The organism is Aeromicrobium stalagmiti, from assembly GCF_013283745.1.
Classification (GTDB): domain Bacteria; phylum Actinomycetota; class Actinomycetes; order Propionibacteriales; family Nocardioidaceae; genus Aeromicrobium; species Aeromicrobium stalagmiti.
Genome location: NZ_JABSTZ010000002.1, coordinates 280,415 through 337,263 on the forward strand (window position 1 = coordinate 280,415; position 56,849 = coordinate 337,263).

55 protein-coding genes (2 of these 55 running past the window's edge) are annotated in these 56,849 nt (G+C 70.0%); 45 read left to right on the forward strand and 10 right to left on the reverse strand.

Going from position 1 to position 56,849, the window contains the following annotated elements:
* The 10 genes from HQK15_RS10380 to HQK15_RS10425 form a co-directional block, all read left to right on the forward strand.
* Positions 1-1,220, forward strand: partial view of an ammonium transporter gene (locus tag HQK15_RS10380; protein ID WP_173491391.1) — the 3' portion only. The gene continues 67 nt to the left of window position 1, outside the view; 1,220 of the gene's 1,287 nt are visible here — the last part of the coding sequence; its start codon lies off the left edge, out of view; the stop codon is at positions 1,218-1,220.
* Positions 1,221-1,511: 291 nt separating this feature from the next.
* The gene (gene rplS, locus HQK15_RS10385) at positions 1,512-1,862 is read left to right on the forward strand and encodes a 50S ribosomal protein L19 (RefSeq protein WP_173491392.1); all 351 of its coding nucleotides are present in this window, start codon (positions 1,512-1,514) and stop codon (positions 1,860-1,862) included.
* Between the two features lie 104 nt (positions 1,863-1,966).
* Positions 1,967-2,626, forward strand: a complete 660-nt coding sequence (gene lepB / locus HQK15_RS10390) for a signal peptidase I (RefSeq protein ID WP_367649137.1) — start codon at positions 1,967-1,969, stop codon at positions 2,624-2,626.
* 68 nt (positions 2,627-2,694) lie between these two features.
* Positions 2,695-3,357, forward strand: coding sequence for a signal peptidase I (lepB, locus tag HQK15_RS10395; RefSeq protein ID WP_367649138.1), 663 nt, complete (start codon positions 2,695-2,697; stop codon positions 3,355-3,357).
* A gap of 7 nt (positions 3,358-3,364) precedes the next feature.
* Positions 3,365-4,015, forward strand: a complete 651-nt coding sequence (locus tag HQK15_RS10400; RefSeq protein ID WP_173491393.1) for a ribonuclease HII — start codon at positions 3,365-3,367, stop codon at positions 4,013-4,015.
* Complete coding sequence (locus HQK15_RS10405; protein WP_173491394.1) at positions 4,012-4,323, forward strand: DUF2469 domain-containing protein; 312 nt, start codon at positions 4,012-4,014, stop codon at positions 4,321-4,323. Before HQK15_RS10400 ends, HQK15_RS10405 begins: the two co-directional genes overlap by 4 nt.
* Before the next feature lie 87 nt (positions 4,324-4,410).
* Entirely contained in the window at positions 4,411-4,773 is a 363-nt protein-coding gene (locus HQK15_RS10410) for a YraN family protein (RefSeq protein WP_173491395.1), read from the forward strand.
* Positions 4,773-6,353, forward strand: a complete 1,581-nt coding sequence (locus HQK15_RS10415) for a YifB family Mg chelatase-like AAA ATPase (RefSeq protein ID WP_217361585.1) — start codon at positions 4,773-4,775, stop codon at positions 6,351-6,353. The genes HQK15_RS10410 and HQK15_RS10415 overlap by 1 nt, the downstream gene beginning before the upstream one ends.
* Complete coding sequence (gene dprA, locus HQK15_RS10420; RefSeq protein WP_173491397.1) at positions 6,350-7,495, forward strand: DNA-processing protein DprA; 1,146 nt, start codon at positions 6,350-6,352, stop codon at positions 7,493-7,495. The genes HQK15_RS10415 and dprA overlap by 4 nt, the downstream gene beginning before the upstream one ends.
* 27 nt (positions 7,496-7,522) lie before the next feature.
* Positions 7,523-8,458 carry a tyrosine recombinase XerC gene (locus HQK15_RS10425; protein WP_173491398.1) on the forward strand — a complete coding sequence of 312 codons (936 nt, stop codon included), beginning with the start codon at positions 7,523-7,525 and terminating at the stop codon, positions 8,456-8,458.
* Here HQK15_RS10425 and HQK15_RS10430 read toward each other — a convergent pair.
* Positions 8,455-9,267 carry an alpha/beta fold hydrolase gene (locus tag HQK15_RS10430; RefSeq protein ID WP_173491399.1) on the reverse strand — a complete coding sequence of 271 codons (813 nt, stop codon included), beginning with the start codon at positions 9,265-9,267 and terminating at the stop codon, positions 8,455-8,457. The two genes, HQK15_RS10425 and HQK15_RS10430, sit on opposite strands and share 4 nt — an antisense overlap.
* Before the next feature lie 36 nt (positions 9,268-9,303).
* A complete protein-coding gene (locus tag HQK15_RS18300) occupies positions 9,304-10,188 on the reverse strand; it encodes a peptidoglycan DD-metalloendopeptidase family protein (RefSeq protein ID WP_217361586.1) in 885 nt (294 codons plus the stop codon).
* A gap of 309 nt (positions 10,189-10,497) precedes the next feature.
* Between HQK15_RS18300 and rpsB the strand changes: the two genes are divergently transcribed.
* The 11 genes from rpsB (at position 10,498) to HQK15_RS10495 (ending at position 24,695) form a co-directional block, all read left to right on the forward strand.
* Positions 10,498-11,655, forward strand: a complete 1,158-nt coding sequence (gene rpsB / locus HQK15_RS10445; protein ID WP_173491400.1) for a 30S ribosomal protein S2 — start codon at positions 10,498-10,500, stop codon at positions 11,653-11,655.
* 50 nt (positions 11,656-11,705) lie between these two features.
* Entirely contained in the window at positions 11,706-12,521 is an 816-nt protein-coding gene (gene tsf / locus HQK15_RS10450) for a translation elongation factor Ts (protein ID WP_173491401.1), read from the forward strand.
* 45 nt (positions 12,522-12,566) lie between these two features.
* Positions 12,567-13,316 (forward strand): UMP kinase, encoded by a 750-nt coding sequence (pyrH, locus tag HQK15_RS10455; RefSeq protein ID WP_367649139.1) that lies wholly within the window; start codon positions 12,567-12,569, stop codon positions 13,314-13,316.
* Positions 13,317-13,374: 58 nt separating this feature from the next.
* A complete protein-coding gene (frr, locus tag HQK15_RS10460) occupies positions 13,375-13,929 on the forward strand; it encodes a ribosome recycling factor (RefSeq protein ID WP_367649153.1) in 555 nt (184 codons plus the stop codon).
* A complete protein-coding gene (locus HQK15_RS10465; protein WP_173491403.1) occupies positions 13,919-14,809 on the forward strand; it encodes a phosphatidate cytidylyltransferase in 891 nt (296 codons plus the stop codon). Before frr ends, HQK15_RS10465 begins: the two co-directional genes overlap by 11 nt.
* Before the next feature lie 49 nt (positions 14,810-14,858).
* Complete coding sequence (locus HQK15_RS10470) at positions 14,859-18,161, forward strand: transglutaminase family protein (RefSeq protein ID WP_173491404.1); 3,303 nt, start codon at positions 14,859-14,861, stop codon at positions 18,159-18,161.
* A complete protein-coding gene (locus HQK15_RS10475) occupies positions 18,158-20,614 on the forward strand; it encodes a circularly permuted type 2 ATP-grasp protein (RefSeq protein WP_173491405.1) in 2,457 nt (818 codons plus the stop codon). The genes HQK15_RS10470 and HQK15_RS10475 overlap by 4 nt, the downstream gene beginning before the upstream one ends.
* Entirely contained in the window at positions 20,611-21,483 is an 873-nt protein-coding gene (locus tag HQK15_RS19110) for a transglutaminase family protein (RefSeq protein ID WP_173491406.1), read from the forward strand. Before HQK15_RS10475 ends, HQK15_RS19110 begins: the two co-directional genes overlap by 4 nt.
* A gap of 157 nt (positions 21,484-21,640) precedes the next feature.
* Entirely contained in the window at positions 21,641-22,624 is a 984-nt protein-coding gene (locus HQK15_RS10485) for a zinc-binding metallopeptidase family protein (protein WP_173491407.1), read from the forward strand.
* Positions 22,625-22,771: 147 nt separating this feature from the next.
* Complete coding sequence (gene rlmN / locus HQK15_RS10490) at positions 22,772-23,899, forward strand: dual-specificity RNA methyltransferase RlmN (protein WP_173491408.1); 1,128 nt, start codon at positions 22,772-22,774, stop codon at positions 23,897-23,899.
* A gap of 4 nt (positions 23,900-23,903) precedes the next feature.
* A complete protein-coding gene (locus tag HQK15_RS10495) occupies positions 23,904-24,695 on the forward strand; it encodes an HAD family hydrolase (protein WP_173491409.1) in 792 nt (263 codons plus the stop codon).
* Positions 24,696-24,736: 41 nt separating this feature from the next.
* Here the strand turns inward: HQK15_RS10495 and HQK15_RS10500 are convergent, their stop codons facing one another.
* On the reverse strand, positions 24,737-26,449 hold the full coding sequence (locus HQK15_RS10500) for a TIGR03767 family metallophosphoesterase (RefSeq protein ID WP_173491410.1): 1,713 nt from the start codon (positions 26,447-26,449) through the stop codon (positions 24,737-24,739).
* 105 nt (positions 26,450-26,554) lie between these two features.
* Here HQK15_RS10500 and HQK15_RS10505 point away from each other — a divergent pair, with 105 nt between their 5' ends.
* Positions 26,555-27,274, forward strand: coding sequence for an enoyl-CoA hydratase (locus HQK15_RS10505; protein ID WP_173491411.1), 720 nt, complete (start codon positions 26,555-26,557; stop codon positions 27,272-27,274).
* Positions 27,274-27,726, forward strand: coding sequence for an AMP-binding protein (locus tag HQK15_RS10510; protein WP_173491412.1), 453 nt, complete (start codon positions 27,274-27,276; stop codon positions 27,724-27,726). The genes HQK15_RS10505 and HQK15_RS10510 overlap by 1 nt, the downstream gene beginning before the upstream one ends.
* Before the next feature lie 17 nt (positions 27,727-27,743).
* On the opposite strand, the gene HQK15_RS10515 is transcribed toward HQK15_RS10510, so the two are convergent.
* Complete coding sequence (locus HQK15_RS10515; RefSeq protein ID WP_173491413.1) at positions 27,744-28,223, reverse strand: Lrp/AsnC family transcriptional regulator; 480 nt, start codon at positions 28,221-28,223, stop codon at positions 27,744-27,746.
* A 157-nt stretch (positions 28,224-28,380) separates the two neighbouring features.
* Between HQK15_RS10515 and HQK15_RS10520 the strand changes: the two genes are divergently transcribed.
* Genes HQK15_RS10520 through HQK15_RS10535 form a run of 4 tightly spaced genes read left to right on the forward strand, consistent with a single transcriptional unit; the run spans position 28,381 to position 32,383 of the window.
* A complete protein-coding gene (locus tag HQK15_RS10520) occupies positions 28,381-29,541 on the forward strand; it encodes a polyamine ABC transporter substrate-binding protein (protein ID WP_173491414.1) in 1,161 nt (386 codons plus the stop codon).
* Positions 29,525-30,679, forward strand: coding sequence for an ABC transporter ATP-binding protein (locus tag HQK15_RS10525; RefSeq protein WP_173491415.1), 1,155 nt, complete (start codon positions 29,525-29,527; stop codon positions 30,677-30,679). Before HQK15_RS10520 ends, HQK15_RS10525 begins: the two co-directional genes overlap by 17 nt.
* A gap of 1 nt (position 30,680) precedes the next feature.
* Complete coding sequence (locus HQK15_RS10530; RefSeq protein ID WP_173491416.1) at positions 30,681-31,559, forward strand: ABC transporter permease; 879 nt, start codon at positions 30,681-30,683, stop codon at positions 31,557-31,559.
* Positions 31,556-32,383 (forward strand): ABC transporter permease, encoded by an 828-nt coding sequence (locus tag HQK15_RS10535; RefSeq protein WP_173491417.1) that lies wholly within the window; start codon positions 31,556-31,558, stop codon positions 32,381-32,383. The genes HQK15_RS10530 and HQK15_RS10535 overlap by 4 nt, the downstream gene beginning before the upstream one ends.
* A 16-nt stretch (positions 32,384-32,399) precedes the next feature.
* Here the strand turns inward: HQK15_RS10535 and HQK15_RS10540 are convergent, their stop codons facing one another.
* Positions 32,400-33,776: an aspartate aminotransferase family protein gene (locus tag HQK15_RS10540; protein WP_173491418.1), complete on the reverse strand. Its 1,377-nt coding sequence runs from the start codon at positions 33,774-33,776 to the stop codon at positions 32,400-32,402.
* A 163-nt stretch (positions 33,777-33,939) separates the two neighbouring features.
* Between HQK15_RS10540 and HQK15_RS10545 the strand changes: the two genes are divergently transcribed.
* Positions 33,940-35,274, forward strand: coding sequence for a flavin monoamine oxidase family protein (locus HQK15_RS10545; protein ID WP_173491419.1), 1,335 nt, complete (start codon positions 33,940-33,942; stop codon positions 35,272-35,274).
* A 61-nt stretch (positions 35,275-35,335) separates the two neighbouring features.
* The gene (locus HQK15_RS10550) at positions 35,336-35,713 is read left to right on the forward strand and encodes an Lsr2 family DNA-binding protein (protein ID WP_173491420.1); all 378 of its coding nucleotides are present in this window, start codon (positions 35,336-35,338) and stop codon (positions 35,711-35,713) included.
* 15 nt (positions 35,714-35,728) lie between these two features.
* Here HQK15_RS10550 and HQK15_RS10555 read toward each other — a convergent pair whose 3' ends face one another.
* Genes HQK15_RS10555 through HQK15_RS10565 form a run of 3 tightly spaced genes read right to left on the reverse strand, consistent with a single transcriptional unit; the run spans position 35,729 to position 38,565 of the window.
* Positions 35,729-36,715 (reverse strand): SDR family NAD(P)-dependent oxidoreductase, encoded by a 987-nt coding sequence (locus tag HQK15_RS10555; protein WP_173491421.1) that lies wholly within the window; start codon positions 36,713-36,715, stop codon positions 35,729-35,731.
* A gap of 51 nt (positions 36,716-36,766) precedes the next feature.
* Positions 36,767-37,420, reverse strand: coding sequence for a response regulator transcription factor (locus tag HQK15_RS10560; protein ID WP_173491422.1), 654 nt, complete (start codon positions 37,418-37,420; stop codon positions 36,767-36,769).
* Positions 37,417-38,565 (reverse strand): sensor histidine kinase, encoded by a 1,149-nt coding sequence (locus HQK15_RS10565; protein WP_173491423.1) that lies wholly within the window; start codon positions 38,563-38,565, stop codon positions 37,417-37,419. Before HQK15_RS10565 ends, HQK15_RS10560 begins: the two co-directional genes overlap by 4 nt.
* A gap of 138 nt (positions 38,566-38,703) precedes the next feature.
* Between HQK15_RS10565 and HQK15_RS10570 the strand changes: the two genes are divergently transcribed.
* The 9 genes from HQK15_RS10570 to HQK15_RS10610 all read left to right on the forward strand — a co-directional run bounded on the left by HQK15_RS10570 (position 38,704) and on the right by HQK15_RS10610 (position 48,312).
* Positions 38,704-39,618: an ABC transporter ATP-binding protein gene (locus HQK15_RS10570; RefSeq protein WP_173491424.1), complete on the forward strand. Its 915-nt coding sequence runs from the start codon at positions 38,704-38,706 to the stop codon at positions 39,616-39,618.
* Positions 39,615-40,403: an ABC transporter permease gene (locus HQK15_RS10575; RefSeq protein ID WP_173491425.1), complete on the forward strand. Its 789-nt coding sequence runs from the start codon at positions 39,615-39,617 to the stop codon at positions 40,401-40,403. The genes HQK15_RS10570 and HQK15_RS10575 overlap by 4 nt, the downstream gene beginning before the upstream one ends.
* Before the next feature lie 145 nt (positions 40,404-40,548).
* Positions 40,549-41,751, forward strand: a complete 1,203-nt coding sequence (gene dxr / locus HQK15_RS10580) for a 1-deoxy-D-xylulose-5-phosphate reductoisomerase (RefSeq protein WP_173491426.1) — start codon at positions 40,549-40,551, stop codon at positions 41,749-41,751.
* Positions 41,748-43,046, forward strand: coding sequence for a M50 family metallopeptidase (locus HQK15_RS10585; protein ID WP_173491427.1), 1,299 nt, complete (start codon positions 41,748-41,750; stop codon positions 43,044-43,046). The genes dxr and HQK15_RS10585 overlap by 4 nt, the downstream gene beginning before the upstream one ends.
* Entirely contained in the window at positions 43,043-44,188 is a 1,146-nt protein-coding gene (gene ispG, locus HQK15_RS10590) for a flavodoxin-dependent (E)-4-hydroxy-3-methylbut-2-enyl-diphosphate synthase (RefSeq protein WP_173491428.1), read from the forward strand. Before HQK15_RS10585 ends, ispG begins: the two co-directional genes overlap by 4 nt.
* Before the next feature lie 103 nt (positions 44,189-44,291).
* Positions 44,292-45,089, forward strand: coding sequence for a GNAT family N-acetyltransferase (locus HQK15_RS10595; RefSeq protein WP_173491429.1), 798 nt, complete (start codon positions 44,292-44,294; stop codon positions 45,087-45,089).
* A gap of 29 nt (positions 45,090-45,118) precedes the next feature.
* The gene (locus tag HQK15_RS10600) at positions 45,119-46,189 is read left to right on the forward strand and encodes a polysaccharide deacetylase family protein (RefSeq protein ID WP_173491430.1); all 1,071 of its coding nucleotides are present in this window, start codon (positions 45,119-45,121) and stop codon (positions 46,187-46,189) included.
* On the forward strand, positions 46,186-46,548 hold the full coding sequence (locus HQK15_RS10605) for a DoxX family protein (RefSeq protein WP_217361589.1): 363 nt from the start codon (positions 46,186-46,188) through the stop codon (positions 46,546-46,548). Before HQK15_RS10600 ends, HQK15_RS10605 begins: the two co-directional genes overlap by 4 nt.
* Before the next feature lie 24 nt (positions 46,549-46,572).
* Positions 46,573-48,312: a proline--tRNA ligase gene (locus tag HQK15_RS10610; RefSeq protein ID WP_173491781.1), complete on the forward strand. Its 1,740-nt coding sequence runs from the start codon at positions 46,573-46,575 to the stop codon at positions 48,310-48,312.
* Between the two features lie 113 nt (positions 48,313-48,425).
* On the opposite strand, the gene HQK15_RS10615 is transcribed toward HQK15_RS10610, so the two are convergent.
* Positions 48,426-48,827 (reverse strand): DUF4439 domain-containing protein, encoded by a 402-nt coding sequence (locus HQK15_RS10615; RefSeq protein WP_173491431.1) that lies wholly within the window; start codon positions 48,825-48,827, stop codon positions 48,426-48,428.
* The gene (locus tag HQK15_RS10620) at positions 48,824-49,309 is read right to left on the reverse strand and encodes a hypothetical protein (protein WP_173491432.1); all 486 of its coding nucleotides are present in this window, start codon (positions 49,307-49,309) and stop codon (positions 48,824-48,826) included. Before HQK15_RS10620 ends, HQK15_RS10615 begins: the two co-directional genes overlap by 4 nt.
* 120 nt (positions 49,310-49,429) lie before the next feature.
* Between HQK15_RS10620 and rimP the strand changes: the two genes are divergently transcribed.
* The 7 genes from rimP to HQK15_RS10655 form a co-directional block, all read left to right on the forward strand.
* The gene (gene rimP, locus HQK15_RS10625; RefSeq protein ID WP_173491433.1) at positions 49,430-49,894 is read left to right on the forward strand and encodes a ribosome maturation factor RimP; all 465 of its coding nucleotides are present in this window, start codon (positions 49,430-49,432) and stop codon (positions 49,892-49,894) included.
* The gene (nusA, locus tag HQK15_RS10630) at positions 49,894-50,952 is read left to right on the forward strand and encodes a transcription termination factor NusA (protein WP_173491434.1); all 1,059 of its coding nucleotides are present in this window, start codon (positions 49,894-49,896) and stop codon (positions 50,950-50,952) included. Before rimP ends, nusA begins: the two co-directional genes overlap by 1 nt.
* 3 nt (positions 50,953-50,955) lie before the next feature.
* Positions 50,956-51,249, forward strand: a complete 294-nt coding sequence (locus HQK15_RS10635) for a YlxR family protein (RefSeq protein ID WP_173491435.1) — start codon at positions 50,956-50,958, stop codon at positions 51,247-51,249.
* Between the two features lie 188 nt (positions 51,250-51,437).
* Positions 51,438-54,230, forward strand: a complete 2,793-nt coding sequence (gene infB, locus HQK15_RS10640; protein ID WP_173491436.1) for a translation initiation factor IF-2 — start codon at positions 51,438-51,440, stop codon at positions 54,228-54,230.
* A gap of 80 nt (positions 54,231-54,310) precedes the next feature.
* Complete coding sequence (gene rbfA, locus HQK15_RS10645; protein WP_173491437.1) at positions 54,311-54,751, forward strand: 30S ribosome-binding factor RbfA; 441 nt, start codon at positions 54,311-54,313, stop codon at positions 54,749-54,751.
* Complete coding sequence (gene truB / locus HQK15_RS10650) at positions 54,744-55,622, forward strand: tRNA pseudouridine(55) synthase TruB (protein WP_173491438.1); 879 nt, start codon at positions 54,744-54,746, stop codon at positions 55,620-55,622. Before rbfA ends, truB begins: the two co-directional genes overlap by 8 nt.
* Positions 55,623-55,654: 32 nt before the next feature.
* Positions 55,655-56,849: the 5' portion of a phospholipase D-like domain-containing protein gene (locus HQK15_RS10655; protein WP_173491439.1), read on the forward strand. The gene runs 50 nt beyond the window's last position; 1,195 of the gene's 1,245 nt are visible here — the first part of the coding sequence; the start codon lies at positions 55,655-55,657; its stop codon lies off the right edge, out of view.

Here is a 56,849-nt window from a genome sequence, read left to right on the forward strand (position 1 = left end):
CGTTCTTCTACGGAGGCCTGGTCAAGGCCTCGAGCGTCGTCTCGATGATGATGCTGAGCTTCGGCGCGATGGGACTCGTCGCGGTCCTCTGGGTCCTCTACGGCTTCAACATGGCATTCGTCGACGGCACCAGCTCCGACTGGATCCCCGAGGTCGTCGGCAACGCGTTCTCGGACTTCGGGCTGGCTGACGGGGCGCAGGCAGCATTCGGCGGCGAGGGCGAGCTCGTGTTCGCCGGCGTGATCTTCGGCGCGACGTTCGCGATCATCACGGTCGCGCTCATCTCGGGCGCCATCGCCGACCGCGCGCGCTTCTTCCCGTGGATGGTCTTCGCCGGCCTGTTCGCAACGCTGGTCTACTTCCCGGTCGCGGCCTCGGTCTTCTCGTTCGTCACTGACGACAAGGGCGTCCCGACGTTCACCGGCTGGGTCGGACAGCTCGGCGAGCACCTCGGTCTCGGCGCTGCCACGATCGACTACGCCGGAGGCACGGCCGTCCACATCAACGCGGGTGCTGCGGCCCTCGCCCTGGCGATCGTCCTGGGCAAGCGCGTCAACTTCAGCCGCGAGCTCGCCAAGCCCCACAACGTCCCGCTCGTGCTCATCGGCGCAGCGATCCTGTGGTTCGGCTGGTTCGGCTTCAACGGTGGCGCCGCCCTGGCCACCGGCGTTCCCGGCACCAACGGCTCGGCCGGCCTGATCTTCGTCAACACGCTCGTGGCACCTGCCGCGGCGCTGCTCGGCTGGATCCTCGTGGAGCACTTCAAGAACGGCAAGGCCACCGCGGTCGGCGCGGCCTCGGGCATCGTCGCCGGACTCGTCGCCATCACGCCGGCGTGCGCCAACCTCTCGCCGCACTGGTCGATCGTGCTCGGCCTGCTGGCCGGTGGCGTCTGCGCCATCGCGATCGAGTTCAAGTACAAGCTCGGCTTCGACGACTCGCTCGACGTCGTGGGCATCCACCTCGTCGGCGGCATCATCGGCACGCTGTACCTGGGCTTCTTCGCCATCGGCACGGGCCTGTTCACCGGTGGTGGCAACCTCGACCAGTTCATCGTCCAGCTCATCCCGGCCGCGGCCATCGGTGCGTACTCGTTCGTCGTCGCCTTCATCCTGGGCACGATCATCGACAAGACCATCGGCTTCCGCGTCAAGGAGGACGAAGAGGCTGCCGGCATCGACTCGGTGCTGCACGGCGAGGAGGGCTACGCCTTCAGCTGATCGCCAGCTGCCACACCGCACCAGACGACGCGCCCGCCGGTACGCCCGGCGGGCGCGTTGCGTCGTCCCCGGGGCGAGCGGTCTGTCGGCGTCCAGGTCGTCGGGTCGGCGCCGACGTCGAGAGATCGGTGCGGGCCCGAGCCGATTGGCTCCGGGGGAGTCCGGTGTGGCAACATTGACCCTTGGCGCCGGACGGATCTGCCACAGGGGAACCGTCGATCATCGCCACTTCACACTTCCGAGAACCAACCCATCCGTGGGTGACCTGTGGCACCAGCGAGGAGCAGAACCATGACCAACATCATCGATCAGGTCGCCAGCGAGTCGCTGCGCACCGATCTCCCCGCCTTCCGCCCGGGCGACACGCTCGACGTGCACGTGAAGGTCATCGAGGGCAGCCGCTCGCGCATCCAGGTCTTCAAGGGTGTCTGCATCAAGATCCAGGGCTCCGGCGTCGGTCGTACCTTCACGGTCCGCAAGGTCAGCTTCGGCGTCGGCGTCGAGCGCACGTTCCCGCTCCACACGCCGGTCATCGACCACATCGACGTCGCGATCCGCGGCGACGTGCGTCGCGCCAAGCTCTACTACCTGCGCAACCTGCGCGGCAAGGCCGCCAAGATCAAGGAGAAGCGCGACATCTGAGTCGCGTCACCCCCGTCCCCGACGGGTTGCAGGAGCCCTCGCCGTCCGCGGCGGGGGCTCCTGTCGTTGCGCACGCGACACGATGCTCCGGCTACGCTCACCGGGTGCGCGACACGAAGCGGAGGCTCCCCGTCTGGCAGGAGTCCATCCTCCTCGTGACGATCGCGGTGGTCATGGCGGTCGCCGTCAAGACGTTCTTCCTGCAGGCGTTCTACATCCCGTCGGAGTCGATGGAGCCGACGATGCTCGTCGACGACAAGATCCTCGTCCAGAAGGTCTCCTACTGGGCTGGCGGCGACATCAAGCGGGGCGACATCGTCGTGTTCGACGATCCCGGAGGCTGGCTGGGCGAGGAGGCCTCGTCCGGCGGCAACCCCGTGCAGCGCGGCCTGGAGAAGATCGGGCTGCTCCCGACCGGCGGACACCTGATCAAGCGGGTGATCGGTGTGGGCGGCGACCACGTCGTGTGCTGCACCGACAGCCGCCTGACGGTCAACGGCACCAAGATCCAGGAGCCGTACGTCCTCGACGACACGGCGACCAAGGACACCCGGTTCGACGTGATCGTGCCGAAGGGCAGCCTGTGGGTGATGGGCGACAACCGGGGCAACTCCCTGGCGTCGCCCCAGCACGTGGGCGACCCGGGTCGCGGCTTCGTCCGGGAGTCGACGGTCGTGGGCAAGGCGTGGCTGCGGCTGTGGCCGCTCGGGCGGGCCGGCTTCATCGACGGCACAGCGGCGTTCGACGACGTCCCGAGCCCCTGACCCAGCAGGTCCCGTGACACGCGAGGACCGATCCCGACGGCGTTGCGGCGTCCGGCTAGGCTCGCCGGGTGAGTGACAAGAAGCGGCAGCTCCCCGTGTGGCAGGAGTCGATCCTTCTCGTCGCCACGGCCATGGTCATGGCAGTCGTCGTCAAGACGTTCTTCCTGCAGGCGTTCTACATCCCGTCGGAGTCGATGGAGCCGACGATGCTCGTCGACGACAAGATCCTCGTCCAGAAGGTCTCCTACTGGGGCGGAGGCGACATCAAGCGGGGCGACATCGTGGTGTTCGACGATCCCGGGGGCTGGCTCGGTCCGGAGGACTCGCGCCGGGCGAGCAACGTCGTCCAGGGCACGCTGGAGAAGGTCGGCCTGTTCCCGACCGGCGGGCACCTGATCAAGCGGGTCATCGGCGTCGGCGGTGACACCGTCGCCTGCTGCAGCGACGGCAAGCTCACGGTCAACGGCACCAAGCTCGACGAGCCCTACGTCCTCGACGAGACCGCGACCAAGGACCAGACGTTCGAGGTCAAGGTCCGCAAGGGCTACCTGTGGGTCATGGGCGACAACCGCGGCAACTCCTCGGACTCGCGGGCCCACCAGGGCGATCCGGGCGGCGGGCAGGTCTCGGAGAAGGCGGTCGTCGGCAAGGCGTGGTTCCGCGTCTGGCCGTTCGGACGCGCCGGCTTCATCCACAAGCCCGACACCTTCGAAGCCGTCAACGGCAAGTGACCCGCCGATGACCCGGCTGGCCAAGGGGTCGACGATCCGGCGCGACGCGGGTCTCTACGGCTACGAGCGCGCTCTGGCGCGCCAGGGCCTGCACCCGGTCGCGGGCGTCGACGAGGCCGGACGTGGAGCGTGCGCCGGGCCGCTGGTCGCGGCCGCCGTCGTCCTCGACGGCAAGATCCCCGGCCTCGCCGACTCCAAGCTGCTCACCCAGAAGCGTCGCGAGGCCTGCTTCGACCTGATCATGCAACGCGCGGCCGACGTCGCGGTCGTCATCGTGCCGGCCGCGGAGTGCGACCGCATGGGCCTGCAGCACGCCAACATAGCGGCGCTGCGCCGCGCGCTCTGGAAGCTCGAGGTCCGACCCGGCTACGTGCTCACCGACGGCTTCCCGGTCGACGGTCTCGGCGTGCCGGGCCTCGCCGTCTGGAAGGGTGACCGGGTCGCGGCGTCGATCGCGGCGGCGTCGGTCGTCGCGAAGGTGACACGCGATCGCCTCATGGTGCACCTGCACGAGGACTTTCCGGCATACGATTTCGCCACGCACAAGGGCTACAGCACCGCGGTCCACCAGGCCGCCCTGCGCGAGCACGGTCCGTGCGACGAGCACCGCAAGACGTACGTCAACGTCAAAGCAGCCATGGAAGGGCACCCAGCATGAGCTCAGAGGACCTCGAGCGGTACGAGTCCGAGATGGAGCTGGCGCTCTACCGCGAGTACCGCGACGTCGTCACGATCTTCAAGTACGTCGTCGAGACCGATCGCCGCTTCTACCTGTGCAACGCGGTCGACGTGAAGGTGCGCTCCGAGACGGGCGACGCCTACTTCGAGGTCTCGATGAACGATGCTTGGGTCTGGGACATCTACCGGCCGGCGCGGTTCGCCAAGAACGTCAAGGTCCTGACCTTCAAGGACGTCAACGTCGAGGAGCTGCAGGACTCCGACTTCAAGCTCCCCGGCGGCCAGTAGTCCACAGGCGGCACCGGCGCCGGGCGTCGTCCACAGGCGCCGTCTCGACCCTGGTGGTGCGCCGCGGCGCCGACGAGGCTCGACGGCATGACCTATGAGCGCAACAAGGGCGTCGGCGACTACGGCGAGCGGGTGGCGGCCGACCACCTGAGATCGATCGGCATGGTGGTGCTGGCCACCCAGTGGACCTGCAAGTTCGGCGAGATCGACATCGTCGCCAGGGACGGGTCGACCCTCGTGATCTGCGAGGTCAAGACCCGCACGTCCAACGGCCACGGCGGCCCGTTCGAGGCGATCACCGGGCAGAAGGCGACGCGGCTGCGCCGCCTCGCGATGCACTGGCTCGAGGTGCACGACATCTCGCCGCCCAGCATCCGCATCGACGTGATCTCGGTCGTCGTGCCACCCAAGGGCGGTCCGGTCGTCGAGCGCATCACCGGGGTCGCATGATGGCGGCCGCGACGCACTCGGTCACGCTCGACGGTCTGTCGGGCCGCGCGATCGAGGTCGAGGTCGACATCGGGGGCGGCCTGCCGACGACAGTGCTGGTCGGGCTCGCCGACACCATGGTCAACGAGGCGCGTGACCGGTGCCGGTCGGCGGTGTCCAACTCCGGCACCACCTGGCCCGACCAGCGGGTCACGATCAACCTCGCGCCGTCCACGCTGCCGAAGTCGGGCTCGCACTACGACCTCGCGATCGCGATGGGGGTGTTCGCGGCGAAGTCCCTCGTCCCGGCCGAGCGTCTCGCGGGCACGGTGTTCCTGGGCGAGCTGGCCCTCGACGGCCGGCTCCGGGCGATCCGGGGCGTCCTGCCGGCGACCCTCGCTGCCGCAGAGGCGGGCTTCGAGCGGGTCTTCGTGCCGGAGGTCAACGTGCCGGAGGCCGAGCTCGTCCGGGGCATCGGCGTCGTGGGGGTGCGCTCGCTGCGGCAGACCGTCGCGCTGCTCACGGGGCAGGAGGAGCCGGTCGACCTGCCGGTGCCGCCCCTCGACGACACCCCGTCGATCTCGTGGACGTCGGCCGACCGGCTGGCGCACCTCGACCTCGCCGACATCGCCGGCCAGGACGACTCCCGCATGGCGCTGCTGGTCGCGGCCGCCGGCGGGCACCACCTGCTGATGACCGGGCCGCCCGGCATCGGCAAGACGATGCTGGCGCAACGCCTGCCGGGGCTGCTGCCCGACCTCACGCACGAGCAGTCGCTGGCCGTCAGCGCGGTCCACTCCGTGGCGGGGGTGCTGCCGAGCGACCAGCCCCTGTTGATCCGCCCGCCGTTCCTCGACCCGCACCACACCGCGAGCGCGGTGTCGATCGTCGGCGGCGGCAGCAAGGTGATCCGGCCCGGTGCGTTGAGCCTGGCGCACCACGGCGTGCTGTTCCTCGACGAGGCTCCGGAGTTCGCCTCCAACGTCCTCGAGGCGCTGCGTCAGCCGCTCGAGAGCGGCCACGTCGTCGTGTCACGCGCGGCGATGACCGCGGCCTACCCGGCCCGGTTCCAGCTCGTGCTGGCCGCCAACCCCTGCCCGTGCGGCCTGAGCTCTGCGGTCTCCGACCAGTGTCGGTGCACGCCCCTCATGCGGCGTCGCTATGCCGATCGGCTCTCGGGGCCGATCCGCGACCGCATCGACATCCACCGGTCGCTGTCGTCGCTGTCCCGGCCCGAGCTCGTCTCGGCGATGACAGGGGCGCGGTCGTCCGGCGACCTCGCTGGCGTCGTCGTCGAGGCCCGCGAGCGCCAGGAGCGGCGGCTGCGCGGCACGCCGTGGCGGCTCAACAGCGAGGTGCCCGGCGTCGAGCTGCGCAAGCACTGGCCGGTCAGCGACCAGGGCCGTGTGCTGGTCGATCAGCAGCTGCGCACCAACAAGCTCAACGCGCGCTCGGCCGATCGCATCCTCCGGCTGGCGTGGAGCGTCGCCGACCTCAACGGCCACGACCTGCCTGACGGCGACGACGTCGACGCGGCGCTGTCGCTACGACGCGGCACGGCGCTGGGCGGCTCGCTGCGTGACCTGGTGCAGGCGTCGTGAGCGCGAAGCAGCAGATCGCGCGACTCGCCTTGAGCCTGGTCGTCGAGCCCGGTGACGCGCGACTGCGCGACCTGCTCGCCGTTCACCCGCCCGAGCGCGTGCTGCTGGCCGTGCGGGGCGGCACCCACCTGCCGGGCCACCGCATCCCTGAGGTCTGGACGGAGCGGGCGAGCGACCTCGACGGCCGCGTCGAGCGCGCTCGCTCGCGTGCTGACGCGGCCGGGCTGCGGTGGGTCTGCCCGGGTGACCGTGACTGGCCGAGCGCGCTCGGAGACCTCGACCACGTGGTGCCGCTGCACGGAACGGCCGGCGCGCCGCTCGGCCTCTGGGTGCGGGGCGCCGCCAACCTCGCCGCGCTCTGCGCCAAGGGCGTCGCGCTCGTGGGCGCCCGGGACTGCACCACCTACGGCGCCGAGGTCGCCTCCGACCTCGGGGCAGACCTCACCGACGCCGGGTGGACCGTGGTCAGCGGCGCCGCCTACGGCATCGACGGCTGCGCCCACCGGGGAGCGCTGGCGATGGGCGGCGCGACTGTCGCCGTGCTGGCCTGTGGCGCCGACCTCGACTATCCGCGCTCGCACGCCTCGCTGCTCGCCCGCATCGCCGACGACGGTCTCGTCGTGAGCGAGCAGGCGCCGGGCGAGTCGCCCCTCAAGGGACGCTTCCTCTCGCGCAACCGGATCATCGCTGCCCTCAGCCGCGGCACGATCGTGGTCGAAGCGGCCGTGCGCAGCGGCTCGCTCAACACGCTCAACTGGGCCGACCAGCTGGGGCGCACCACGATGGGGCTGCCCGGTCCGGTGACGTCCAAGTCGTCCGGGGGAGTGCACCTGGCGGTGCGTGAGGGCAAGGCGGTGCTGGTGACCGACGCGCGCGACGTGGTCGAGGAGCTCGGCGGGCTGGGGGCCGAGCACGAGCAGCTCGAGATCCCGGCGACCGAGTTCGACCGGATGTCGCCGGTGATGCAGGCGACGCTCGACGGGCTCGACTGGCGTCAGCAGCGCACGCCGATCGAGATCGCCGCTGCGGTGCGGCTCAGCGCTCGTGAGGTGCGCGCGGCGCTCGGAGATCTCGAGCGGCGAGGGCTGGTCTCGAGGACCGACGGCGGGTGGGTGCTGGTCCGGCGCGCCGACACCGGCTGACGGACGCCGCGCTGGACACTGGTGCTGATGACGACCGAGACCCCTGACGAGCTGACCGAGCCCTGGTCGGCCGTCCTGGCTGCGTACGAGCAGCACCTGCAGGCCGAGCGGGACCTCTCGGCCCACTCGGTGCGCGCCTACCTGACCGACCTGCAGAGCCTGGCCTCGCACGCGGCTCGCCTCGGGGTCGACGACCCGGCCGACCTGACGATCCGGTCGCTCCGCAGCTGGCTGGCCCACCTGCAGACGATGGGCAAGGCCCGCACCACCCTGGCCCGGCGCTCGACGTCCGCGCGGGTCTTCACCACGTGGCTGGTGCGCACGGGACGGGCCGATGCTGATGCGGGCGCCCTGCTGGTCAACCCGAAGTCGCACCGCGAGCTGCCGGCCGCGCTCAGCGAGACCGAGGTGCGCTCGCTCCTCGACATCACGGCCGAGTCGCTCGTCGACGACGGGGCGAGGGGCCTGCGTGACCTCGCGATCCTCGAGCTGCTCTACGCCACCGGCATCCGGGTGGGTGAGCTGGTGGGCCTCGACGTCGACGACCTCGACCGCTCCCGCCGCGTCGTCCGCGTGCTCGGCAAGGGACGCAAGGAGCGCTCGGTGCCCTACGGCCTGCCGGCGTCCGACGCGGTCGAGCTGTGGCTCGAGCGTGGCCGGCCCGAGCTGGTGACCGACTCGAGCGGGGCCGCGATCTTCCTCGGCGCCCGTGGTGGCCGGATCGACCAGCGCGCCGTCCGGCGCATCGTGCACGAGCGCCTCGCGGCGGTCGACGGCGCGCCTGACCTCGGACCCCACGGGCTGCGGCACACGGCGGCGACCCACCTGCTCGAGGGCGGCGCCGATCTGCGTAGCGTCCAGGAGATCCTCGGCCACGCCTCGCTGGGCACGACCCAGATCTACACGCACGTCAGCAACGAGCGCCTCCGCAGCGCGTTCAAGCTCGCTCACCCGCGGGCCTAGCGCCGGTCGCGCGAGTCCTGCTCGTCGAGCCAGCCGGCGAGCAGCGCGACGAAGTCCGCGGGGCGCTCCATCGACGGCAGGTGCGCGACGTCCGACCACTCGGCGAGGCGTGCGTGGGCGACGCTTCGGGCGACCTGACGGGCGGTGGCGCGGAGTGCGTCGAGGTCCAGGGCGCCCGACAGGACGAGCATCGGGGCCACCACCTGATCGAGTCGGTCGACCGTGGCGAGGTCGACCTCCGCCTCGGCCACGTCGTCCCACGTCGCCGTGATCTCAAAGGCACGGCGCTGCATCCGGCCGACGAGCTCACGCACGTCGGGGGAGACCGCGGTGTCGTGGCGACGGGGTCCGTCGACCCATGCGGCGAGGTTGGCCTCCACAGCCCGGTCGAGGTCGTCGGTCGCCAGTGCCTCACCCTCGGCTGCGAAGAAGGCCTGAAGGTCGGGAGTGGCCTCGGCGATGAGTGACCCGCCGGGAGCGCTCAGCAGCAGCGACTCGACCAGACCCGGATCGCTCAGCGCCAGCTCGACGGCGATCCCGGCCCCGTACGACGCCCCGACGACGTGGCACCGAGGCACGTCGAGGGACGCCAGCAGCCGGCGCAGGTCGCCGACGTGGTCGAGCACCGATGGACGGCTGGTGGACTCGCCGAAGCCGCGCAGGTCGACCCGCAGGGCGTCGCGGGACGACGTCAGACCCGCCCAGATCGGTTCCCACATCCGGCGGTCGCCCACGCCGGCGTGGATTAGGAGGACGGGGGTCGAGCCCCGCGGTCCCGAGCGGTCGTGGGCGATGATGGGCAGTGCCATGAGACCGACGATCGCACAGATGGCCGTCCGCATCGGTCACAGCGAGTCCTGCGGGTTCACGGGCCTGCCGTCCTTCAGCACCATGAAGTGCAGGTGGCACCCGGTCGACAACCCGGTCGAGCCCACGAGGCCGACGACGTCTCCGGCCTCGACCCGTTCGCCCACGGAGACGGACTGGCTCGAGAGGTGGTTGTAGGTCGTCTCGAGGCCGGGGGAGTGACGCACGGTGACCCGCCGGCCGTACGCCCCCGCGTGCCCGCTCGTGGTCACCGTGCCGGCAGCGGCCGCGTGCACGGGCGTGCCGCAGGGGACACCGAAGTCGGTGCCGTCGTGCAGCTTGCGGACCCCGGTGACCGGATGCACCCGCATGCCGAAGGGGGACGTGACCGGGCCACCCACGGGTCGGCGAAGGTCGCCACCGACTCCGGCCGGAGGCGAGGGTGGAGGACCGTCGGGGCTGATGAGTCGGAACCGCCCGCCGCCGAGCAGGTCGAGCGGGTCGAGGTAGTCGCGTCCGACGCGTCGGCCCAGGTGCAGGCAGGCGCCCACGCAGTGGCTGTGCGTGCCGAGCAGGGTACCGATGACGTCGCGGGCCTCCACGGCGTCGCCCACCTCGACCAGGGCCCGCACGGGTTGGTAGGTCGAGCGCTCCACGCCGTGGTCGATCGAGATCACCGGCACTCCGCCGACCTCGCCGACGAACGCGACTCGGCCGGCGGCGACGGCGCGCACCGGCGTGCCGACGGACGCCGCGATGTCGACCCCACGATGTCCGGCGCCGTAGGCGTCGGCCGGTGGATCGAATCGTCGGCCGACGGACGGGTCGTCCAGCGGCCACGACCAGGCGTCGGGAGACCCGGCGGACGCCGCGGACGGAAGCAGCGCGATGACGATCAGGAGGGTGACGAGGCGACGGGTCATGCTGCCAGCCAAGGCGTCCGGATCAGCCCGCGCACCCCTGTGCGGCCGGGCTGGGGACGACGGGGCGACGGCCGCGTCCTGTGGATTTCGTGACGGGGGGTCGTGTGCCCTAGACTGGGCGCATCACTTCTTCGGAAGTGAAATTCGCGCGCCTGTCTCCGTGTGATGCGAGAGCGGAATACGGATGCGGTCCTGGTCTCCTGTGGTGTTCACCCGGGAGTGGGTCGCACGCGGCAGGCGCCAGGTCACCGTCAACCGGCGGTGAGTCAACCAGGAATCGGCACACGTGTGCCACAAGGAGATACGACCATGGCCGTCGTCACCATGCGCCAGCTGCTCGAGAGCGGCGTTCACTTCGGGCACCAGACCCGTCGTTGGAACCCCAAGATGAAGCGTTTCATCTTCACCGAGCGCAACGGCATCTACATCATCGACCTCCAGCAGTCGCTGGCCTACATCGACGCCGGCTACGAGTTCGTCAAGAACACCGTCGCCCGTGGCGGCACGATCCTGTTCGTCGGCACCAAGCGCCAGGCGCAGGAGCCGATCGAGGAGCAGGCCAAGCGCGTCGGCATGCCCTACGTCAACCAGCGCTGGCTCGGCGGCATGCTCACCAACTTCCAGACGATGCACCAGCGCCTTCAGCGCATGAAGGAGCTCGAGGAGATCGACTTCGACGACGTCGCGGGATCCAACCGCACGAAGAAGGAGCTCCTCGGCATGAGCCGCGAGTACGCGAAGCTCTCGCGCACCCTCGGCGGCATCCGCGACATGGGCCGCACGCCGTCCGCCGTGTGGATCGTCGACACGAAGAAGGAGCACCTCGCGGTCGACGAGGCCAAGAAGCTGAACATCCCGATCATCGCGATCCTCGACACCAACTGCGACCCCGACGACGTCGACTTCCCGATCCCGGGCAACGACGACGCGATCCGCTCGGTCGGCCTGCTCACGCGGGTCATCGCCGACGCCGTCGCCGAGGGCCTCATCGCTCGCGGTGGCGCCAAGACCGGTGACGAGCAGCCCGGCGCCGAGCTCGGTGCCGAGGAGCCCCTGGCCGACTGGGAGCGCGAGCTGCTGGAGAAGAAGGACGCCGACGCCGCTGCTGAGAAGGCCGCCGAGGCTCCCGCCGCTGACGCTGCCCCGGCCGCCGACGAGGCTGCCGCTCCGGCCGCCGTGGTCGACGCTCCCGCCGCCGACGAGGCTGCCGCTCCGGCCGCCGAGGCCAAGGAGCCCGCCGTCAAGGCTCCTGCCGACGCGACCGCCGCCGCTCCGTTCGGTGCAGGCTCCAAGGCCCCGCTCAAGAGCGGCAACGCTCCCAAGGGCTTCGCCGTCAAGGGCAACGCCGACTCCGGTCTCTACCACCTCGAGGGCGGCCAGTGGTACGACGCGACCGTCGCCGAGGTCTGGTTCGACACCGCCGAGTCGGCCGAGGCTGCGGGCTTCAAGCTCGCCGGCTCCAAGTAACCCGCTGACTGCACAGCACTCCTCACGACTGAATCTGCAAAGGACGACACATGGCTATCACCGCCACTGAGGTCAAGAAGCTCCGCGACGCGACCGGCGCCGGCATGATGGACGCCAAGAAGGCGCTCACCGAGGCCGATGGCGACTTCGACAAGGCGATCGAGGTGCTCCGCATCTCGGGCGCCGCCAAGGCTGCCAAGCGCGGTGCCGAGCGCGAGGCCACCTCCGGCCTCGTCGCCAACTACGGCAGCGCGATCGTCGAGCTCAACTCCGAGACCGACTTCGTCGCCAAGAACGACCAGTTCATCACGCTGGCCGAGAAGCTGGCCGAGCTGGCCGACGAGACGAAGCCGGCCGACACCGCCGCCTTCGCGAGCACCCCGTTCGAGGGTGGCAAGACCGTGGGCGAGGCTGTCGCCGACCTCGCGGTCGTCATCGGCGAGAAGATCGAGCTCGGCCGCGTGGCCAGCTTCGACGGCTCCGTCGCGACCTACATGCACCGCCGTGCGAGCGACCTGCCCCCCGCGGTCGGTGTGCTCGTGGAGTTCGAGGGTGACAGCCACGACGTCGCCCGCGGCGTCGCGATGCAGATCGCCGCGATGCGTCCTCGCTACCTCACGCGCGAGGACGTCCCCGCGGACATCGTCGCCAAGGAGCGCGAGATCGCCGAGGCGACCGCACGTGAGGAGGGCAAGCCCGAGCAGGCGATCGCCAAGATCACCGAAGGACGCCTCAACGGCTTCTTCAAGGAGCAGGTGTTGCTCGAGCAGGCATCGGTTCAGGACAATAAGAAGACGGTCAAGGCTCTCCTCGATGAGGCCGGCGTGACGCTCAAGCGTTTCGCGCACATCGAGATCGGCGCCTGACCACCAGCGACACCCCTTCAACCCGCTGATCGAGAGGCCGGAATCGTGACCACTGCAGAGCATGTCGGCGATCCGGCCTCCGGTCACGGGTTGAAGCGCGTCCTGCTGAAGCTCTCCGGCGAGGTCTTCGGCGGAGGCAAGATCGGCATCGACCCCGATGTCGTCAACGGCATCGCCCGCCAGATCGCCGCAGCGGTCGCCGAGGGCGTCGAGGTCGCGATCGTCGTCGGCGGCGGCAACTTCTTCCGCGGCGCCGAGCTCAGCCAGCGCGGCATGGAGCGCTCGCGTGCCGACTACATCGGCATGCTGGGCACGGTCATGAACAGCCTGGCGCTGCAGGACTTCATCGAGAAGCAGGGCGTCGAGACGCGGGTGCAGTCCGCGATCACGATGGGCCAGGTCGCCGAGCCCTACATCCCGCGCCGCGCGATCCGTCACCTCGAGAAGGGCCGGGTCGTCATCTTCGGCGCCGGCGCGGGCATGCCGTACTTCTCGACCGACACGGTGTCGGCGCAGCGTGCGCTGGAGATCAAGGCCGACGCGGTCCTGATGTCCAAGAGCGGCGTCGACGGGGTCTACTCCGCCGATCCGCGCACCGATCCGAGTGCCGTCAAGTACGACGAGCTGACGTTCGACGACGCGCTGCGCATGGGGCTCAAGGTCGTGGACGCCGCCGCGTTCGCGCTGTGCATGGAGAACAAGCTGCCGATGATCGTGTTCGGCATGGAGGGCGAAGGCAACATCGCCCGGGTGCTGCGCGGTGAGAAGATCGGCACACTGGTCCACGCCGGATAGGCGGACCACCCAGAACCATCGAGACGGACTGCACCACCCATAGAAGGGGAACACCGTGATTGACCAGACCCTGCGTGACGCCGACAGCAAGATGGACAAGGCTGTCGAGCACACCCGCGAGGAGTTCGCCGCGATCCGCACCGGTCGTGCCCACCCCGCGATGTTCGCCCAGATCACGGCGGAGTACTACGGCCAGCAGACCCCGCTCAACCAGCTCGCGGGCTTCCAGGTGCCCGAGCCCCGCACCGTGATCATCCAGCCCTATGACGCCGGCGCCAAGCCCGCCATCGAGAAGGCCATCCGCGAGTCCGACCTCGGCGTCAACCCGAGCGACGACGGCAAGGTGCTGCGCGTGACGCTGCCCGAGCTGACCGAGGACCGCCGCAAGGAGTACATCAAGCTGGCGAAGTCCAAGGCCGAGGAGGGACGCGTCGCCGTCCGCGGAGCCCGGCGCAACGCCAAGCAGGCGCTCGACAAGGCCGAGAAGGACTCCGAGATCAGCAAAGACGACAACACCGGGGCCGAGAAGCGCCTCGACGGCCTGACGAAGAAGCACGTCGACGTGATCGACGAGATGCTCAAGAACAAAGAAGCAGAGCTCCTTGAGGTCTGAGTCTCCCGCTGAGGAGACCCCCGCGGAGCCGGGCTCCGCGGAGACAGTCCCTGCTGAGGCGGTCAAGACCAGTCGCGCCGGGCGCAACCTGCCGGCCTCGATCGCCGTCGGCGTGGCCCTGCTGGCGATGGTCGTGGCGTCGCTGTTCCTGGTCAAGGAAGTCTTCATCGCGGTCGTGGCGATCGCGCTGCTCATCGGCCTCTACGAGCTGACCCGCGCCTTCGCGACCGCTGGCATCCGGGTCCCGGTCCTGCCGGTCGCCACGGGCGGCACCGCGATGCTGGTCGGCAGCTATGTCGGCGGCATGGAGACGGCGTCGATCGCGATGGCGCTGACCGTCATCGGCACGATGGTCTGGCGGCTCACCGAGGGCGCCGACGGCTTCGTCCGCGACGTCAGCTCGGGCATCTTCGTCCTGTCCTACCTGTTCCTCATGGGCACCTTCGTGCTCTTGATGCTCAAGGAGGACGACGGACCGTGGCGCATCGTCGCGTTCATCATCGCGACCATCGCGTCCGACATCGGCGGCTACATCGCGGGCGTCCTGTTCGGCAAGCACGCGATGGCCCCGACGATCAGCCCCAAGAAGTCGTGGGAGGGCTTCACCGGCTCGCTGATCGCGGGCGTCGCCACGGGCATCGCGACCGTGACCTACGCCCTCGACGGCGACTGGTGGGTCGGCATTGTGCTCGGTGTCGCCGGCGTCGTGTTCGCCACGCTGGGCGACCTGTCGGAGTCGTTGATCAAGCGCGATCTCGGCATCAAGGACATGGGTGACCTGCTGCCCGGCCACGGTGGCCTGATGGACCGTCTCGACTCGCTGATCGCCGTCGCGCCGATCGCGTGGCTGATCCTGTACCTGCTCGTCGACGTCTCCTGAACAGCAGCCCGGTTACCTGTCCGTAATCCGTTCGGGGCACCCTTGAGGCATGTCGATCAAGGTCGCCCTCGAGCACCGCACCACGTACCAGTTCGAGCGACCGGTGGAGCTGGGGCCGCACGTCGTGCGCCTGCGGCCCGCCCCCCACAGCCGGACGCCGATCGAGGCCTACTCGCTGACGGTCAGTCCCGGCAACCACTTCGTCAACTGGCAGCAGGACCCATTCGGCAACTGGCTCGCGCGGCTCGTCTTCCCCGAGAAGGTCTCGACGCTCGACATCACGGTCGGCCTCGTCGCCGACATGATGGTGGTCAACCCGTTCGACTTCTTCATCGAGGAGTACGCCGAGACGTTCCCGTTCGCGTACGAGCCGTCGCTCGCGGCTGACCTCGCGCCGTACCTGCGCCCGGTCGGCGAGGGCGACACCGATGCACCCGGTCCGCTGGTCACCGAGTTCCGCGACCGCCTGCCCGACCTGCCCGAGGGGGGCATGGCGATGGTGCCGTTCCTCGTGCAGCTCAACGCGGCCGTCTACGGCGCGGTCGGCTACTCGGTGCGGATGGAGGCCGGCGTCCAGAGCCCCGACGAGACCCTGCAGCGCGGCATCGGCTCGTGCCGCGACAGCTCGTGGCTGCTCGTGTCGCTGCTGCGTCAGTACGGCCTCGCGGCCCGCTTCGTGTCGGGCTACCTGGTGCAGCTGGCCTCGGACGAGAAGAGCATCGACGGCCCGAGCGGACCGTCCGAGGACTTCACCGACCTGCATGCCTGGGCCGAGGTGTTCGTGCCCGGTGCCGGCTGGATCGGCCTCGACCCGACGTCGTCGCTGTTCGCCGGAGAGGGCCACATCCCGCTGTCAGCCACGCCGCACCCGTCGTCGGCCGCCCCCATCTCGGGGATGCTGATGGAGCGGGCCAACGTCGACTTCTCGTTCCACAACACGGTCCGCCGCATCCACGAGGACCCCCGCGTCACCAAGCCCTACACCGATGCCCAGTGGCAGCGGATCGACCAGCTCGGCGAGGCGATCGACGTTCGGCTCGAGAGCGGCGACGTGCGCCTGACCCAGGGCGGCGAGCCCACCTTCGTCGGCCTGGACGACGTGACGTCCGAGCAGTGGAACACCCAGGCGGACGGCCCCGAGAAGCGGGTCAAGGCCAGCGAGCTGGCCGAGCGGCTGCGCGAGGTCTACGCCGGTGGCGGCGTCGTGCACCGCGGCGAGGGCAAGTGGTACCCCGGCGAGGAGCTGCCCCGCTGGCAGATCGCGCTGCAGTGGCGCGACGACGGTGAGTCGCTGTGGACGGACCCGGCGCTGCTCGCCGACCCGTGGGACGAGGCATCGGCACAGGACGACGCCCCCGCGCGCTCCGAGGCGCTGGGCCGCGAGATCACCCGCCTGCTCGGCCTGCCTGTCGAGCAGCTGCGGGCGGCCTACGAGGACCCGCTCAACGACCTGGTCAACGAGCTGCGCCGACCCGACGGCGAGCGCCCCGACGTCGACCCGCTCGCGCCGACCCCGGCCGTCGCCACCGAGCTCGACGCCGACGTCGTCGACCCCACCGGCTGGGTGCTGCCGCTCGTGACGGGGGAGGAGTGGACCAGCCCAGACTGGTCGCTGCGCCGCGGCCGCATCGTGCTGCTGCCGGGCACGTCGACGATGGGTCTTCGCCTGCCGCTGTCCTCGATCACGTGGGAGGACCCGCGGGCGTCCGGCGACGCGTCGTACGTCGAGGCCGGTCCGCAGCTGGACCCGCGCATCCCGTCGGTGCCCGTCGTCGACCCGGCCAAGGAGCCGACGACCGCGCTGACGGTCGAGGCCCGCCACGGCTTCGTGCACGTCTTCCTGCCGCCGACCGAGCGCCTCGAGGACTACTCCGACCTGCTGCACGTCATCGGCACCGCCGCCTCGGCGCAGGGACAGCAGATCGTCATCGAGGGCTACGGCCCGCCGCCGGACCCGCGCCTGACCCAGCTCGTGGTGGCGAGCGACCCCGGTGTCATCGAGGTCAACGTGCACCCGACCGCCTCGTGGTCCGAGCTGCGCGACCTGACGATGACGCTCTACGACATCGCGCGTCACGCCCGCCTGACGACCGAGAAGTTCGACCTCGACGGCGTCCACACCGGCACGGGCGGCGGCAACCACATCACGCTGGGCGGCCACGAGCCCGCGGCGTCCCCGATGCTGCGGCGCCCCGACCTGCTCATGAGCCTCATGACCTACTGGCAGCGGCACCCGTCGCTGTCCTATCTCTTCTCGGGTCGCTTCATCGGCCCGACCAGCCAGGCACCGCGCTTCGACGAGGGCCGGCCGGAGTCGCTCTACGAGGCCGAGATCGCGTTCCAGGAGATCGACCGCCTGACCGCCGAGACCGACGAGCCGCGGCCGTGGCTCGTCGACCGGGCGCTGCGCCACCTTTTGACCGACCTGACCGGCAACACGCACCGCGCCGAGTTCTGCGTCGACAAGATGTACAGCCCCGACTCGTCCCGCGGGCGGCTCGGCCTGCTCGAGCTGCGCGGCTTCGAGATGCCCCCGCACCCGCAGATGGCGATGGTGCAGTCGCTGCTCGTGCGCTCGCTCGTCGCGATGTTCTGGGAGAAGCCCTACCGCGCCCCGCTCGTGCGCTGGGGCACGGCGCTGCACGAGGACTTCCTGCTGCCCCAGGGAGCCATCCGCGACATCGCCGCGGTCGTGGCCGACCTGCGTGAGCACGGCATCGACTTCGAGGCCTCGTGGCTCGACCCGTTCACCGAGTTCCGGTTCCCGCGGATCGGCGTGGCCCGGGCGGGCGACGTCGAGCTGGAGCTGCGCTCGGCGATCGAGCCGTGGCACGTCCTCGGCGAGGAGGCCACGTCCGGTGGCATGGCACGCTATGTCGACTCGTCCGTCGAGCGGCTGCAGGTGACGGTCCGCGGCGTTCTGCCGCGCCAGCACCTCGTGACATGTCAGGGTGTTCCTGTGCCTCTGACTCCGACGGGTGTGGCCGGCGAGTACTTCGCCGGGGTCCGCTACCGCGCGTGGCAGCCGCCGTCCGCCCTGCACCCCTCGATCGAGGTGCACGCGCCGCTGCGCTTCGACGTGGTCGACGTCGCGTCGGCGACGTCGCTGGGCGGCGCGACCTATCACGTCGTGCACCCCGGCGGCCGTGCCCACGAGCACCCGCCGATCAACGCCCGCGAGGCCGAGGCACGCCGGTCCAGCCGGTTCGAGCCGTTCGGTCACTCGCCGGGTGCGATCGACGTGGCCGCGATGCAGGAGGCCGGACGCCGGGCCGCGAGCGACGAGTACCCCCACACGCTCGACCTGCGCCGCACCGTGCCGCCCGGCACGGCACGCGGAGCGGATCAGTGACGGCGCTCCGCGACTACTCGGCGGCAGTCACCCAGCCCACGCTCACCGCGGGGGCGGCTCGCTACGACGAGGTCGTCGCCCCCGACGGCACGCTGCGCACGAGCTGGCGGATGCTCGCCGAGAGCGCGGTGCAGCTGACCGAGTCCGACCTGCGACGCGTCGGTGGCGACATCGAGCGCTTCCTTGCCAACGACGGCGTCACCTACACGCCGCCGGAGCAGGATCCCGGGCCGTGGCGGCTCGACCCGTTCCCGCTGATCGTCGACGCGGCGGAGTGGACGCCGCTCGAGGTCGGCCTGGCCCAGCGCACCGAGCTGCTCAACGCGATCCTGGTCGACCTCTACGGGCCGCAGCGGCTGCTGTCGACCGGCGTGCTGCCGCCGGCGCTGGTCTTCGGGCACCAGGGCTTCCTGCGGGTCTCGGCGCGCGCATCGGCCCAGGATCCCCACCCCTTGCTGCTCGCGGCCGCTGATCTGGGTCGCAACGCCGCGGGGGAGTGGCAGGTCATCGCCGACCGTGCCCAGGCGCCGTCGGGCATCGGCTACGCGATGGAGAACCGCCGGGTCATCTCGCGCGTGCTGCCCGAGCTCTACCGCCAGGCGGGCCTGCACCGCATGGCGCCGTTCTTCCAGGCGCTGCGGTCGACCCTGATCGACTCGGCGCCCGGGCACGCCCCCAACCCGCGGGTCGTCGTCCTCTCGCCGGGCACCCACTCCGAGACCGCGTACGACCAGGCGTTCGTCGCCTCGAGCCTGGGCTTCCCGCTCGTCGAGGGCAGCGACCTCGTGATGCGCGAGGGCGCGGTGTGGATGCGGGTCTTCGGCCGCCTCGAGCGCGTCGACGTGATCCTGCGACGTGTCGACGCAGCGTGGAGCGACTCGCTCGAGCTCCGCAAGGGCTCGCAGCTCGGGGTCGCAGGCCTGTCCGAGGCGGTGCGTCGCGGCACCGTCCGGGTCGTCAACGGCCTGGGCGCCGGCGTGCTGGAGAACCCCGGTCTGCTCCCGTTCATGTCGGCGATGTGCGAGATGCTCCTCGACGAGCCGTTGCGCCTGCCGTCGGTGCAGACCTACTGGACCGGTGACGACCGCTCGATGGCGTACGTCCTGGACAACCTCGACGGGCTGCTGGTGAAGTCGATCGACAACCCGGTCAACCTCGCCCACCTGCCCACCGACCAGCTCCGCGACGTGATCCGGGCCGAGCCGCACCGCTACGTCGGCCAGGAGCGGCTGCCGCTGTCGCAGTCGCCGACCCTCGCGCCCCGGGGCGTCACGCCGCAGTCGGTCACGCTGCGGACGTTCACGCTGCGCTACGGCTCGACCTATCGTCCGCTCGTGGGCGGGCTGGCCAACGTCTACGAGGCCGGGCAGGCCGCGTCCAGCAAGGACGTGTGGGTGCTCAAGGACAAGCCGGAAGATCCCGACCAGGGCCTTGTCGACGTCCTGCCGCTCACCAACGTCCGGGCCCCCGCGGCGATGGTGCCGCGCGTGCTCGAGGACATGTTCTGGTTCGGTCGCTATGCCGAGCGCGCCGAGGACATGCTGCGTCTCGTCCTCGCAGCCCACGCCAGTGCCGAGGACTTCCGCTCACGTCCGCACACCGCGGGCGGTGCGAGCCTGGCCGTGCTGATGGCCTCGATCGCCCGCCTGAGCGGATCGCCGTTCGATGACGCCCGGCTCGACGACAACTTCCGGTCGCTGCTGCTCGACGCGCACCGTCCCGGGTCGGTGGCCCAGTCGATCGGTGCGCTCCGCGACGCGGCCCAGAGCGTTCGCGACCAGCTCTCGCCCGACACGTGGCAGGCCTTCAGCTCGACCGACCGGGCCGCCGCCAACCTCGTCGCCTACCACTACAGCCACCAGGTCGCCGAGAGCGCCGGGCAGATGCTGACCGGCATCCTGTCGCTGCAGGGCGTCACGGCCAACATGATGCGTGACCCCGGGTGGCGGATGATCGGCACCGGTCGCGCGGTGGAGCGTGGCCTGCAGCTGTGCCACCTGCTGCGCGCCACGACCACGACGCGCCGCGGCATCGACGTCGACCGCGACGTGCACAACGCGGTGCTGTCGGCCGCCGAGAGCGCCGTCACGCACCGTCGGCGCTATCGCGGCTACGTACGCCTGGCCGGTGTGCTCGAGCTGTTGCTGATGGACGTCGAGAATCCGCGCTCGCTCGCGTTCGGCATCGCCGAGATGCGCACGCACCTGGCGGCCATGCCGGAGTCGACCGGCTCCACGCGTCCCGAGCGGCTGCTCGACGACCTCGCCGAGGAGCTCGAGCGCGCCGACATCGCTGCGCTCACCGCGATCGAGGGCGAGAACCGTCCCAACCTGGAGCGGTTCCTCGGTGGCTACATCGGTCAGCTCACCCGGTTCGCGGACGCGGTCGGTGAGCTCCACTTCGCCGCCGGCCCCGCGCCGCGGGCCTTCGGATTCGCGACGGTGACCGAGTGAGGTACCGGATCTCCCACCGCACGACGTACTCCTACGACGAGGACGTCAGCGACAGCCTCGGCATCGCCTACCTCGTGCCGCGCCAGCTGCCGTGGCAGCAGGTCGTCAGCCGCGACCTGACCCTCACCCCGGCGACGCTCGACCGTACCGAGGACCTCGACTACTACGGCAACACCGCGACGTACTTCCAGGTCACCGAGCCGCACCAGGTGCTCGACATCCTTGCCACGAGCGAGATCGAGGTGACGGGGGAGCAGCACTCGCCCGAGGCGCTCGCGATTCCGTGGGAGTCGGCGCGTCCTGCTGCCCGTCCCGACGTCGCCGACGCCTGGCGCACCCAGGACTTCTCCCTCGCGTCGTCGTTGGCCGACCAGACGACCGAGGCCCACGCGTACGCCGCGGAGTCGCTGGCGCCGGGCCGACCGGTCGGGGAGGCGGTGATCGAGGTGATGCACCGCATCCACACCGACTTCGCCTACGACAAGACCGCGACGACGGTGACGACGACCGTCGACGACATCTTCGACAAGCGGGCCGGGGTCTGCCAGGACTTCGCGCACCTCACGCTGGCCTGCCTGCGGTCGCACGGTCTCGCGGTCCGCTACGTCAGCGGCTATCTCGCGACCACCCCGCCGCCGGGCAAGGAGCGGATCGTGGGGGCCGACGCGACGCACGCCTGGGCAGCGGTGTGGATCCCCGGCGACGGCTGGCTCGCGGTCGACCCGACCAACGACCAGCTCGTCAACGACCGCTACGTCACCGTCGCGTGGGGCCGCGACTACGCCGACGTCCCGCCGGTCAAGGGCGTCATCTTCACCGAGGCCAAGAAGTCAACCCTCAAGGTCGAGGTCGACGTCGCCCCCCTCTAACCCCCGGTCCGCGAGTGGCGCAAGATGAAGGAAATGAGACGGCGTGTCGTCCATTTCTGCGCCACTCGCGGACCCGTTTGCGCCACTCGCGAGGTGGTGTGAGCGAACCGACTGGTCCAGCGTTCGCGAATTCCGGACGCGCTGTCAGACTTGCTCGGTGAAAGCCTTCTCCTGCCGTGTGTGCGGCAACGCCCTGTACTTCGAGAACTCGATCTGCGTCTCGTGCAAGACCAACCTCGGGTTCTCCCGGGAGGAGCGGGCGATCGTCCCGGTCGACGACAAGGGGCAGTACGTCGACGCCGACGGCAGCATCTGGCACGTCTGCAAGAACCTCAACCTGTCGGGCTGCACGTGGCTCACGGAGTTCCCGGGTGGCTACTGCTTCAGCTGCGGCCTGACCCGGACGCGCCCGAGCGACGAGGACATCGTCGGGCTGCGGGAGTACAAGATCGCGGAGGAGGCCAAGCGCCGTCTCGTCGTCGAGCTCGACACGCTGGGCTTCCCGATCGTGCCGCGCAGCCAGGACGAGGAGAACGGTCTCGCGTTCGACCTGTTGTCGAGCGTCGCCGAGGACGTCACGACCGGCCACGAGAGCGGCATCATCACGCTCGACCTGGCCGAGAGCGACGACGCCCACCGCGAGAAGGTGCGCGTCGACCTCGACGAGCCCTACCGCACGATGCTGGGGCACTTCCGGCACGAGGTGGGGCACTACATCGAGTGGCAGCACGTCCGCGGCGACCTGATCGGAAAGGCCCGCGAGCTCTTCGGCAACGAGGAGGAGAGCTACGCCGACGCGATCGAGCGGCACTACTCCGAAGGGCCCCCGGCGGGCTGGGAGAAGCGGTTCATCAGCATGTACGCCACGATGCACCCGTTCGAGGACTTCGCCGAGACGTTCGCGCACTACCTGCACATCTGCGACACGATCGAGACCGCGTCGGCGCACGGGCTGGCCACGGTCGCCTCGCCGCAGAGCTTCAGCTCGTTCCGTGATCTCGTCGTGGGAGTGTGGATCCCGCTGAGCATCGCTCTCAACCAGATCAATCGCAGCATGGGCAAGGGTGCGCTCTACCCGTTCGTGATCCCGACGCCCGTGCTCGACAAGCTCCAGTTCGTGGCGGACCTGCCGCGCCGCTGATCGAGTGGCGCAGAGCGCACCCCGAGTGGCGCAGAAGCGGACGACACGCCGTCTCAGAAACGTCGTCTTGCGCCACTCGCGGGTCGGGTCGCGGGTTGGGGAGCTCGGGGATTCGGGGGATTCGGGGCTGAATGCGAGAATGGGGCCGTGTCCTCCGTCAACCCCAACCCGCTCCCGCTCGTCTTCGAGCAGAAGCGCGGTCGCCTCAAGCCTCCCCGTCACCTCGCCGACCTGACCGGTGAGGAACGTACGGCTGCCGCCGCGGCGCTCGGTGAGCCGGCGTTCCGGGTCAAGCAGGTCGCCAACCACTACTACGCCCGCCTCGAGCGTGACCCCGCCAACATGACGGACCTGCCCGCCGCGAGCAAGGACCGCATCGTCGAGGACCTCCTCCCGACCCTGCTCAACCCCGTGCGCACGATGGAGGCCGACAAGGGCACCACCGTCAAGACGCTGTGGCGGCTGTTCGACGGCGCCCTCGTCGAGTCGGTCCTGATGCGCTACACCGACCGCGCCACGATCTGCGTCTCCAGCCAGGCCGGGTGTGGCATGGCCTGCCCGTTCTGCGCGACCGGCCAGGGCGGCCTCGAGCGCAACATGAGCACCGCCGAGATCGTCGACCAGGTCGTCGACGCCGCTGGCAGGATGGCGCGCGGCGAGGTGGCCGGGGGACCGGGACGCCTGTCCAACGTCGTGTTCATGGGCATGGGCGAGCCGATGGCCAACTACAAGGCCGTCATCGGTGCCGTCCGCCGCATGGTCGCGCCCACGCCCGACGGCCTCGGCATGTCGGCCCGCAACATCACGGTCAGCACGGTCGGCCTCGTGCCGCGCATGAAGCAGCTCGCCGACGAGGGCATCCCCGTCACGCTGGCCCTCTCGCTGCACGCCCCCGACGACGAGCTGCGCAACGAGCTCGTGCCGATCAACACCCGCTGGTCCGTCAACGAGACGGTCGAGGCAGCGTGGGAGTACGCCCACAAGACCAAGCGTCGCGTCTCGATCGAGTACGCCATGATGCGCGACATCAATGACCAGGCGTGGCGGGCCGACCTGCTCGGCGACGTCCTGCAGTCGTTCGGCGACTGGGGCTGGGTGCACGTCAACCTGATCCCGCTCAACCCCACCCCGGGGTCGAAGTGGACCGCCTCACGCCGTGAGGACGAGCGCGAGTTCGTCCGTCGGCTCGAGGCCAAGGGCATTCCGGCCACGGTCCGCGACACCCGCGGCAGCGACATCGACGGAGCGTGCGGCCAGCTCGCTGCGGCGGAGTAGCCAGGTGTCGGCACGTCCTCGTCTCGTCGCGACAGATCTCGACGGCACGCTGCTGCGCACCGACGGGACGTTGTCGGCGCGCACCCGTGAGGCCATCGCCGCAGCGGAGGGGGCGGGCATCCCGACCCTGTTCGTGACGGCCCGCCCGCCGCGGTGGCTCGACGAGCTCGCCGACGCGGTCGGTGGCCACGGCATCGCGATCTGCGGCAACGGTGCGTTCGTCTACGACGTCGCTGCCCGCGAGGTCACGGCCTCTCGCGGGCACGACCCGGTGCTGATGAGGGCCGTGATCGCCGACCTGCGGGCCGCCGTCCCGGGCATCGCGTTCGCGGTCGAACGGGCCGACGGCATGGGTGCCGAGTCGCACTACGTCTACGCCCAGGAGCACTCCGACGGCCACGTGGTCGGATCGCTCGAGGAGATCTCCACGACGGCCGTCGGCAAGCTCCTGGCCCGGTCACCCGGTTCCGACCCCGAGGTGTTCTTGCAGGACGTCCTCGCGGTCGTCGGCGATCGCGTCGAGCTCGGCTACTCCGGGGCAGTGGGCCTCGCGGAGATGACGGCACCCGGCGTCACGAAGGCCAGCGGCCTGTCGGCCTGGTGCGCCGGTCACGGCATCGACGCGTCGGAGGTCTGGGCGTGCGGAGACATGCCTAACGACCTCCCGATGCTGGGCTGGGTCGGGCGTGCGTACGCCGTGGGCAACGCACACCCCGACGTGCTGGCGGCTGCGCACGACGTGCTGCCGTCCAACGACGACGACGGCGTCGCGCAGCTGCTCGAGTCACTGCTCTGATGGCGCGGCCCGCCTGAGGCGCCGCCCGGGGCAACCCACGCTCAGGTCAGTGGGTCGTCGAGCAGCAGCTCGGTGTTGCGGTCGCCCGCCGCGCCCTCCTGGGCCGACTGGCGCAGCTGCGGGTCGTTGGCCGACAGCTCCCGCGCGATCGCCGCGAGCTGCAGGGAGTCGGCGAGCGACACCGTCGACGCCGGCGCCGCGTGGTCGAGCATCGTGGTGAAGATCGACAGCGTGCCGTCGCGGTTGTCGGCGAGCTCGATGAGCCGCGACTGCTGGGGGAAGTCGACGTGCGAGGCGGTGTTGATCTCCCAGAAGCCGCTCTGACCGTCGGCGCTGCGATGTGCGGTGACCTGGTTGCGGTGCGTGTGGCCGTTGACCCACGCGACGACGTTCCTGCTGGCGAGCAGCGTGGCGACGACCTCGTCGCCCAGCACCCGCAGGTTGAGGTCGAGCCCCGTGCCGATCAACGGGTTGGTCATGGTGGCCGACGTGTGGTGGCTGAACACCATGACGTACTTGTCGGTCGACGCGGCGAGCAGGCTCTTCAGCCACGTGTGCTGCGGCTTGTCGATCGACCCGTCGGCGTAGCCGTTGGGGTTGACGCTGTCGAGGACGACGCAGCGCACGAGGCCCTGGTCGAACGAGTAGTAGGCGGTGTCGCGCTGCTTGTTCTGCGCCGTGAACCCGTGACCGACCGGGCTGCCCGACGTCTTGAAGTGCTCGTCGACCACCTGGCCGCGGGTGAGGTGACGACGCTTGGAGTCGGGCGTCACGATCGTCACCGACGTCAGCGAGACCGCCCCGAGGAGCGCCGTGGCGCTGCCGGACTGGAAGCTCGAGACGACGTCGGCCTGCGAGAGCCCCGGCGGGAGCGCGGTCGCCTTGATGCCGCCGGTCGAGAGCACCGTGAGGGGCAGCGTCTGCGGGAAGTTGCCCTGGACGAGACCGTCGTGGTTGCCGAACACGGAGTACCACGGGATGTCGAGGCCCTCAGGCTCGAACGAGCGACGGGACGCGTCGAGCAGGCCCGGCACGCGGGGGAAGCCGAACTTCGCGGTGTAGAAGTCCTCGGGGTCGCCGGGCTTCCGCGGGCCCTCGGGGTGCCAGTAATGGACGTCGGACGCCTTGGTGTCGGCGACGCCCTCGTACTTCGTGGTGCTGCCGGAGTCTGGGGTGATGCGGTTGCCGTCGAGGACGTCGATGTTCCACCGCACCTCGTTGTACTGGCAGTTGTCGGAGTTGTCGCCGGTCTGGATCGCGAAGGCGAGGGCCTGGCCGGTGACCGGGCCGCGGCCGACCCGGTTGACGGCCCGCACCATGGAGTCGGCGACCTGCGGCGTGAGCATCTCCTGTGGTCGGTAGCTCGACGAGAGCAGGCCGCCGAGCGTCGGTGCGCCGCCGTAGGTGTCCTCGAGCCGGTCGACGTACTCGACGCGCGACGGCGACTGGGCGTCGATGATGTGGACGTCGGTCAGGTGAGCGAAGCTCAGTACGGCGGTCCGGGTCGTGGCGCGGTTGCTGCCGGCCGTGACGCCGAGGTCGGTGCGCACCGTGTGGGCCTCGCCGCTCGCCGAGATGACCTTGGAGTAGCCGCCCGTCCCGGCCGGTCCGCGGGTGAAGCAGCTGTCGAGGGTCGTGTACTGCGGTGCCACCAGGCCGGGCGCCGCCCATCCGGTGCTTGGGCGCAGCCCGACGGCGGCGACTCCTCCCACCACGGCACCGGTGCGGATGAGGTCACGGCGGGAGATCGTCATACCGGCTCAACGACCCAGCGCGTGTGAGGTTACTCACAGGTCATATGGCGGGTGCGCGGGCCCCTTCGGGTCGGCGATAGCGTGGGGGCGACCCGGAGGAGACCCATGATCGCCACCACCCGCGACGAGAACGTCGTGATCATCGAGCTGCAGCGGGAGGACCGCCGCAACGCGCTCAACCTCGAGCTGTGCAACGCCATCCGTGAGGCCGCCGACCAGGCTGTCGCCGATGGGGCCCGCGTGCTCGTCGTGACCGGCAAGGGATCGGCGTTCTGCGCCGGAGCCGACCTGAGTGGCGTCTACGGCCCGGACTTCCTCGACGCGCTCTACGGGATGCTCCACCACCTGACGAAGCTCCCGGTCCCGATCATCGCCGCCGTCAACGGCCCCGCGATCGGTGCCGGCACCCAGCTCGCGATGGCCTGCGACCTGCGGGTGGCCGACGACAAGGCGAAGTTCGCCGTGCCCGTCGCGCGCAACGGCATGGCGGTCGACGCCTGGACGATCCGCACGCTGGCCCAGCTCGCGGGCATGGGTCCGGCGCGCCGGCTGATGCTCTCGGCCGACACGCTCGACCGGAAGCAGGCGATCGACTGCGGTCTGGCCGACGCCCACGGCGGCCTCAAGTACGCCGTCGCGTGGGCCCACGAGATCGCGGCCCTCGCACCGCTCGCGATTGCGCACAGCAAGCTGGTGCTCAACGGGTCGCCGGCCGACGACGAGGTGATCGAGCAGAGCTTCCGAGCGGTCTGGGAGAGCGCAGACGTCAAGGAGGCCGCTCAGGCCCGCCTCGAGAAGCGCGCCCCCGTCTTCGAGGGGCGATGATGACGAGCCTGGTCTTTCGCATCCTCGACACCCACGTCATCCACGGACTGGCCGACGACATCGCGATCCGTGACGAGCTCGGCACCAAGTCGTACGCCCAGCTGCTCCACGAGTCGGCCTGCATCGGTGCGGGGCTGCACCACATGGGAGTCGAGGCCGGCACCCACGTCAAGGTCGACCTCCCGCCGGGACGCGACCTGGTCATCGCGGTGCTCGCCCTGGCCCGCATCGGTGGCCTGCCGTCGGAGACCGGCGACTTCCGCCTCGTGGGCACGCCGCCCGTCCTGCACGCGCCCGACACCGAGGTGACCTGGGACGTGCTCGACAAGGCCGGCCGCGCGGAGCCGCACCCCGCCCCGGAGAGCGACCCGGACGCGTACGAGGACCGCCTCCGCGGCGCCTATCCCGACATCATCACGCAGCTGGAAGCCGGAGAGGCGATCAGCTTCTAGCCGGGCCGATCGAGCCGCTACCGGACGCCCCAGGCGTACGTCTGCTTCTCCAGGCGCAGGTAGACGAACGTCTCGGTCGTCACGACCTTGTCGAGCGCGCTGATCTGCTCCGACACGATGTCGAGCAGCTCGTCGTCGCTCTCGGCGACGAGCTCGGCGAGGATGTCGAAGCGTCCCGTGGTGATGACGATGTAGTCGAGCTTCTCCATCGCGGACAGCCGGGCGGCGACCTCACGGACGTTGCCGCTGACCTTGATGCCGATCATGGCCTGGCGGGCGAAGCCCATCTGCAGGGGATCGGTGACGGCGACGACCTGCATGACCCCGCCGTCGATGAGCTTCTGCACGCGGTGGCGGACGGCGGCCTCCGACAGGCCGACCTCCTTGGCGATCGCCGAGTAGGACAGGCGTCCGTCGTCCTGGAGCAGCTCGATGATGCGCTTGGCGGTCTCGTCGAGGTTCTGGCCCCGTACCGTGGTCGGCTTGCGGTCGCTCATGACGACATCATGCCCCACGAGCGCCGACCCCTCGACGTTTTGGCCGGTGTTGATGACGTTTTCCATGGCGAAACACACTCTTAACGCCGGAATCCCTTGTGCTGACCCCCCAATGTTGCGAGTATGCGTGGGACAAGGGGAGAAGCGAGGGTGGCGCATGGCGGGTCTTGACCGACGAACGGTGCTGAAGGGCGTGGGAGGGGTGGCCGCGCTCGGGGCGAGTGCCGGGATGTTGACGTTGTTCGACACTCCCGATCGGGAGCAGGACCCGACGACGTGCGTCGCCGACGACGTCTCCGACACCGACAAGCGACTCGTCTACTCCAACTGGCCGGAGTACATCGACGAGGACGACGGCGACTACGTGTCGACCAAGACGCAGTTCGAGCGCGACACCGGCATCAAGGTCGCCTACACCGCCGACGTCAACGACAACAACGAGTTCTTCGCCAAGGTCTCCAACCAGCTCGGCTCGTGCAGCTCGTCCAAGCGCGACCTGTTCTCGCTGACCGACTGGATGGCCGCGCGCATGATCCAGGTGGGCTGGATCCAGAAGCTCGACGCGGCGAACGTGCCCAACCTGCACGCCAACATCATCGACTCGCTGAAGGCGCCCGAGTGGGACCCCAAGCGGGAGTACTCCGCGCCGTGGCAGAGCGGCCTGACCGGCATCGCCTACAACAAGAGCAAGGTCGGCGAGATCAAGTCGTTCAAGGAGCTGCTGACCCGCAAGGACCTCAAGGGCCGCATCTCGTTGCTGACCGAGATGCGCGACACGATGGGCTTCCTGCTGATGGTCAACGGGGGAGACCCCGAGAAGTTCAGCGACGACGAGTGGCAGAACGCGATCGACCTGCTCAAGAAGGCGCGCAGCGACGGCCAGGTGCGCTCGTTCACCGGCAACGAGTACGTCCAGGACCTCGCCTCCGGCAACGTCGTCGCGTGCGAGGCGTGGTCGGGCGACATCGCCAACGCCGGCGACGACAACCTGGTCTGGATCCCGCCCGAGGAGGGCATCATGATCTGGGCCGACAACATGATCGTGCCCAACCTCGCGACCCACCAGGGCAACGCCGAGAAGTGGATCGACTACTACTACCAGCCCGAGGTCGCGGCGAAGCTCGCCGACTACAACTCCTACATCTGCCCGGTCAAGGGCGCGCAGGAGGCGATGGAGAAGGTCAATCCCGACAACGTCGAGAACGAGCTGATCTTCCCGACCGAGAAGACGCTGTCCGAGACCCACCGCTTCATGGCGCTCGACGAGTCCACGATGCGCACCTACGAAGGGGATTTTGCCGATGTCACCAGCAGCTGAGGCGACGACGTCGACCGCGCGAGCAGGGTCCCGCGACCTCAGGCTCTCGCAGCTGACCAAGGAGTACGCGACGTTCACCGCCGTGAAGTCGCTCGACCTGGTGGTGCCGCAGGGCCAGTTCTTCGCCCTGCTGGGCCCGTCAGGCTGTGGCAAGACGACGACGCTGCGGATGGTGGCGGGCCTCGACACGCCGACGTCCGGCACGATCCACCTCGGCGAGACCGAGGTGACCTACGAGAAGCCCTACAAGCGGCCGGTCAACACCGTCTTCCAGAACTACGCGCTCTTCCCGCACCTCGACATCGCCGACAACGTCGCGTTCGGGCTCAAGCGCCGCGGCATCAAGGACGTCAAGAAGCAGGTCGCCGACATGCTCGAGCTGGTCGAGCTGACGTCGCAGGCGCACAAGAAGCCGCCGCAGATGTCGGGCGGCCAGCAGCAGCGTGTCGCGCTCGCCAGAGCCCTGATCAACAAGCCCGAGGTGCTCCTGCTCGACGAGCCGCTGGGCGCCCTCGACCTCAAGCTGCGTCGCGGCATGCAGCTGGAGCTCAAGCGCATCCAGACCGAGGTCGGCCTGACGTTCGTCCACGTGACGCACGACCAGGAGGAGGCCATGACCATGGCCGACACCGTGGCCGTCATGAACCAGGGTGTCATCGAGCAGATGGGCGCACCGATCGAGCTCTACGAGAACCCGCGGACGACGTTCGTCGCCAACTTCCTGGGCCAGTCCAACCTGATCGCCGGCGAGATCGAGGGGCGTGACGGCGACCAGGTCAAGGTCCGCGTGCAGGGCGCCCTCGCGTCGGTCCCGGGTGACCGGGCCCACTCGGAGTCCGGCAAGGGCTGGCTCGGCATCCGCCCCGAGAAGGTGCTGATCGCTGAAGCCGGCCAGCCGATCGACGCCCCCGGTGACGTCATCACCGGTGGCTACGTGACCGACGTCAGCTTCGTCGGCGTCAGCACCCAGTACACCGTGCGGATGCCGTGGGACCAGGAGCTCATGGTCTTCGAGCAGAACACCGGGGCCCGCGCGATGCTCCCGGTCGGCACGAAGGTCGACATCTCGTGGCGACCCGAGTACGCCTTCCTGCTCGACGCCAGCCAGGACGCCAAGGCCGGGATCGAGGAGGACTGACGTGGCGACGCTCGACGACGTGGCGGCGCCGAAGGCCAAGCGCAAGCTCACCGGCTACTGGCTGATCCTGCCCGGAGCCCTGTGGCTCGCGGTCTTCTTCGTCATCCCGTTCTACTCGCTGATCTCCACGAGCCTGTTCGACCCGAAGGGGTCGGTGCTCACCGGCTACGACATGACGTGGCACTTCAGCAACTACGTCGACGCGATCGACCAGTACAAGGGCCAGATCTGGCGCTCGCTCTGGTACGCCGGCGTCGCCACGGCGCTGTGCCTGGTCATCGGCTACGTGCTGGCCTACGCGATCGCGTTCAAGGCGGGCCGGTGGAAGAACCTCATGCTGGTGCTCGTCATCGCACCGTTCTTCACCTCGTTCCTGCTGCGCACGCTCTCGTGGAAGCTGATCCTCGCCGACGACGGCTTCGTGGTCGACGCCCTGCAGACCGTGCACCTGCTCGGCGACGACGGCCGGCTGCTCGCGACGCCGTTCGCGGTCATCGCCGGCCTGACCTACAACTTCCTGCCGTTCATGGTGCTGCCGCTCTACGCGAGCCTGGAGAAGATCGACATCCGCCTGATCGAGGCGTCCAGCGACCTGTACGCCTCGCCGCTGCGCGGGTTCCTGAAGGTCACGTTGCCGCTGTCGATGCCCGGTGTCGTCGCCGGCACCCTGCTGACGTTCATCCCGGCGGCAGGCGACTACGTCAACGCGCAGCTGCTCGGCAGCCCCAACACGCGGATGGTCGGCAACACGATCCAGAGCCTGTTCACGACCCAGGGTGACTATGCCGCGGCGGGCGCCCTGTCGGTCACGTTGATGATCATCATCGTCGGAGCGGTCCTGATGTACGTCCGCACCGCAGGGACGGAGGACCTGGTATGAACACGCTGACGCGGGCCAAGCGCTGGATCGGCAAGCACCTGATCCTCGGGCTCGGCATCCTGGTGCTGATCTACACGTTCGTGCCGATCGCGATCGTGGTGCTGATGAGCTTCAACGACAGCTCGAAGTCGCGCAACGTCTACAAGTTCCAGCAGTTCACCTTCGACAACTGGCTGCACCCGGGCCGGTGGGCCGACGGCATGCTCGACTCGGTGATGCTCAGCATCTACATCGCGCTGTGCGCCACCGTCATTGCGACGATCCTCGGCACGCTGGCGGCGTTCGCGATGGTGCGGCACCGCTTCGTGGGCCGCAAGGCCGCGAACATCATCATCTTCCTGCCGATGGCCTCGCCGGAGATCGTGATGGGCTCGTCGTTGCTGGCGCTCTTCGTGGCGGCCGGGTTCGGCGGTCAGCTCGGGTTCTGGACGATCCTGATCGCCCACGTGATGTTCTGCCTGTCGTTCGTCGTGGTGACGGTGAAGGCTCGACTCAGCGGGCTCGACGACAACCTCGAGCAGGCGGCGATGGATCTCTACGCGACCGAGGCGCAGACGTTCTGGCGGGTGACGTTCCCGCTGGTGCTGCCCGGCATCGTGGGGGCGGCGCTGCTGAGCTTCTCGCTGTCGTTCGACGACTTCATCATCACGAACCTCAACTCCGGCCAGGAGGTGACGTTCCCGATGTTCGTCTACGGCGCCAACCAGCGCGGCGTCCCGATGGAGGTCAACGTCATCGGCACCGCGATGTTCGTCATCGCGATCACGATCGTGCTGGTCGGCGAGCTCGCGCGTCGCCGCCAGGAGAAGGCCCTCGCCGCCTGACCCCCGATCCCCGGGGCTAGAGGAGGCCCTGGGCCTCGGTGAGCACCGAGCGGAGAATCTGCTCCATCTCGTCGAAGTGGGACTGGTCGGCGATCAGCGGCGGTGACAGCTGGATGACCGGGTCGCCGCGGTCGTCGGCGCGGCAGTAGAGGCCGTTGTCGAACAGGGCCTTGGACAAGAACCCACGCAGCAGCTTCTCCGACTCGTCGTCGTCGAAGGTCTCCTTGGTCGCCTTGTCCTTCACGAGCTCGATCCCGTAGAAGTAGCCGTCGCCGCGCACGTCGCCGACGATGTCGAGGTCGAGCAGCTTCTCGAGCGTTCCGCGGAACGCCCCCTCGTTGCGCCGCACGTGACCGTTGAGGTCCTCGCGCTCGAAGATGTCGAGGTTCGCCATCGCGACCGCGGCCGAGACGGGGTGACCGCCGAACGTGTAGCCGTGGGCGAAGGAGTTGTTGCCCTGCAGGAACGGCTCCATGAGGCGGTCGGAGGCGATCATGGCGCCGAGCGGCGAGTAGCCGGACGTGAGGCCCTTGGCGCACGTGATCATGTCGGGCTGGTAGTCGAACTTCGTCGCGCCGAACATCTCGCCGAGGCGGCCGAACGCGCAGATGACCTCGTCCGAGACGAGCAGGACGTCGTACTGGTCGCAGATCTGGCGGACGCGCTGGAAGTAGCCGGGCGGGGGAGGGAAGCAGCCCCCGGAGTTCTGCACCGGCTCGAGGAACACCGCGGCGACGGTCTCGGGGCCCTCGGCCAGGATCGCCTCCTCGATGCGGTTGGCGGCCCACAGGCTGAAGTCGTCGATGTTGTCGCCGTGCTCGGGCGCTCGGTAGAAGTTGGTGTTGGGCACGTGCGACGTCGACGGCACGAGCGGCTCGAACATCTGCTTCATCGCCGGGATGCCGGTGATCGACAGGGCGCCGTGCGGGGTGCCGTGATAGGCGACCTGGCGGCTGATGACCTTGGTCTTAGAGGGCTTGCCGGTCAGCTTGAAGTACTGCTTCGCCAGCTTCCACGCCGTCTCGACCGCCTCACCGCCGCCGGTCGTGAAGAACACCCGGTTGAGGTCGCCCGGTGCGTACGACGCGATCCGCTCGGCGAGCATGATCGCGTTGGGGTGCGCGAACGTCCACAGCGGGAAGAACGACAGCTCGGCCGCCTGCTTCGCGGCAGCCTCGGCGAGCTCGCGCCGCCCGTGGCCGGCCTGGACGACGAAGAGCCCGGCGAGACCGTCGAGGTACTTGCGACCCTTCGCGTCCCAGATATACATGCCGTCACCCTTGGTGATGATCGGGATGTCGTGGGCGTCGTCGTAGGCGCCGTGCCGCGAGAAGTGCATCCACAGGTGGCGCTTGCCGGCCTTCTGGAGTCGGTCGAAGTCTTCGGTGTCCATGGTCCCAGTATCACGAGGTGTGGGGTGTCAATACAAGGGATTTCGTCGTGTCATCCATTGTTTACTTCGGAATCCGTTGCCGATGCGGGAGACTGAGCAGGCGGGCGCTGGTATCGGTAGCGTCGGACCACCGCACGGGCACCCGTGGGGGAGAGGGGCGCAGATGGACCGGTACGACACGATCGTGGTCGGGGCGGGCGTGGCCGGGCTGACGGCGGCGCGCCTGCTGGCACGTGCCGGACGACGGGTCGTGGTGCTCGAGGCCCGCGACCGGATCGGCGGACGGGTCTGGACCGACCGCTCCGACGGGCTGGTCACCGACCTCGGCGCGTCGTGGATCCACGGCATCGCCGACAGCCCGGTGGCCGCGGCGGCGGGCGCGTTCGCGATGCCCATGATGGAGTTCACGGTCGGCGGCTACCAGCCCGACAGCCGCCCCATCGCCTACTACGGCCCTGACGGCGAGCGGCTCCCCGACGACGAGGCGCGGCAGTTCGCCGACGACGTCCGTACGGTCGACGCCGCGCTCGTCGACGTCATCGCGGCCTCCGCCCCCGACGCTTCCTACCTCGACGTGACCGACCAGGCCATCGAGAGCCAGGGCTGGGCGCCCGCACGGGTCGAGCGCGTGCGTGAGTTCGTCCGGCACCGCACCGAGGAGCAGTACGGCGCGTGGATCGACGACCTCGCGGCCCACGGTCTCGACGACGACTCGATCGAGGGGGACGAGGTCGTGTTCCCCGACGGCTACGACCGCCTGCCCGAGCACCTCGCGGCGGGCCTCGACATCCGCCTCCAGCACGTCGTCACCGACGTGCAGTGGGGTGACGACAAAGTCGTGGTCCGCAGCGACACGGGCACGTGGGCAGCCGACACGGCCGTCGTCACGGTGCCGGTCGGCGTCCTGCACAGCGGTGACCTCGTCATCGAGCCGGCGCTGCCCGAGCCGGTCGCGGGCGCGCTGTCGCGCCTGGAGATGAACGCCTTCGAGAAGGTCTTCCTGCGGTTCGGCACGAAGTTCTGGGACGAGGACGTCTATGCCGTCCGGCAGCAGGGACACCACGGCGAGTGGTGGCACTCCTGGTACGACGTCACCGCGCTGCACGGCACCCCGACGCTGCTGACCTTTGCCGCGGGCCCGGCGGCACGCGCGACCCGTGGATGGGGCGACGGACGGGTCGTCGAGTCGGTGCTCGACCAGCTGCGACGGCTCTACGGAGACCGCGTCGAGCAGCCGGTCCACGTGCACGTCACCGCCTGGCAGGACGATCCCTACGCCCGCGGCTCCTACGCCTTCATGACGGTGGGCTCGACCACGGCCGACCACGACGACCTGGCCACCCCGGTCGGCGGCGTGCTGCACCTCGCGGGCGAGGCGACCTGGACCGACGACCCGGCCACCGTCACCGCGGCGCTGTGCTCGGGCCACCGGGCGGCCGTGAACATCCTGGGACACGACGTCCCGATCCGCGACGTCTGGGCCGCGCCGACGGGTTGACCAGACCGTCCGACCCGACTGATCTGCACTATCCTGACCGCGACCACCCGAAGGAGACCGCATGCCCAAGCGCGAGATCGTCCCCGAGCCGATCGTCACGGTGATCGACGATTACGACGGCCAGGAGCTGCCCCCGCACACGCCGCCCGAGCGCTACCTGCTGCGCGGGCGGACATACGACCTCTACCTCTCCAGCGCGTCCAAGCGCGAGGTCGACGAGTTCCTCGACACGCTGCTGGACGGCGCCGAGGAGGTCCGTGACGTCGCCCCCGCACCGCGCCGCGGTCGCGGCGGCCGTGGTGGCGCCGGCGTGACCATCCGCGACGGGTTCACGATCCACGACCTGCGCGAGTGGGCCAGGGCCAACGGCCACGAGGTCAGCGACAACCGTCGTGCACCGTCGAAGGTCATCGAGGCCTTCAACGCCGCCCACTCCTGAGGCGGGCGTCGACGCTCAGGCCGGCACGTTGTCGACGCCGGCTGCCCGGCAGACGTACGCCCACACGCTGCGACGCACCGCGGGATCATCTGCCTGCCCCGGCAGGTAATAGGTCGCACGGGGGCTGCGGTCGCACCAGAACTGCCCCGTGGACGCGGTGGCCGCCGGCGACGCGGTGAGCCACACGATCGTGTCGGCGCCCTGCTCCGGCGAGCGGAGCACCGGACCGAGGACCTTGGCGAACCGTGGCATCGACTCGGTGACGCCGGGGGTGTCGGCCCAGCCGGGATGCATGCTGTGCACCGTGATGCCGTCGCCCGCGTAGCGGCCCGCCAGCAGCTCGGTCATCGTCACCTGGATCCGCTTGGTGCGGGCGTACGCCCGGATGCCTTCGTAGGCGCCGCGCTCGTACTCGACGTCGCCGCCGATCGAGTCGTCCAGCGGGGCCGAGTACATGCCGCCCGACGACACGACGACCACACGCGGCGAGCTGGCGGCGGCCAGGCAGCCACGCAGCTCCTCGGTCAGCAGCAGCGGGCCGATGACGTGCGTGGCGAGCGCGAGCTCGTGCCCCTGGGCCGTCTCGGTGCGATGCGGCGGCATGACGCCGGCGTCGTGCACGATCGCGTGCAGCACGGGCACCCGTCGGCGCAGGTCCGCGGCGTACGCGCGCACGGCGTCGAGGTCGCTGACGTCGCACACCTCGGGAAGCAGGTCGGCGTCCGGGACGTCACGGCGGATCAGCTCGGCGGACGACCGGAGCCGTTCGGCGTCGCGTCCGACGAGGTGGACCGTGGCACCCAGGCGGGCGATGCCCAGGGCAGCCGCCCGGCCGAGACCGCTGCTCGCGCCGGTGACGACGACGTGGCGCCCGACGAGCGCCTGCGGATCGGGGTCGTCGGCCCACCAGCGGCGGCGCAGTGCCGGACCGATCGCCGAGTAGCCGGGCAGCAGGGCCTTGTCGAGGGCGGTGTCGAGCCAGGACGTCAGGGGGAGGCGCATGGGTCAACGGTAGGTCGCCGGGCGTGAGAACGCCTCCGGGGCCAGGACCGGTCAGAGCAGGTCGGCGTCGTGCATCGCGATCGCGACCTGCACGCGGTTGCTCGCGTCGAGCTTGGTGAAGATGTGGGAGATGTGCGCCTTCACGGTCGCGACGCTCATGTGCAGGGCCACCGCGATCTCGGCGTTGGACGATCCTCGACCGATCGCCACGGCGACCTCGCGCTCGCGCTCGGTCAGCCCGGCGACCCGGGCCACGGCCTCGTCGGCCCGTCCGTCCGGTGCCGCGTCGGTCACCTGACGGATCAGCTGCTCGGTGATGGTGGGCGACAGCATCGGCTCGCCAGTGACGACCCGCGCGATGGCGTCGACGATGTCGGCCGGGGGAGTGTCCTTGAGCAGGAACCCGGTGGCGCCCGCGGCCAGGGCGCGGACGACGTACTGGTCGGCGTCGAACGTCGTCAGCACGATGACCCTCGGCGGCGCGGGCAGGGCCAGCACGGCGGCCGTCGCGGCGATGCCGTCCATCACCGGCATGCGGATGTCCATCAGCACGACGTCGACCCCGCCGGCCCGCACCGTCTCGACGGCCTCGCGACCGTTGGTCGCCTCGCCGACGACGGTGATGTCGGACGAGCCCCCGAGGATCAGCGCCAGGCCCGCGCGCACGAGCGCGTCGTCGTCGGCGAGGAGCACGCGCACGGTCATGGCGGCCACGGTAGCCACGCCTCGAGGACGAACTCGTCGGTGGGGGAGACGCGGTGGCTCAGGCGCCCGCCCGCGAGAGCCGTGCGCTCGCCCAGCCCGACCAGGCCGAGGCCCGACTGGGGCGCCTGCGAGCGCCCCGACCCGACTCGCAGCGGGTTGCGGACCTCGACGACCAGACCCGCGTCGGGTCCACCCCGGAGGTTGACCGTCACCAGCGTGTCGGCCGCGTGCTTGCGGGCGTTCGTGAGGCCCTCCTGGACGACGCGGTAGGCCGTGCGGCCGAGCATCTCCGGGATGGTCTCGAGGGCGACGTCGCGGTCGGTCCGGACCCGCATGCCCGACCGGCGGGCCTCGAGGATGAGATCGGGGAGGTCAGTCGCCGACGGCTGCGGCATCTCCGGCGCCGCGTCACCGGGGCCGTCTCGCAGGATGCCGAGCACCTCGCGCAGCTCGACCATCGCCTGGTGGGCGTTGTCCTGGATGATGCCGGCGGTGGTCCGCATCTCCTGTGCCGACAGGTCGTCGCGGTACGCGAGCGCCCCGGCGTGCATCGTCACGAGCGAGATGCGGTGCGCGAGCACGTCGTGCATCTCCCGGGCGATCCGCGACCGCTCGGCCGTACGGGCCTGCCCGAGGCGCGCCGCCTGCTCCTGCTCGGCCGTCTCGGCCCGCTCCCGCAGGGTGGCCAGCAGCTCGCGCCGCGACCCGATGTACATGCCCCAGCCGATCGTGACCGCCACGACCAGGACGACCAGGGGGATCGTCACCGCCAACGGGTCGGAGCCCACGGGGTTGACGGTCTCGAGGGTCAGCCCGGCGACGAGCGACAGGAGGCCGACCGGGATGACCTCGCGCCACCGGCGACGGGTCGCCAGCGAGGCGAGGGCCAGCGTGGCCGGTCCACCGGGCGACATTGACACGAAGGTCAACAGGTTGATGACCACCGCGACCTGCACCGGGCGGGAGCGTCGCCAGTGCAGCAGCGCCAGGCTCAGCAGCCCCAGAGCCAGGTCGGTCCAGAACCACCACCGCTCGTTGTCCCACTGCCACTGCAGCAGCTCGAACCAGGCGACGCCCGAGATGACCAGGACGAGCGCATAGCGCCAGACGTGGCTCCACCGTCCGAGGTCGGGCTGTTCGGTCATCGGGGGCACATGCCAAGGCTAGAGGTGCCGCGTCCCGCCGGACACGGCTCAACGTCTGACCCTCCCTCATACTTTCGGCTAGAGAACACGGGCCCCCAGGTGGATGACGCGACTCGCTCGATGGGCGAGGGTGGAGTCATGATCACCGTTGACCGACTCACCAAGACCTATGGCGGCTACCGTGCCGTCGACGACGTCTCGTTCGAGTGCCGCCCCGGAGCCGTCACCGGGTTCCTCGGCCCGAACGGCGCCGGCAAGTCCACGACCATGCGCATCATCGCGGGTCTGACACCGGCCACCTCCGGCTCCGCTCTCGTGAGCGGGGTCAACTACCCCGACATCCCCAACCCCGGCACGCAGATCGGCGTCCTGCTCGACGCGTCGGCCCAGCACGCCGGTCGCACCGGCCGCGAGATCCTCGCGCTCAGCGCCCTGACGATGGGCCTGCCGATGTCGCGGGTCGACGAGATGCTCCAGCTCGTGAGCCTCACGCCCTCGGAGTCCAAGCGCCGCGTCAAGAACTACTCGCTGGGCATGCGGCAGCGCCTCGGCATCGCCAACGCGCTGCTCGGGGACCCCAAGATCCTGATCCTCGACGAGCCGGCCAACGGCCTCGACCCGGCCGGCATCCACTGGATGCGCGGGCTCCTGCGCGAGTACGCCAACCGCGGCGGCACGGTCCTGCTCTCGTCTCACCTGCTGCACGAGATCGAGGTCATCGCCGACGAGATCATCGTCATCGGCAACGGCAAGATCGTCGCCGAGGGCACCAAGGCCGAGCTGCTGCAGACCGCCGGCACGTTCGTGAAGGCCGGAGACCCCTCGGCGCTTGCCAACGCGCTCACGTCTGCGGGCCTCACGTCCGCACCCTCGGGCGACGGCGGCCTGCGCACCGAGGCCGACCCGGCCACGGTCGGCAAGGCGGCCGCAGCCGCCGGCGTCGCGCTGGTCGAGCTGCGACCCGCCGAGGGCGCCGGGCTCGAGGAGATGTTCCTCCAGCTCACCGCAGAGACCCAGCGCGAGACCATCACGCCCGAAGGAGCAGGAGCATGAGCACCGCAGCCCCCATCACGATCGACACGGCGCGTCCCGGCGTCCCGCTCGGCCGGCTGATCAAGGTCGAGCTCCGCAAGATGTTCAACACGCGGTCGGGCTTCTGGCTGATGCTGAGCATCGCGATCGTCGCGGCGATCGCGACCGTCGCGATCATCATCTTCGCCGACGGTGACGACCTGAGCTTCGGGCTGTTCGCCCAGGGCATCGGCATCCCGATGGCGATCGTCCTGCCCGTCATCGCGATCCTCTCGGTCACGAGCGAGTGGAGCCAGCGCACCGGGCTGATCACGTTCACCCTGGTGCCCCACCGCGGTTCCATCATTGCCGCCAAGGCGATCGCCGCGATCATCGTCGGCATCGCCGGCATGCTGATCGCCTACGCGATCGGCGCGCTCGGCAACATCGGGGGATCGGCCATCGCCGGGGTCGACCCGGTCTGGGACACCAGTCTCGTCAACCTGGTGACGATCATCCTGGCCAACGTGCTCGGGCTGCTGATCGGCTTCACGCTCGGCGTGCTGATCCGCAACTCCGCCGGAGCGATCGTCGGCTACTTCGTCTACTCGTTCGTCATCCCCTCGATCCTCGGCTTCCTGGCCTTCAGCCAGGACTGGTTCGAGAAGCTCCAGCCCTGGATCGACTTCAACGACGCGACACTTCCGCTGTTCGACGGCGGACCGAGCGGCGAGGAGTGGGCGCAGATCGGCACCTCCGGCCTGATCTGGCTCGTGATCCCCATGACCTTCGGCATCTGGGCGGTGCTCAAGTCCGAGGTCAAATGAGACTCCGGACCGGTCGGGGCCGACGACAGGACATCTGACGCCCCGACCCGGTCCGGTCAGCACAGGGACGGCGACGCGCTCCAGGGGCGCGTCGCCGTCGTCGATCCGGTCGGGCGTGACGTCGTCCGGGTGCCACAATGGCCGCATGCGCAAGCGTGTGGCCATTCTCGGCTCGACGGGCTCGATCGGCACCCAGGCCCTCGAGGTGATCGCCGCCAACCCCGAACGCTTCGAGGTCGTCGCGCTCGCCGCCGGCGGCAGCAACCCGCGGCTGCTGGCCGAGCAGGCGATCGCCTTCGACGTGCCCCTCGTGGCCGTGGCTCGCGCCAGCGCGGCCGAGGACGTCCAGCTTGCCCTCTACGCCGAGGCGCAGCGCCAGGACTACGCGCACGGCGACCACCGGGTGCCGCGGCTGCTGGCCGGCCCCGACGCCGCCACCGAGGTGGCCCGCACCCCCTGCGACGTCGTCCTCAACGGCATGACGGGTGCCGTCGGCCTGCTGCCCACGCTGGCGGCCCTCGAGACCGGCGTGACGCTGGCGCTGGCCAACAAGGAGTCGCTCATCATCGGCGGCGAGCTCGTGACCGGAGCGGCCAAGCCCGGCCAGCTCGTCCCGGTCGACTCCGAGCACTCCGCCCTGGCCCAGGCCATGCGGGGAGAGCGTCGCGACGACGTCCGCAAGCTCATCGTCACCGCGAGCGGCGGCCCGTTCCGCGGCCGGACGCGCGCCGAGCTCGCCGACGTCACGCCCGAGCAGGCGATGGCGCACCCGACGTGGGACATGGGCCCGGTCATCACGATCAACTCCGCGACGCTGGTCAACAAGGGGCTCGAGGTCATCGAGGCCAACCTGCTGTTCGACATCGGCTTCGACCGCATCGAGGTCGTCGTCCACCCGCCGTCGATCGTCCACTCGATGGTCGAGATGGTCGACGGGGCCGTCATGCTGCAGGCGTCGCCGCCCGACATGAAGCTGCCGATCGCCCTCGGGCTGGCGTGGCCCGAGCGGGTGCCCGACGCCGCGGCCGGGTGCGACTGGACGCAGCCGGCGACCTGGGAGTTCTTCCCGCTCGACGACGAGGCGTTCCCGGCCGTGAGCCTCGCGCGGCGTGCCGGCACCTTCGGCCGCACGGGCCCCGCCGTCTTCAACGCGGCCAACGAGGTGTGCGTCGACGCGTTCGTCGGCGGGCACTTGGACTTCCTCGGCATAGTGGACACGGTGGGCGCCGTCCTCGACGAGCACCTGTCCGACCCGGACGCCGCCCGCCAGGACATGACCCTCGACGGCGTGCTCGGCGCCGACACATGGGCCCGGCAGCGGGCCACGGAGCTGGTGGAGCAACGATGAACGCCCTGATCTACACCCTCGGCGTGGTGGTGTTCGTCCTGGGCGTCGTGCTGTCGATCGCCCTGCACGAGCTCGGCCACATGTATCCCGCCAAGAAGTTCGGCATCAAGGTCACGCAGTTCTTCGTGGGCTTCGGCAACACCATCTGGTCGACCAAGCGCGGCGAGACCGAGTACGGCTTCAAGGCGATCCCGCTCGGCGGCTACGTCAAGCTCGTCGGCATGCTGCCGCCGGCCAAGGGCGCCGACCCGCACGAGGTGCGCAAGACCAACACCGGCCTGTTCACGCAGCTGATCTCCGACGCCCGCGACGCGGAGTACGAGCACGTGGAGGACAAGGACCTCGATCGGCTGTTCTACCGCAAGCCGTGGTGGCAGAAGCTCATCGTCATGGCGGGCGGACCCACCGTCAACATCATCATCGCGGTGTTCCTGTTCGCGATCGTCTTCATGGGCTTCGGGGCGCTCACGCCCACCACGACCGTCCAGGCCGTGTCGGACTGCGCGATCAGCGACGCCGAGGCCGGTCGCACGTGCACGGCCGACGATCCCGAGACGCCTGCCAGCAAGGCCGGCCTGGAGCCGGGCGACCGCATCACGGGGTTCAACGGCACCGAGATCTCGTCGTGGGAGACGCTCTCGCAGCGCATCCGCGCCAACGGGTCGAAGCAGGCGACGATCGAGTACGTCCGCGACGGCAGGACGTTGACCGCCACCGTCGCCACGTCGGTGCTCGCGCGGGCAGACCTCGACGACCCCACCAAGACCGTCGAGGTCGGCTTCCTCGGTGTGTCCCCGACCGAGGAGATGGAGCGGCAGGGCCCGATCTACGTCGCCCAGGTGATGGGTGACTACGTCGAGGGCACCGCCAAGGCCATCTGGCACCTGCCGGTGCGCATGGTCGACGTCACCAAGGCGGCGTTCGGCGGCGAACGCGACGCCGACGGGCCCATCAGCGTCGTGGGCGCCAGCCGGGTCGCGGGGGAGTCGTTCACGATCGACGACCCGACGTGGTCCGAGCGCGCCCAGCGCGTCCTGGTGCTGCTCGCGGGGCTCAACCTGTTCCTCGCGATGTTCAACTTCATCCCGCTGCTGCCGCTCGACGGCGGCCACATCGCCGGCGCCCTGTGGGAGGCGGTCCGTCGCGGCATCGCCAAGCTGCGCGGCCGTCCCGACCCGGGCTACGTCGACGTCGCCAAGATGCTGCCCGTCGCCTACGGCGTGGGTGCTCTCCTTATGCTGATGAGTGTGATCCTGATCTACGCCGACATCGTCAACCCTGTGAGCCTCTCATGACAGATCTCGGACTTCCCGCGATGCCGCCGCCGGTGCTCGCACCGCGACGCAAGACCCGCAAGATCAAGGTCGGCTCGATCGACGTCGGGGGCGACGCGCCCGTGTCGGTCCAGTCGATGACCACGACGCTGACGTCCGACGTCAACACGACCCTGCAGCAGATCGCCGAGCTCACCGCGGCCGGCTGCGACATCGTCCGTGTGGCGTGCCCGAGCCAGGACGACGCCGACGCGCTGCCCGAGATCGCCCGGCACTCCAACATCCCCGTCATCGCCGACATCCACTTCCAGCCGAAGTACGTCTTTGCCGCGATCGACGCCGGCTGCGCGGCCGTCCGCGTCAACCCCGGCAACATCCGCAAGTTCGACGACCAGGTCGGCGCGATCGCCAAGGCGGCCAAGGACGCCGGCGTCTCGATCCGCATCGGCGTCAACGCCGGGTCGCTCGACAAGCGCATCTTCGACAAGTACGGCGCCGCGACCCCCGAGGCGCTCGTCGAGTCGGCCGTCTGGGAGGCCTCGCTGTTCGAGGAGCACGACTTCCACGACTTCAAGATCTCGGTCAAGCACAACGACCCCGTCGTGATGGTCAAGGCCTACGAGCTGCTCTCCGAGGCCGGCGACTGGCCCCTGCACCTGGGCGTCACCGAGGCCGGTCCGGCGTTCCAGGGCACGATCAAGAGCTCCGTGGCGTTCGGCTCCCTGCTCAGCAAGGGCATCGGCGACACGATCCGCGTCTCGCTCTCGGCTCCGCCGGTCGAGGAGGTCAAGGTCGGCATCCAGATCCTGCAGTCGCTCAACCTGCGGCCCCGCAAGCTCGAGATCGTCTCGTGCCCGTCGTGCGGACGCGCGCAGGTCGACGTCTACACGCTCGCCGAGCAGGTCACCGCCGGCCTCGAGGGCCTCGAGGTCCCGCTGCGCGTCGCCGTCATGGGCTGCGTCGTCAACGGTCCTGGCGAGGCCCGGGAGGCCGACCTCGGCGTGGCCTCCGGCAACGGCAAGGGTCAGATCTTCGTCAAGGGCGAGGTCATCAAGACCGTCCCCGAGTCCAAGATCGTCGAGACCCTGATCGAGGAGGCCATGCGCCTCGCCGAGGACATGGAGCCCATCGAGGGCGGCTCGGCCGCCGTCACGGTGAGCTGAGTCCCTCGCCGGGGACCTCTCCCCACGTACGCTGTATCCAACTCACCGGGGAGGCTCCGTGCTCAAGACGACGACGCATGTGCGGGCGTTGACGCCCCGTGACATGCCCGAGTTGCACGCCCTGCTCGACCGCGACCCGCTGGTCAACCTGTTCGTCCGCAACCGCGTCGACTCGACCAAGCTGCAGACCCGCTGGCTCGGCGGCCAGGTGTGGGGCTACTTCGAGGACGGCGTGCTCGTCTCGGCGTGCCACGCCGGCGCCAACGTCGTGCCGGTGCAGGCCACGCCCCGGGCGATCGAGGCCTTCGCCGACCGGGTGCTCGCCGACAACGTCCGGCCGTCGTCGATCGTCGGACCCCGCGAGACGGTGCTCCCGCTGTGGAAGCTGCTCGAGCCGCGCTGGGGCCCTGCCCGCTCGCCGCGGATCGACCAGCCGTTCATGGTCATCGACCACGACAGCCGGCTGCGCCCCGACCCGCGGGTCAGGCCGGTCCTGATCGACGAGTTCGACACCGTCTACCCGGCCTGCGTGGCGATGTTCACCGAGGAGGTCGGCGTCGACCCCGAGGCCGGCAACCGCAGCGGCTACCGCGCCCGGGTCGCGCAGCTGATCTCGCAGGGCTGGTCGTTCGCGATCATCGAGGACGGCGAGGTCGTCTTCAAGACCGAGGTGGGGGCCGCGACGCCCTACGCGTGCCAGCTGCAAGGCGTCTACGTGCACCCCGACCTGCGGGGGCAGGGCATCGCCGCTCCGGCGGTCGCGGCGGTCGTCCGCCTGGTGCGGCAGACCGTCGCTCCGGTCGTGACCCTCTACGTCAACGACCACAACACCGCGGCCCGGCGTGCCTACGAGCGGGCGGGCTTCGAGCACACCGCGACGTTCGCGTCGATCCTGCTCTGACGCGGCTCCGCAGCCCCTACACTGCTGGCGTGATCCGCCGTCTCCTGCCCGTCGTCGTGGCGCTTATCGTCGTCGCATCGGCCGCGCCGGGCGAGGCGGTCATCCCGCCGGACGTCCGCTGCCGCAACGGCACTGTCGCGCTCACGTTCGACGACGGGCCGAGCCGGGTCAACACGCCGCGGCTGCTCAGGATCCTGCGGAAGCACCGGGCCCAGGCGACGTTCTTCGTCACGGGGAGCAACGCCGAGCGCCAGCCTGCGGTGCTGCGCGAGATGGTGCGCGACGGCCACGCCGTCGAGAACCACTCGTGGGACCACCCCGACCTGACGACCCGCTCCAGCCGCAGCGTCAAGCGTCAGCTGCTGCTCACCAAGGCCGCGATCCGCGCAGCGATCGGCCAGAACCCGGGCTACTTCCGCCCGCCCTACGGCGCGACGAACAAGCAGGTCCGCACGATCGGTGCCCGGCACGGCCTGCGGCAGATGCTGTGGACGATCGACGGCGCCGACTGGCAGGGCGGCTCGGCCCGGACCATCCGCAGGAACGCCCTCTCCGGGCTGCGCAAGCACCGTTCCAACGTGATCCTCCTGCACGACGCGGTGACCAACTCGCCCCGCACGCTACAGGCCGTCCCGTCGATCGTGAAGGGTCTGCGCGCGAAGGGCTACTGCCTCGTCCCGCTCGAGCAGATGATGGCCAAGGGCCGGGTCAGCGCCCGGTCGGTGACCGCGACGGAGAACGGCGCGGGGTCGCGGCTGGTGCGCGTCACGTTCCGGATGAACGGTCCCTCGCAGCGCGACGGATCGTTCCGCGTGCGGTCGCAGGACGACACGGCGATCGCCGGCACCGACTACCGGGCGGTCGACCGGGTCGTGGAGATCCGCCGCGGCGACCGTGCGGCCTCGATCCACGTGCGGGTGTACGGCGACGAGATGCCCAACCTCGACCACCGGTTCGTGCTGCGCCTCGACCGGCCGCGATCGTTGCGCCTGTCGACGTACGCCGTGCCCGTCACGATCACCGACGACGGCTCGTGGAGCACCCCGACCGAGGAACTCATCGGACCGGTCGACGGCAGCGCCGCTAGTCTCGGCTCATGACCCGCGACATCAAGATCATGGCCGGCGCCTTCATCGGCATGGGCGTGCTGCACTTCGTCAAGCCCGGACCGTTCGAGAACATCGTTCCGAAGCCGCTGCCCTACAAGCGGGAGCTCGTCTACGGCTCCGGCGTCGCGGAGATCGCGGTCGGCGCGATGATGCTCAACCCCGGCACACGGCGTCTCGGCGGCCTCGGCGCGGTCGGCCTGCTGGCGGGGGTGTTCCCGGCCAACGTGCAGATGACGGTCGACGCCCTGCGCAGCAGCAAGGCCCCGACGTTCTTCAAGGTCGGGACGATCCTGCGCCTCCCGCTGCAGGCCCCGATGATCCGCATCGCGCTGAAGGCAGCCCGCTCCTAGCCCGATAAGGTCGGGACCATGCGTATGTCCCGGCTCTTCCTCCGTACTCTCCGCGACGACCCCGCCGATGCCGAGGTCCCGAGCCACAAGCTCCTGGTGCGGGCCGGCTACGTCCGCCGTGTCGCCCCCGGCATCTACTCGTGGTTGCCGCTCGGGCTCAAGGTGCTGGCCAAGGTCGAGAAGATCATCCGCGAGGAGATGGACTCCATCGGGTCGCAGGAGGTGCGGTTCCCCGCGCTGCTGCCGCGTGAGCCCTACGAGGCGAGCAACCGCTGGACCGAGTACGGCCCCAACATCTTCCGCCTCAAGGACCGCAAGGGCAACGACATGCTGCTCGGACCGACGCACGAGGAGCTCTTCACGCTGCTGGTCAAGGACCTCTACTCGTCCTACAAGGACCTGCCGCTCAGCCTCTACCAGATCCAGACGAAGTACCGCGACGAGGCGCGTCCCCGTGCCGGCATCCTGCGCGGCCGCGAGTTCATCATGAAGGACTCCTACTCCTTCGACATCGACGACGCCGGGCTCGAGAAGTCCTACCGGGCGCACCGTGAGGCGTACGAACGCATCTTCGACCGCCTCGGCTTCGAGTACGTCATCGTGCACGCCGACTCCGGTGCGATGGGCGGGTCAGCGAGCGAGGAGTTCCTGGCGGTCTCCGAGACGGGCGAGGACACCTTCGTGCGTTCGCCGGGCGGCTACGCCGCCAACGTCGAGGCCGTCACGACGGTCGCACCCGACCCGGTTCCGTTCGACGGTCTGCCGGTCGCTCACGCCGAGCAGACGCCCGACACACCGACCATCGACACGCTCGTCGACCACCTCAACGAGGCGTTCCCGCGCGAGGACCGGCCCTGGGAGGCATCCGACACGCTCAAGAACGTGCTGGTGGTGCTGCGCCACCCCGACGGCACCCGCGAGCCGCTGGCGATCGGCGTTCCCGGCGACCGGGAGGTCGACGCCAAGCGTCTCGAGACGTCGGTGGCGCCGGCCGAGGTCGAGCCGTTCGGCGACAAGGAGTTCGACGCCCACCCGGGCCTGGTCAAGGGCTACATCGGACCTGGCGCCCTCGGCCTCGAGGGCACGACCGGCATCCGCTACCTGACCGACCCCCGGGTCGTCGACGGCACACGGTGGGTGACCGGCGCCGACGTGCAGGGCTCGCACGTCATCGACCTGGTGGCCGGACGCGACTTCACCTCTGACGGCACGATCGAGGCGGCCGAGGTCCGCGCCGGCGACCCCGCCCCCGACGGCTCCGGGCCGCTCGAGCTCGCCCGCGGCATCGAGATGGGTCACATCTTCCAGCTCGGTCGCAAGTTTGCCGACGTGCTCGACCTCAAGGTCCTCGACGAGAACGGCAAGCTCGTCACGGTGACGATGGGCTCGTACGGCGTCGGTGTCTCGCGCGCCGTGGCTGCGGTCGCGGAGTACGCGCACGACGAGGCAGGGCTCGTGTGGCCCCGGGAGCTCGCCCCGTTCGACGTCCACCTGATCGTGGCCGGCAAGGACGAGACGGTCATCGCCGGAGCCGAGCAGGTCTACGCCGACCTGGTCGGTGAGGGCTTCGACGTGCTCTTCGACGACCGTCCGGGCAAGGTCTCGCTCGGCGTGAAGTTCAAGGACGCCGAGCTGATCGGCGTCCCGACCATCGTCGTCGTCGGCAAGGGCTTCGTCGACGGTGTCGTCGAGGTCAAGGACCGCGTCACCGGCGAGCGTCAGGACGTCGCCCGCGCCGACCTGATCGCTGCCCTGCGCGCCTGACCAGGGAGGTGGATCTGCCACCTCACCGCGGCGAATGAGGTGGAGGATCCACCTTCTGGCAGCGGGAGAGGTGGAGGATCCACCTCCCACCGGGGCGAGGCGGGGCGGGACGGTCAGGGCAGGCCGGGGAACGCCCGGGGCTTCGCGCCCCACGTCAGCTCGGCCAGCGCGGCGCGGGTGAGGTTCTTGACCGCATAGGCCCGCACGTCGCCCTCGGTGACGCCGGCGAGGGTCAGGCACGCGGCGCTGATCCGGGCCTCGAGGTCGCGGGCCGCGCGGCGGGCTCGGTTGGCGGACGCCAGGGAGCCCACGTCGTACGTCAGCGCGGTCGAGACCGGCTCCGCGTCGAGGCCCTCGATGCGCCGCAGCAGGGCGTCGCGGGTGTCGCGGTGCGTCTCGAACGCCGTGCGGGCCCGGGGGAGCAGGTCACGGTGACGCGCACCGATGACGGGGTGCAGCCACACCGCCTCGTGCTCCAGCGCCAGCCAGGCCTGCAGGGCGTCCGTCGGTGTCATCGCAGGTCGCCGATCTCTTGTGCGCACTGGGCGACGCCGGCGGACATGGCAGCGAGCACCCGGGTCAGGGCGGGGGAGAAGGCGCGCAGGCAGTCGCGCCGGAGCGTCTTCGCCACGTCGCCGAAGGCCTCCGTCAGCGCTTCGAGGGCAGCCTTCGGGTCGTCGGGCGGGGGCTCGGCGTCGGTCGTGGCCAGCGAGCCGCCGACCGCGGCGAGCTGCTCGCGCAGGATCACCTCGAACGGCGCCAGCGCCAAGCCGTCGTGGCGGGACGCGGTCGCCTCGACCAGCGCGAGCAGGGTGCTGACCTGCAGGGCGGCGTCCCGCACCAGGCGGTCGTCCTCGGGATCCGGCTGGGGCTTGGGGTCCAGCCCCACGGCGTCCGCGACGTCGTCGAGCCGGTGCGTGGCCTGGGCGACCCCCACGAGCGCGGCGCCCCCTGCAACGGCGGCTCCTGTCCCGAGAAGGACGCGTCGGCTGATCACCGTGGCAGGTTACCGGTCAGATGTTCGGTAGGGTGGTGCGGACACTTCACATGGTGCCCAGCAGCAGCACACGGTGCCCAGCAGCAGAGCGCGCCCACAACAAAAGACGGAGGACGATCCATGACGGACAGTCTGGAGACCCTCGTCGAGACCGCCCTCCGTGAAGGTGCCCTGGCGTCGCTCGGCCTCGATCTCGAGGCGCTCGAGCTGACGCCCGCCGGCAACAAGCGCGTCCTCCGCATCGCGGTCGACCGTGACGGCGGGGTCGGCATCGACCACATCACCGACGCCACCCGCGCCCTGTCGGAGGTCCTCGACGCCAGCGACGTGATGGGCGAGCAGCCCTACACGCTCGAGGTCACCTCGCGCGGGGTCGACCGCCCGCTCACGCACCCCCGCCACTGGCGCCGCAACGAGGGCCGCCTGGTCCGCCTGCGGCTCGCCGACGACTCGTCGGTCGACGGACGCATCGCGACCTGCGACGACGAAGGCGTCGACGTGGTCGGCCGGACGACCACGCGCTACCCCTACGACCAGATCACCTCAGCGCTCGTGCAGACCGAGCTCAACAGGAAGGACGCCTGATGGACATCGACATGGCAGCCCTGCGCGCCCTCGAGCACGAGAAGCAGATCCCGTTCGAGGCGATCTGCGAGGCGATCGAGACCGCCCTGCTCTCGGCCTATCACAAGACCGGCAGCTCACACCCGCACTCGCGGGTCGAGCTCGACCGCAAGTCCGGCCACGTGACGGTGTGGGCCAAGGAGCGTCTCGAGACGCCGCCCCCGCCGGAGCCGGTCGAGGGCGAGGAGCCCGTGCGCGTCCCGGCCTCGTTCACCGAGGAGTTCGACGACACGCCGGACGACTTCGGGCGGTTCGCCGCCACGATCGCGCGTCAGCTCATCATGCAGCGCATCCGCGACGCCGAGGACGAGTCGAAGTTCGGCGAGTTCTCGGGCAAGGTCGGCGACATCGTCTCCGGCGTGATCCAGCAGGGTCGCAATCCTGCCGACGTCATGCTCGACCTGGGCCGCATCGAGGCCATCCTCACCGGCACCGAACGCGTCCCCGAGGAGAAGTACGCCCACGGCGAGCGCCTCAAGGCGTACGTCTACGAGGTCGAGAAGGGCCTGCGCGGGCCGCGCGTCAAGGTCTCGCGCACGCACCCCAACCTGGTCAAGCTGCTCTTCGCCCTGGAGGCGCCCGAGATCGCCGACGGCTCCGTCGAGATCGTCGCGATCGCCCGCGAGGCCGGCCACCGCACCAAGATCGCCGTGCGCGCCAACGCGTCGGGCATCAACGCCAAGGGTGCCTGCATCGGCCCGATGGGTTCGCGCGTGCGCAACGTCATGCACGAGCTGCACGGCGAGAAGATCGACATCGTCGACTACAGCGACGACCCGGCCGACTTCATCGCGCACGCCCTGTCGCCGTCACAGGTCAAGGGCGTCACGATCGTCGACGCCGCGACCCGCTCGGCCCGCGTCGTCGTGCCCGACTTCCAGCTGTCGCTCGCGATCGGCAAGGAGGGCCAGAACGCTCGCCTCGCCGCCAAGCTCACGGGCTGGCGCATCGACATCCGCTCCGACACCGAGGCGCCCACGCAAGCGGGCGGCAGCCCCGCTCGCGGTGAGCGCTCGTGACCGATGGCGCGACCGCTTCCCGAAACGGGTAGACTGTCGGAGGTCGTCCGTACATGCATCGGTTGCAGGCAACGTGCGGACAAGACCACTCTGGTACGGATCGTCGCAGTGCAGGAGCCCACGGCAGTCGTCGTGACACCTGATCTGCGCGGCACGTTGCCGGGGCGAGGGGCGCACCTGCACCCCACGACCCGGTGCCTGGAGCTCGCGACACGCCGCAAGGCGTTCGGCCGGGCCCTTCGAGCAGAAGGGCCGCTCGACCTGAGCGCGCTGGCGGCAGTCGTCGAAGAAACATGAACACCAGCTCGACCACCAGGAGCGCCGCAACCGCGGTGTTCCCACGACACGAAATCGGAGCACTCGCTCATGACCTACATGAACGGCCTCGGCCGATGAGTACTGCGCGATGAGTACTGCGCAATGAGCACGTTCGTCAACTAGTGGTCTGATCCTCCTTCGGGGTCGGACCCCCCTGAAGGAGAAAAGTGGCTGTCAGAGTCCACGAGCTCGCCAAAGAGTTCGGCGTCGAGAGCAAGGTCGTCCTCAACACCCTGAAAGACATGGGTGAGTACGTGAAGTCGGCCTCCTCGACCGTTGAAGCACCCGTCGTCCGTCGCCTCAACGAGGTGCACGGCGAAGCCCTGCGTGCGCAGGGCGCCAAGAAGTCCGGCGGCAAGGCACCGGCCCAGGCCGAGCCCACCCCCGCCGCGACCCCGTCGCCCGCCGCCCCGGCCCAGGCCGCTGCACCTGCAGCGCCCGCCCCGGCTGCGCCGACCCCGGCCGCACCGGCACCTGCCCGGACGCCCGGCCCGGTCCCCGGACCCCGCAAGGCTCCGGAGCCCGCTCCGGTCGCCAAGGAGGCCCCGAAGCCGGCCGCTCCGGCCGCTCCCGCGGCAGCTGCCCCCGCAGCACCCGAGGCACCGACGCGCACCCCGGGCCCCACGCCCGGCCCGCGTCCGCCTGCTGCCGGCGGCGCCCGCCCCGGCAACAACCCGTTCTCGTCGACGCAGGGCATGCAGCGCAACACGCCGCGCCCGCCTGCGGCTCGTGAGGGTGGCAGCGGTGCGGCTCCGGCCTCGCCCAGCGGCATGCCCCGTCCCAACCCGGCCATGATGCCGCGCCAGTCGGGCCTCGCCGGTCCGTCGGCCGGTCGTGGCGCTCCCGGACGCCCCGGCGCTCCGGGCCGTGGTGGCCCCGGTGGGGCTCCCGGTCGCGGTGGACCCGGCGGCGGTGGCGGTGGCTTCGCCGGTCGCCCCGGTGGCGGCGGCGGAGCTCCGGGTCGTCCCGGTGGCGGCGGCTTCAGCGGCCCCCCGCGCACGGGTGGCCCGGCCGGCCGCAACACCCGCGGTGGCACCCAGGGCGCGTTCGGTCGCGCCGGTGGACCGGTTCGTCGTGGACGCAAGAGCAAGCGCGCGAAGCGTCAGGAATTCGACCAGATGCAGGCGCCCGCCATCGGCGGCGTCCGCGTCCGCAAGGGCAACGGTGAGACGGTTCGTCTGACCCGTGGCTCGTCGCTCGCCGACTTCGCCGACAAGATCGGCGGCGACTCCGCGTCGCTCGTCGAGGTGCTGTTCCACCTCGGTGAGATCGTCACGGCGACCCAGTCGGCCAACGACGAGACCCTGATGCTGCTGGGCGAGGAGCTCAACTACAACGTCGAGGTCATCTCGCCCGAGGACGAGGACCGCGAGCTGCTCGAGTCGTTCGACATCGAGTTCGGCGAGGACGAGGGTGGCGAGGCCGACCTGGCCCCCCGTCCGCCGGTCGTCACCGTCATGGGGCACGTCGACCACGGAAAGACCAAGCTCCTCGACGCGCTGCGCAGCAGCAACGTCGTCGACAAGGAGGCCGGTGGCATCACCCAGACCATCGGCGCCTACCAGGTCTCGACCGAGGTCGACGGCACCGAGCGTCGCATCACCCTGATCGACACCCCCGGTCACGAGGCGTTCACCGCCATGCGTGCCCGTGGTGCCCAGGCGACCGACATCGCGATCCTCGTGGTCGCGGCCGACGACGGTGTCATGCCGCAGACGGTCGAGGCGCTCAACCACGCCAAGGCCGCCGGCGTCCCGATCGTCGTTGCGGTCAACAAGATCGACAAGCCCGACGCCGATCCGACCAAGGCCCGTGGCCAGCTCACCGAGTACGGACTCGTGCCCGAGGAGTACGGCGGAGACACGATGTTCGTCGACGTCTCGGCCAAGGCTGGTCTTGGACTCGACGACCTGCTCGAGGCCATCGTCCTGACCGCCGATGCCTCGCTCGACCTGCGCGCCAACCCCGAGCAGAACGCCGAGGGCCTCGTCATCGAGGCACACCTCGACCGTGGTCGCGGCCCCGTCGCGACGGTGCTCGTCCACCGCGGAACGCTCAAGGTCGGCGACTCGCTCGTCGCCGGTCCGGCGTTCGGTCGGGTGCGCGCCATGCTCGACGAGCACGGCAACAACATCGAGGAGGCGACTCCGTCGCGTCCGGCCCTCGTGCTCGGCCTGACGGCCGTGCCCGGCGCCGGTGACAACTTCATGGTGGTGGCCGACGACCGTCTGGCACGTCAGATCGCCGAGAAGCGTGAGGCGCGCGAGCGCAACGCGCTCCTGGCCCAGCGCAGCGGCCGCCGCACCCTCGAGGACTTCATGTCCTCGATGGAGAAGGGCGAGACCGACGAGCTGCTGCTGATCCTCAAGGGTGACGGTTCCGGCTCGGTCGAGGCCCTGGAGGACGCACTGGCCCAGATCGACGTCGGCGACGAGGTCGCACTGCGGGTCATCGACCGCGGTGTCGGTGCGATCACCGAGACCAACGTCATGCTGGCCGCGGCGTCCAACGCTGTGATCATCGGCTTCAACGTCCGCCCCCAGGGCAAGGCGACGGAGCTGGCCGACCGCGAGGGTGTCGAGATCAAGTACTACTCGATCATCTACAACGCGATCGAGGAGATCGAGGCGTCGCTCAAGGGTCTGCTCAAGCCGGAGTTCGAGGAGGCGCAGCTCGGCACAGCCGAGATCCGCGACATCTTCCGCTCCAGCAAGATCGGCAACATCGCGGGCTGCATGGTCACCGGTGGAACGATCAAGCGCAACGCCAAGGCGCGTCTGCTCCGTGACGGCTCCGTGGTCGCGGACAACCTCGACTTCTCGAGCCTGCGGCGCGAGAAGGACGACGTGTCCGAGGTCCGCGAAGGCTTCGAGTGCGGTCTCGTGCTCAGGGGCTTCAACGACATCAAGGTCGGCGACATCGTCGAGACCTTCGAGATGCGCGAGAAGAAGCGCGACTAGTCAGCACCCTGGACGTCATACCGGGCGTGGCCCCAGCGCCACGTCCGGTATGACGTCCCACTGATTTCAGGAGAAGCACCATGGCAGGACCCCGCAACGCCAAGGTCGGCGACCGCATCAAGGTCGTCGTCGCGCAGATGCTCGAACGTCGGGTCAAGGACCCGCGGCTGGGATTCGTGACGATCACGGACGTCCGCATGACCGGTGACGGTCAGCAGGCCTCGGTCTTCTACACCGTCATGGGCGACGAGGCGCAGCGCAACGACACCGCTGCTGCGCTCCGCAGCGCCACGGGCCTCATCCGGTCCGAGGTCGGCAAGCAGCTCGGCACCCGCATCACGCCGTCGATCACGTTCTTCCTCGACTCCGTCCCGGAGACGGCCAAGGAGATCGAGGACCTGCTGGCCAAGGTCAAGGCGTCGGACGACGAGGTCGCCTCGCGCACGGTGGGTGCGCAGTACGCCGGTGACCCCGATCCCTACAAGAAGCCCGTCACGGACGACGAAGGCCTCGATGACTGACCCCGTCTCGGGACTCGTCATCGTCGACAAGCCGTCGGGGTGGACGTCGCACGACGTCGTCGGTCGCATGCGGCGGCTGGCCGGCACCAAGAAGGTCGGTCACGCCGGCACGCTCGACCCCATGGCGACCGGCGTCCTGGTGCTCGGCATCAACCGCGCGACCCGTCTGCTGGGACACCTGACCCTCGCCGACAAGGAGTACGTCGCGACGATCCGCCTCGGCCAGTCCACGATCACCGACGACGCCGAGGGCGAGGTCACCGCGACCGCCTCGGCCGCGCACGTCGACGAGGCAGCTGTCCGGGCCGTGCTGCCGGCCTACACCGGCGACATCATGCAGGTGCCGTCGTCGGTGTCGGCCATCAAGGTCGACGGCGTGCGGTCGTACGCCAAGGTCCGCTCCGGCGAGGAGGTCGCGCTCAAGGCCCGACCCGTCACGGTGTCGACCTTCGAGGTCGACGAGGTGCGCCACGACGGCGACGCGGTCGACGTCGACGTGCGCGTCGTCTGCTCCAGCGGCACCTACATCCGGGCTCTGGCCCGTGACGTCGGTGCCGACCTCGGTGTCGGCGGGCACCTCACGATGCTCCGGCGCACCCGGGTGGGGGGCTTCGGGATGTCCCTGGCCCGCACGCTCGAGCAGCTGGAGGCCGAGCTGGTCGTCATCGGGCTCGACGACGTCGCCCGCACGGCCTTCGCGTCGTACGACCTCGGCGAGCGCGAGGCGTCCGACGTGCGGTTCGGGCGGTCGCTGACCGGCATCGATCTCGGCGCGCCCGGTCCGGTGGCGGTGTTCGACCCGGCGGGGGGGTTCCTCGCGCTCTACGAGCAGCGTGGCGGCGTGGCCAAGCCCGTGGCGGTCTTCGTCTAGCGCGGCTCGCGGGTCAGTAGGGTGAGGTCATCATGAGCCTGCGCCAGAACACCCGCCGTCTGATCCGCCGGGGTCTCCTGGCCTTCCTCGCGCTGCAGGTCGCGGCGGTCGCGTCCCTGATGGGCGCCGACCGGGCCCGGCGCTTCGTTCGTGGCCACCACGCCGCGTCGCTGAAGCCTGCGCCGTCGCGCAGCCACACGATCGACGACGGCACCACGGCGACGACCTACACGTACGGCGAGACCCTCTTCGAGGACATGCTCGCGGCGATCGAGGGCGCGACGACCCGGATCCTGCTCGAGTCGTACATCATCAAGGGCGACGAGATGGGGCACCGCTTCCGGGCGGCGCTCATCGCGGCGTCGCAGCGTGGCGTCGACGTGCACGTGATCTACGACGGCTTCGCCAACCTGGTCGTCCGGCCGAGCTTCTACCGGCTGCCGGCGCCGATCCAGGTGCTGAAGTATCCCGTCTGGGGTCCGGGCTGGCAGTTCTTCAACCCGCGCCGCTACGGCCGTGACCACCGCAAGATCCTCGTCGTCGACGACACGGCGGCGTTCGTCGGCGGCTACAACATCGGCTCGCTCTATGCGACGCAGTGGCGCGACACGCACCTGCGGGTCGAGGGTCCGGCGGTGTGGGACCTCGAGAACGCGTTCATCGACTTCTGGAACATCCAGAAGCCCGCGCACCAGGCCGAGCTGGGCCCCATCACCGAGGCGCGGTGGGAGCCCCAGATCCGGGCGCACCGCAACCTCCCTCGCCAGCTGATGTACCCGATCCGGGGCATGTACCTCGAGGCGATCGACCGCGCGCACCACACGATCGACATCACCGCGGCCTACTTCATCCCCGACCGCGACATCCTCGCCGCGCTGCTCGCCGCGGCCCAGCGCGGTGTCCGCGTCCGGATCCTGCTGCCGCTGGTCTCCAACCACGTCGTGACCGACTGGCTGTCGCGCGGGTTCTACGGCCGGCTGCTGCGCGGCGGCATCGAGATCCACCGCTACAAGGACCACATGGTCCACGCCAAGACCGCGACGATCGACGGCGAGTGGACGACGATCGGCACGGCCAACATCGACCGTCTGAGCCTGCAGGGCAACTACGAGATCAACCTCGAGATCCTTGACCAGGGGCTCGCGCAGGGGATGTACGAGGCGTTCACCGACGACCTGTCCAAGGCCGACCGCCTCGACCTGCACGAGTGGGAGGCGCGGCGGCTCG

Excerpts from the sequence above, each read along its gene's own strand:
- HQK15_RS10505 (WP_173491411.1), top strand. The coding sequence starts at position 26,555 with ATGATCGCCACCACCCGCGACGAGAACGTCGTGATCATCGAGCTGCAG.
- dxr (WP_173491426.1), top strand. The coding sequence starts at position 40,549 with ATGCGCAAGCGTGTGGCCATTCTCGGCTCGACGGGCTCGATCGGCACC.
- HQK15_RS10425 (WP_173491398.1), top strand. The coding sequence starts at position 7,523 with ATGACGACCGAGACCCCTGACGAGCTGACCGAGCCCTGGTCGGCCGTC.
- rpsB (WP_173491400.1), top strand. The coding sequence starts at position 10,498 with ATGGCCGTCGTCACCATGCGCCAGCTGCTCGAGAGCGGCGTTCACTTC.
- HQK15_RS10410 (WP_173491395.1), top strand. The coding sequence starts at position 4,411 with ATGACCTATGAGCGCAACAAGGGCGTCGGCGACTACGGCGAGCGGGTG.
- ispG (WP_173491428.1), top strand. The coding sequence starts at position 43,043 with ATGACAGATCTCGGACTTCCCGCGATGCCGCCGCCGGTGCTCGCACCG.
- HQK15_RS10605 (WP_217361589.1), top strand. The coding sequence starts at position 46,186 with ATGACCCGCGACATCAAGATCATGGCCGGCGCCTTCATCGGCATGGGC.
- HQK15_RS10595 (WP_173491429.1), top strand. The coding sequence starts at position 44,292 with ATGCCCGAGTTGCACGCCCTGCTCGACCGCGACCCGCTGGTCAACCTG.
- HQK15_RS10560 (WP_173491422.1), bottom strand. The coding sequence starts at position 37,420 with ATGACCGTGCGCGTGCTCCTCGCCGACGACGACGCGCTCGTGCGCGCG.
- HQK15_RS10525 (WP_173491415.1), top strand. The coding sequence starts at position 29,525 with ATGTCACCAGCAGCTGAGGCGACGACGTCGACCGCGCGAGCAGGGTCC.
- HQK15_RS10515 (WP_173491413.1), bottom strand. The coding sequence starts at position 28,223 with ATGAGCGACCGCAAGCCGACCACGGTACGGGGCCAGAACCTCGACGAG.
- HQK15_RS10585 (WP_173491427.1), top strand. The coding sequence starts at position 41,748 with ATGAACGCCCTGATCTACACCCTCGGCGTGGTGGTGTTCGTCCTGGGC.
- HQK15_RS10540 (WP_173491418.1), bottom strand. The coding sequence starts at position 33,776 with ATGGACACCGAAGACTTCGACCGACTCCAGAAGGCCGGCAAGCGCCAC.
- HQK15_RS10565 (WP_173491423.1), bottom strand. The coding sequence starts at position 38,565 with ATGACCGAACAGCCCGACCTCGGACGGTGGAGCCACGTCTGGCGCTAT.
- HQK15_RS10430 (WP_173491399.1), bottom strand. The coding sequence starts at position 9,267 with ATGGCACTGCCCATCATCGCCCACGACCGCTCGGGACCGCGGGGCTCG.
- HQK15_RS10535 (WP_173491417.1), top strand. The coding sequence starts at position 31,556 with ATGAACACGCTGACGCGGGCCAAGCGCTGGATCGGCAAGCACCTGATC.
- HQK15_RS10415 (WP_217361585.1), top strand. The coding sequence starts at position 4,773 with ATGGCGGCCGCGACGCACTCGGTCACGCTCGACGGTCTGTCGGGCCGC.
- rbfA (WP_173491437.1), top strand. The coding sequence starts at position 54,311 with ATGGCAGGACCCCGCAACGCCAAGGTCGGCGACCGCATCAAGGTCGTC.
- HQK15_RS10510 (WP_173491412.1), top strand. The coding sequence starts at position 27,274 with ATGACGAGCCTGGTCTTTCGCATCCTCGACACCCACGTCATCCACGGA.
- HQK15_RS10500 (WP_173491410.1), bottom strand. The coding sequence starts at position 26,449 with ATGACGATCTCCCGCCGTGACCTCATCCGCACCGGTGCCGTGGTGGGA.
- HQK15_RS10635 (WP_173491435.1), top strand. The coding sequence starts at position 50,956 with ATGGCGCGACCGCTTCCCGAAACGGGTAGACTGTCGGAGGTCGTCCGT.
- HQK15_RS10610 (WP_173491781.1), top strand. The coding sequence starts at position 46,573 with ATGTCCCGGCTCTTCCTCCGTACTCTCCGCGACGACCCCGCCGATGCC.
- HQK15_RS10470 (WP_173491404.1), top strand. The coding sequence starts at position 14,859 with ATGTCGATCAAGGTCGCCCTCGAGCACCGCACCACGTACCAGTTCGAG.
- rplS (WP_173491392.1), top strand. The coding sequence starts at position 1,512 with ATGACCAACATCATCGATCAGGTCGCCAGCGAGTCGCTGCGCACCGAT.
- HQK15_RS10555 (WP_173491421.1), bottom strand. The coding sequence starts at position 36,715 with ATGCGCCTCCCCCTGACGTCCTGGCTCGACACCGCCCTCGACAAGGCC.
- HQK15_RS10545 (WP_173491419.1), top strand. The coding sequence starts at position 33,940 with ATGGACCGGTACGACACGATCGTGGTCGGGGCGGGCGTGGCCGGGCTG.
- HQK15_RS10575 (WP_173491425.1), top strand. The coding sequence starts at position 39,615 with ATGAGCACCGCAGCCCCCATCACGATCGACACGGCGCGTCCCGGCGTC.
- tsf (WP_173491401.1), top strand. The coding sequence starts at position 11,706 with ATGGCTATCACCGCCACTGAGGTCAAGAAGCTCCGCGACGCGACCGGC.
- HQK15_RS10615 (WP_173491431.1), bottom strand. The coding sequence starts at position 48,827 with ATGACACCGACGGACGCCCTGCAGGCCTGGCTGGCGCTGGAGCACGAG.
- HQK15_RS10405 (WP_173491394.1), top strand. The coding sequence starts at position 4,012 with ATGAGCTCAGAGGACCTCGAGCGGTACGAGTCCGAGATGGAGCTGGCG.
- HQK15_RS10570 (WP_173491424.1), top strand. The coding sequence starts at position 38,704 with ATGATCACCGTTGACCGACTCACCAAGACCTATGGCGGCTACCGTGCC.
- HQK15_RS10520 (WP_173491414.1), top strand. The coding sequence starts at position 28,381 with ATGGCGGGTCTTGACCGACGAACGGTGCTGAAGGGCGTGGGAGGGGTG.
- truB (WP_173491438.1), top strand. The coding sequence starts at position 54,744 with ATGACTGACCCCGTCTCGGGACTCGTCATCGTCGACAAGCCGTCGGGG.
- HQK15_RS10400 (WP_173491393.1), top strand. The coding sequence starts at position 3,365 with ATGACCCGGCTGGCCAAGGGGTCGACGATCCGGCGCGACGCGGGTCTC.
- HQK15_RS18300 (WP_217361586.1), bottom strand. The coding sequence starts at position 10,188 with ATGACCCGTCGCCTCGTCACCCTCCTGATCGTCATCGCGCTGCTTCCG.
- rimP (WP_173491433.1), top strand. The coding sequence starts at position 49,430 with ATGACGGACAGTCTGGAGACCCTCGTCGAGACCGCCCTCCGTGAAGGT.
- HQK15_RS10550 (WP_173491420.1), top strand. The coding sequence starts at position 35,336 with ATGCCCAAGCGCGAGATCGTCCCCGAGCCGATCGTCACGGTGATCGAC.
- nusA (WP_173491434.1), top strand. The coding sequence starts at position 49,894 with ATGGACATCGACATGGCAGCCCTGCGCGCCCTCGAGCACGAGAAGCAG.